The following is a 57,671-nucleotide window of genomic DNA, read 5'->3' on the forward strand; positions in this document are numbered from 1 at the left end:
ACCGGCTTCAGCCGTAGTGTCCGGACTGCAGACGCAACGGAACGTTATCTGGCAAGCTTTTCACGCAATATGATGACCATGATGGATATGAGCTGGGTGGGTAACCCGGAACTCGAGCCTGAAAAACACCATCAGCTGGAAGCCGGTCTGCGCTGGCAGGGTGGGGCCTGGGATACCGATGTTTCGGTCTTCTACAACGATGTAAGCGACTATATCCTGCGTGACAAGGCGCGTGGCCAGGATGGTATTCTGGTGGCCAATGGCACAGCCAACATCTATCGCAATGTGGATGCTGAGTTCTATGGTATTGAGTGGGAAGGTGGATACCAGATTATGGATTCCCTGAGTACTACCGCCAGTCTGGCCTACGTACGGGCGGAAAACACCACGGATGATCGCAACATCGCCCAGATCTCACCTCTGGAAGCCACAATCGGTATGGAATATACCATCGGCGCTCTGGAGTTCGGTGGCAATGTGCGCATGAATGCAAAACAGACCCGTGCGGATCTTGAGAATGGCAGTGGCCAGGATGTTCAGGAGACACCGGGATGGGGGGTGATCGACCTGTATGGCAGTTATGAGATTGCCAAAGCGGCCGAAGTGAGTTTCGGTATCGATAATCTGCTCGACAAGAGCTACGCCTACCATGTCAACCGCGCCAATGCGGATCCATTCAATCCGGAAGCGATTCAGGTCAATGAGCCGGGCCGTGAGGTTTGGGTGAAAGCTGGGGTTCGGTTCTGATCCGGGTCGCTGCTGAATGAGCAGGGTGGGGGCTTTGCTTCCACCCTGTTTTTTTAACTCCGCAAATGGACGCGAATGAACGCAACTTGATTCCGTTTGGTATCCTGCAGCCCTGGAGCAAAGTAGGGTTAGATTGACTACACAATGACAGTTTGGGATTGGTATCAATTCCACGCTGTATGATCTTTCTTTGTTAAACCGTCCGAAGCACTTTTGTTGGATAAGGTCGATTTGCGTTCATTCGCGTTTGTTGGTGGGCATCTTTCCTACGACTCTGTAGGTACATGAGGTACTTCCAGGCTTTTATAATCGTCAAACGATATAGGACACTACACAAGGGCCTGACAATCTGATTTGCTGAAGACAGGATGTGTAAAAGCGGGATACAATCCCGTCTGAATCAGAAACGGCGATTTCCAGGCTCCCTTCATGCCCCAAACTGTTCCACCACCCGAAGCGAAGGTGCAACATCTATTCTGGGGAATCATCAGTACGATACTCGCCTGTTTCCTGTTGGCCATCATGGATGGCCTGGGCAAGTGGTTGATGGGCGATCTGCCAATGCCCGAGGTGGTCTGGGCGCGCTATTTTTTTCATACTCTGATTGTCGCTATCCTGTTCTCCTCCCGCAGTGGTTTTACTTTTGTCCGAGCCAACAGACCAGGGATACAGCTGATCAGGGCGATCTGTCTGATGGGGGTTACGCTGAGTCTGTATAGCGCCATTCAGACAATATCCCTGGCGGATGCCACCTCAATTGTCTTTTTTGCTCCGGTGCTGGTGACTCTGCTGGCCGGCTGGTTTCTCAAGGAGAAGGTTGGCGCCACTGAATGGTCTGCGGTAGGGATCGGTTTTATCGGCGTGCTGCTCATCGTCAGGCCTGGGTTTCGTGATCCCGATCCGGCGTTGTTGCTTGCCTGTCTGGCAGCTGTCTGCCTGGCCTTCTATTTTGTACTGACCAGAGCCCTGAAGGGGCATGACAGCGAGCAGACAACCCTGTTTCACACCACCTTTGCCGGTGCCGTGATTCTGACTCTGTCACTGCCAATCTGGTGGCAGCAGCCTTCACCAATCCAGTGGGTCTATCTGGTGGTTACCGGTGCATTGGGTGCAAGTGGACACTTCTTGCTGGTGAAGGCATTCCATATGGCTTCAGCATCGCTGCTCTCACCCTATCTGAATGCACAGATTGTCGCTGCGGCTCTGATCAGCGTGATCTTTTTTGACGATCTGTTGGATTGGCCATTTTATGTTGGGTCTGTACTGATCGTCGGAGCCGGTCTAATGATCTGGCTTCACCAGCGGTTGCTGGCCTCGCTGTCAGCCCGTAACTCACGGTGATCCTGAATTTATCTCGAGCCGGTTGAGTGGTCAGGCTTAACTCTGCACAATGCGCCCACTCTGCACCACCAGTTCAGATCGTTCAGGCATAAGCGAACCCCGCTCTCTGTTACAAGATCAGGGCTCGCTTACAAACCGGGTTGATTGGAATCAGGTTTTGCTCAGCATGTCGTTAATGATCGCTTCACAATCGAGCCAGTCCTGCACATCATAACCGGGTTCGAAGTTACGTGACTCAGCTCGATAATAGGCCATCGTGGCGATCATCTCGTAACGTTCCCGTGGACTGATTAACCCTTTGTTTGGAGTGCTTTTTTTCGCGACCCGTTTTTTAGTGACTTTTTTCTTGGCTGTCTTCTTTTTGGCAACTTTGGGTTTGGCAGCCTTTTTCTTTACGGTTTTCTTATTTGAAACCTTTTTCTCGTTCTCTTTTTCCTGCTTCTTGTTCACGCTATGCCCTCTAAAGTGTCGTTAAATATCGGTATCAAAATTCAAACCTGAATCCATGGATCCAGGTTGAAGCTGTAATTATTTTTTTCTCAGGCAAACTTATAGTGATCGTTGTCGGAATTGTCCAGAAATTCAGGTGATAACTGTGGGCTCGGTACGGCCTGTGCGTTGTACGATTTCCGCCAGATTCTGAGCAATCGCCACCAGAGGCTTCATCACCTCTTCTGTGGCTGACGTCTGTTTCTGTGGATCTGGCTCATAGGCCTCCAGGTAGACTCTTAAAGTTGCACCCTGAGTGCCTGTACCTGAAAGTCTGAAGACAATCCTTGATCCATCCGTAAAGCCGATCCGGATACCCTGATTACTTGAAATGCTGCTGTCTACCGGATCCGTGTAAGAGAAGTTGTCGGCATATGCCACCTGGTATCCATCAATGTCGCTGTCCACCAGGCTGTCGAGCTTATCGCCCAGCGATTGCATCAATGCTTCTGCTGCAGCCTTATCGATGGCTTCATAGTCATAGCGGGTGTAGTAGTTTCGGCCATAGGATTTCCAGTGTTCACGCACGATTGACTCGACAGACTGCTGCCTGACTGCGAGCAGGTTGAGCCAGAACAGCACGGCCCACATGCCATCCTTTTCCCGAATATGGTTGGAGCCTGTGCCGAAACTCTCCTCTCCGCACAGGGTGATCTTTCCCGCATCGAGCAGATTGCCGAAGAACTTCCAACCGGTCGGGGTTTCATAACACTCGAGGCCGAGTTTCTCGGCAACCCGGTCCGCTGCCTGACTGGTGGGCATGGAGCGGGCGACCCCGCTGATGCCTGAGGTATAGCCTTTAACCAGGTGGGCATTGGCTGTGATCACGGCCAGACTGTCACTGGGGGTGACAAAAAAGTCACGTCCCAGGATCATGTTTCTGTCTCCATCCCCATCCGATGCCGCACCAAAGTCGACACCGCTGTGTCCCTGGGTATGATTGACCAATTCGTGAGCATGAACCAGATTCGGATCCGGGTGGCCACCACCGAAATCAACTTTGGGCGTACTGTTGATCACCGTACCCGGTTCAGCACCCAACCGTTCCTCGAAAATATGTTTGGCATAGGGGCCGGTGACCGCGTGCATGGCATCAAAGCACATCGTGAACGCACCGGAATTGAACAACTGGTGAATACGTTCAAAATCGAACAGATCCGCCATCAGTTCCGTGTAGTCGATTACAGAATCGACAATTTGGATCAATGTCTCACCAATCCGCATTTCGCCGACCTGATCCAGATCCACATCATCCTGTTCCGTGATGCGATAGGCGTCGATCTGTTTGGTGCGACTGAATATCGCCTCGGTAACCGATTCCGGGGCAGGTCCGCCGTTGGGGGTGTTGAATTTGATGCCGAAGTCCTCATCCGGCCCGCCGGGGTTGTGACTGGCTGAAAGAATGATCCCCCCATCCGTCTTGTATTTGCGAATCAGGCAGGAGGCGGCCGGGGTGGAGAGCAGACCGCCCAAACCGACAATCACCTTGGCGACACCGTTGGCCGCCGCCATTCTGAGGATGATCTGGATCGCTTCACGGTTATAGAAGCGTCCATCCCCACCCAATACCAGACTGCCGCCAGTCAGGTCGGTCTGAGTGTCGAAAATGGACTGTACAAAATTCTCCAGGTAGTGGGGAGTCTGAAACACTTTGACCTTTTTCCGCAGACCGGAAGTGCCTGGGCGCTGGTCATCAAAAGGTTGGCTGGCGACAATGTTGCTGTTCATGATTTATTTACTTCATCGGGTTTGATTACTGAGATAGCTGCTATTCAATCATAATTGGCGTAGTCAGTTGAAGCGCGGATGGTGACATATTGCCTGGTTATGTCCGGGTGATTGTAGGAAGATTAGCGACAGGTTTCGTGAGATCGATTGGATTCGTGCTGACCGGCCATGCCTCCATCTGGGTGAAATGTCAGGCTGAAGATTTGTGCAGTAGATAACTTCAAGCACAATAAAGCGTGGTAGAATGCCTGCCCCACTAGTGTTCTCACCGAGGTTCCCCCCTTGCGGAGCCTCCGTCTCACGGGATCAGTTAGGATCGTCGCTGTTGACGCAAACATGGATGAAAGATACAACATGACTCAATTAAGACCGATACAAACGGGGTGGATAGGATGTCTTGCGTAAAAAATCACAGGCACGACCGTAAACTGGCGATACGCATGCTGGGCATGTGCAGTATCCTCTCACTGCCATTGGCATCTCAATCGGCGGAGTGGATCGTCTCCCCGTCGATCACACTGGACGAGATCTACACAGACAATGCGCTGCTGACCAATGATGACAAGCAGACAGAGTATGTCACCCTTGTAAGACCCGGAATATCCATTCTGCGGGAAGGCGCCAGGGCAAATCTGGATTTCAACTACTCCCCTGAATACCGCTACTACAAAGAGGAGACCAGGGATAACGACACGGTGCATATGCTGCGCACCAACGCTGATGCGGAGCTGATGGAGAACCATCTCTATTTGGATCTTTGGGCAACGGCCGACCAGACCCGGATCTCCTCCAATCGCAACAGCCCGGACGGTGTCACTGGTCCAACCGAGAATCTGGACTATTACACCTTGGGGGCAAGTCCCTATTATACGACCCGGTTCGGCAATGTCAGCGTTCTGGAGGCGCGTTTCTCGACTGACAAGGTCGACTATGAAGAGGATACCGAGGTTGACAGTACTTCACAGAATTACGATCTGGTACTCGGTAGCGGTACCTACTCGACGGCCCAGGTCTGGGAGCTCTCTGCAAGCCATACCAGGGAAGACTTTTCCGAAACCGACGAGGACAATAAGATCTCGACCTACCGCGGGGAGTTTCTACAACAGATAACCCGCCGCTGGGCAGTGGCCTTTGCAGCAGGTTATGAAGAATACGAACTGTTCAACGGTGAAGATGTCGATGGTGAAATCTGGTCGGTAGGCGTTGTATTCACGCCAACCAGTCGTACCCGTTTTGCCATTGGCGGCGGTGAGCGGGCGTTCGGTGATGATTACTACATGGATTTTGAGCATCGGGCCAGTAATTCGGTCTGGCGCGCCACCTATACGCGGGACTACATCAGTGCCCGTGATGAAGCGACCCATACTTCACTGTTCCAGCGCCAGGATGCCTTTGGCAATGTGGTGCGGGATGCGGTGCTTGACAATCCGCCGCCGGTACAGGTTACCGGTGTCTCCACCCTGAGTGCGGAGTATTACGAGCTCGATCGTGTCGATGCCTCCTATCTGTTCAGCACCCAACGTACCCACATTGAAGTGAGTGGAGGGTACATCAAACGGGATTACGTGGACGACATTCAGGATACCGAGGATAGCACGGCTGCCATCTCATTCAGTCGACTGATCAGCCGCAAGCTTACCGGATTGGCCCGTGTCTTCTGGTCGGATCATGAGCAGGATAACGGCAACTATGACGAGTGGACCGCCTCTGTAGGATTCGGCTACTTGCTCGGTCAGGATGCCAGGGTGGCAATCGGTTTCAGCTATCTTGAACGGGATGGGGAAACTGAATTGAATACCTATGAAGAGAATCGTGTAAATATCGGATTCGTGGCTGGTTTTTAAATCTAATGAACATCCGGCCTTGAAAAACAGGCCAACGATCCCAACTATCTGACCACTTTGTAATCCTGGAAGTGGTGCAGGGTGGTAACGCCCGTTGCGAGTCAGACCGCTTTCCAGGAATTCTTGTATCTACCTTGATAACAGAGGCCGTTCTCCAATATGACCGTTGAATCCCAAAAAGAAACCCTGGATTTTCAGGCAGAAGTCAGCCAGGTACTGAATCTCGTTATTCGATCCCTCTACAGTAACAAAGAGATATTTCTGCGGGAGCTGATTTCGAATGCCTCGGATGCCGCAGAAAAGCTGAGATTTGAAGCGCTCACCGATGAGGCGCTTTTCGAGGAAGACCCGGAGCTTAAGGTTCGGGTCACTTTTGACAAGGATGCCGGTACTTTGACCATTTCCGATAATGGTATCGGTATGAGTCGTCAGGATGTGACCGAAACCATCGGTACCATCGCCAGCTCCGGCACGCGCAAGTTTTTTGAGGCCATGTCCGGTGATCAGGCCAAAGACAGTGAGTTGATCGGGCAGTTCGGTGTGGGTTTCTACTCGGCGTTTATCGTTGCTGACAAAGTGACTCTGAAGACCCGCAGAGCCGGTCTTGGACATGAACACGGCGTTCAATGGGTATCGGAGGGTCAGGGCTCCTATTCCATTGAAAACATCGACAAGCCGTCCCGTGGAACAGATGTCATTCTCCATTTGCGGGAAGACGAAAGCGAGTTCCTGGAAGGCTTCAGGCTGCGCAATATCATCTCCAAATTTTCCGATCACATCACCATGCCGGTGGAGATGGAAAAGGAGTTCTATGGAGAGGATGAGGAGAAGCCTGAGAGTGCAGAATTCGAACGGGTGAATACAGGAACCGCCCTGTGGATGCGTAGCCGCAGCGAGATCAGTGATGAGGAGTACAACGAGTTCTACAAGCATGTCTCCCATGACTTTGAGGATCCGCTACTCCATGTCCATAACCGGGTTGAAGGCAACAATGAATACACAGCCCTGCTGTATGTACCTTCCCGTGCCCCATTCGACCTGTGGGACAGGGATCAGAAGCACGGTGTGAAGCTCTTCGTCAGACGGGTATTCATCATGGATGAGGCTGAAAAACTGATGCCTCGCTATATGCGATTCGTCAGAGGGGTGGTGGACTCCGATGATTTGCCACTCAACGTCTCCCGGGAGATCCTGCAGCACAACCGGAAAATCGACACCATTCGCCAGGCCAATGTGAAGCGGGTGCTCGGAGCTCTGGAAAAGCTTGCGGAGAACGACAAGGAAAAGTACCAGGAGTTCTGGGATCAATTCGGCAAGGTGTTGAAAGAGGGACCGGCAGAAGATTATGCCAACAAGGAGAAAATCTCTGCGCTGCTGCGATTCGCCTCTACCCATAACGAGCAGGATGAGCAGACCGTCTCGCTGGCCGACTATGTCTCCAGAATGCGTGAGGGACAGGATAAGATCTACTATATCACCGCTGATTCAGCGGCCGCTGCCCGTTTCAGTCCGCATCTTGAAGTGCTGAAGAAAAAGGGTATTGAAGTATTGCTGCTCTCAGACCGGGTGGATGAGTGGCTGGTTACCAGCCTGACAGAGTTTGATGGTAAGCCCCTGCATTCTGTTGCCAAAGGTGAACTCGACCTCGGTGAGCTGGATGACAAGGAAGAGCAGGAGAGTCAGGAGAAGCAGGCGGAAGAGCATAAGGCGCTGCTTGAAAGAATGCAGCAGGTACTGCAGGAGTCCGTCAAAGAGATCAGAGTGAGTCAACGCTTGACCGATTCTCCGGCCTGTCTGGTTGTTGAGGAGCATGACATGAGTGCCAATCTGGCGCGGGTGCTTAAATCGGTCGGACAGGATGCACCACAGACCAAGCCGATTATGGAGGTAAACGCGACTCACCCACTTGTAGTGCAACTTGAAAATGAGTCTGATGAAGAGCGGTTCGGTGATTTGAGTAAAGTGCTGTTTGATCAGGCACAGCTGGCTGAAGGTGGTCAACTGGATGATCCTGCCGCATTTGTGCGGCGTCTGAACAGCCTGATGCTGAAACTGGCCGGACAATAATCACTTCCAATCGGACCCGGGCAGGCTGATGATCAATCGGTCTGCCCAGGCCGAATGACTCCAGGCGAACCTCAGCCGAATAGGGTTACCCGCTGAATAAACGACTCAGTCTTTTATGGACTGATGAAGAGAATCAGTATAAAAACAATTATTATCAATATATTAGCGGATAAAGTTAATTCGGTTTCTGCATGATGGGCAAGCGGGGATGGGTCACCGCCAGGTGAACAGATTCTGCATCCACTCCATAAGTGACCTGTATCCGCCTATTGATAGCCTCAACTGGTCCCCGTCTGTCGGGCATGGCAAACTCAGGCCCATGATTCGGAAAGCACAGGCTGAAGCCCCAGGTTTTAGCATCCAGAAAAAATCCGGATAGATCAATTACAACCAAAGGAGAATCATAATGCGCGTCATTTTGTTGGGTGGCCCAGGTGCCGGTAAGGGTACGCAGGCGAACTACATAAAAGAGAAATATCAGATACCGCAGATTTCCACCGGCGATATGCTGAGAGCTCACGTCAAAGCAGGTACCGAGCTCGGAGTTGCAGCGAAAAAGATTATGGATGAGGGCGGCTTGGTCTCAGATGAGATCATCATGGGCATGGTCAAGGAGAGGATCAGCGAAGATGATTGCAAGAACGGCTATCTGTTTGATGGTTTTCCCCGCACCATTCCCCAGGCAGAGTCTCTGAAAGAGGCCGGTGTGCCGATTGATGCGGTGGTTGAGATCGATGTACCCGATGAGGAGATAATTAAACGTATGTCAGGGCGTCGTGTCCACCTGGCTTCCGGTCGTACTTACCATGTCATCTACAACCCACCGAAAGTGGAGGGTAAGGATGATGAGACAGGTGAAGACTTGATCCAGCGGGATGATGACCAGGAAGATACCGTGAAAGCCCGTCTCAAGGTCTATCATGACCAGACTGAACCGTTGATCTCCTTCTACAGCGCTGAAGCCGATGCTGGTGATTGTAAATACATAAAAATCAATGGAGTAGGCGGGGTTGATGAAATCCGGGATCAGATTTATCAAGGTCTGGGCTAAACAAAAATCGGATTGAAAAAGCTCGGGGGGCCGCACAATTGTCGCGGCCCCTCTTTGTTTTGAAAAGCAGTTCAGGGGATAGGTAATCCGGCAGGCATTCCACCTTCTATTCTGATACTATCTGCCATAACTTAACTTCCAGTAAGGGGCTACCACGTGGCTGTTGTAGAATTAACTAAAGAGAATTTTGAGTCGACCGTAACCGAAAATGATTTCGTAATCATTGACTTTTGGGCGCCTTGGTGTGGTCCATGCCGTTCCTTCGCTCCGACCTATGAGAGCGTCTCTGAAGACCATCCCAATGTCGTATTCGGAAAAGTGAATACCGAAGATGAGCAGGAACTCGCCATGCATTTTCAGGTGCGGTCCATTCCAACTCTGATGATCTTCCGTGAAAATATCATTATTTTCTCTCAGCCAGGAGCGCTCCCTGAATCTGCGTTCCGTGAATTGCTCGGTAAAGCCGGTGAACTGGATATGAATGAAGTAAGAGCACAAATTGAGGCTGAGCAACAGGATGGTCAAAACGCTTAATCAAGCGTCGGCTGCAGACCCAGACTGAGCGTTAAACGGAGCGATTCAAGTCTGCTGTGACGCAGCGGACTTGAGTTACCGAGCAGACGACATGAGATCTACAAACTACCCATGGAGTATGAAAAAGCTGCTTTCCCAGCAGCCAACGATGGGTCGTGTACTGGATCTCAGCGAAGAGAGCTATGGATTGCTGATGCGAATGGCGCCCGATCTTCAATCTTTGACCGGGGAGTATCGATCAAGATTGGGCGGGTCGATGGATCTCTACCTTGATGTAATCGAACAGACCCCCTACACAACACTGGTACACCTGACCTACTACTTCACCCATGTTGTGGGGGATTATCCCGATCCTGATGCCATGCTGAGGGTCTACCATGATTCGAGGCAGGTGGATGTGATCGATTTGCGTCAGTCCAGCTTGCCGCTCGATCGTTGGGGAATGAATCCAACCCTGGAGCAGCGCTGGAAAATCAATCTGTTTCTCTCAAAATGGCTTAGATACTGCGTAGAGCAAGGTCATTCCTTTCTTGTTAACAGCCGTAATCTGGCTGCCGAATTTCCGATGTCCCAGGTCGGTTAAGTACCGCTGCTGCCAGGTTCAGCAGGGTTTAAAGGACTGAATTTTACAACCTATAGTACTCGCCGTTACCACTTATTTGGGGTAAATTAGCCCACATAAGTCAGTTTGAGCGTGGATTTAAGGATAAATTTTCAATAGATATCTATATACCTAATTTATAAGGGTAAGAGGGATCTGCAGAGATGCAAAAATGATAAAAGTATTACTGGTTGATGATCACGAATTGATCAGGACCGGAGTTAAGGGGATTCTCGACAAGGCGGATGAGATAGAAGTTGCCGGGGAAGCCTCGACAGGTGAAGAAGCTATTGAGCTGGTGAGAAAAAACTCACCGGATGTGGTGCTGATGGATGTCAACATGCCTGGCATGGGGGGCATTGAAGCAACCCGCAGAGTTCTTCGTGTAAAACCGGATTTGAAGGTGATTGCATTGACTGTGCTCGATGACGACCCGTTCCCATCGAGACTTCATGAGGTCGGTGCCATGGGCTTTCTCACCAAAGGCTGTCCAGCGGATGAGATGATCCGGGCGATTCGCGCGGTATACAATGGGCACCACTATATTGCTTCCGATGTTGCCAGAAAACATACCCTGACCGAGTGGCAGGGACACGCTGACAACCCATTCAAAGCACTCTCTTCGAGAGAGACACAAGTCTTGCTGCAGATCCTGGAAGGACAGAAGAATCAGGAGATCTCCGATATCCTCTCCCTGAGTCCTAAAACAGTCAGTACTTATCGTCAGCGAATCTATGAAAAACTCGATATCAAGAACGATGTTGAGTTGACACGACTCGCCTACCGCCATGGTATTTTGATAGACAGCGATTAGTAACAGACCCTAGCCCTGGTCACCCTCGACACAGATTCTGTATCATGCAGCGAGCCATGCCCTGATCCGGCGGATCGGGTTGGCTCTGACCGTTACAGAAATCATGATGAGGTTGATTAGTTTTGAAGAGATTTACTGCCAAATGCCGTCGCTGTCCCAGGTTGGCAGAGTTCCTCGATCAGGTGGCTCAGGATTATCCTGACTATCATGCGGCGCCTGTTGCGCCATTTGGCGATGCTCAAGCCAAACTGCTGATTGTCGGTCTGGCGCCGGGCATGCATGGCGCCAATGCGACAGGCAGACCGTTTACCGGTGACCATGCCGGATTGCTGCTCTATCAGACACTCTACGACTATGGGTTTTCCAATCAGCCTGAATCGACAAGCCGTCGGGATGGACTTGAGCTCTATAACTGTCGCATCACCAATGCAGTCAAATGTTTACCACCGCAGAACAAGCCTTTGGGGGCAGAAGTCAATCAGTGTAATGACTTTCTTGTCCAGGAACTGTCAGCGATGCCATCTGAGAGCGTGGTGATCGCCCTGGGTTCGATTGCTCATAAAGCGGTGATCAAAGCACTGCAGTTGAGACAAAAAGATTATCCATTCGCCCATGCAATGGAGCATCAGATCAGTGATCAGCTAAACCTCATCGACTCCTACCATTGCAGTCGCTACAACACTCAGACACGACGTCTGACAGCAGCGATGTTTCAGCAGATTTTTCAACGGGCGGGAGAGCTTCTAAAATAGCTCGAAGAGTGGGTTTGCAGCACACTTCAGGGAATCCCTGCCCGCTGGAAAGTGGTGGAGGAGCGGGTCTCTCACCGTATCTCGATTCATGCTAAAGAATGGCCCTGGGAACCGGCCCGACTGGATGTTTCAACAAACGACTCAGTATTGACCTCATATGGCTCAGCAGCAATTCGATCATGCTAAATTTCTCAACACCCTGACCTCCAGGCCGGGGGTCTATCGGATGATCGGGAAACAGGAGAAGGTCCTCTATGTGGGTAAGGCGAAGAACCTCAAGAAACGGGTGTCCAGCTATTTTACCCGGAGCCTGAACCGGCGTATCCAGATCATGGTCTCGCAGATTATTGAGATTGAGATCATTGTTACCCATACCGAGGCAGAGGCGCTGATTCTTGAGAATCAGCTGATCAAATCGCTGAAGCCGAAATACAATATTCTGCTGAGGGATGATAAAAGCTACCCCTATATCCACCTTTCTTCGGATCAGGACTATCCAGCCCTCTCATTCAGGCGCGGTGCCCGCACGGGCAAAGGGCGTTATTTCGGTCCCTATCCCAGCGCCGGTTCAACCCGTGAAACCCTTCAGTTGCTGCAGAAACTGTTTCCGGTGAGGCAATGTGAGGAGAGTTTCTACCGTAACCGCTCCCGTGCCTGTTTGCAGTATCAGATAAAACGCTGCAGTGGTCCCTGTGTCGGTCTGGTCAGCGAGCAGGCTTATGCGCGGGATGTGGAACACGCGGTTATGTTTCTGGAGGGTAAGACCAACCTGGTTGTGGATGAGCTGGTGAAACAGATGGAATCGGCCTCGCAAAAGCTGGAATTTGAGCTGGCGGCCCGCTACCGGGACCAGATCAAAAGTCTGCAGCGTATCCAGGAGCGTCAGTATGTGAGTGGCGAGTCGGGTGATCTGGATATCGTGGCGATCGCAAAACGGGGCATCAGTGCCTGCATTCAGGTATTTTACATTCGATCAGGGCGTAATCTGGGAAACAAATCCTTCTATCCCACAGTGCCACAAGGGGACTCGGAGGAGAGTGTCTTGCGTGCTTTCATAACCCAGTACTACCTGGATAAGCCACTGCCCAACGAGATCATCATCAATACTGAGTTGGAAGAGCAGGCGCTGCTGGAGGCCGTCTTCACTGAGCAGGCCAAACGGCGGATTCGTATCGGCACCAAGGTGCGCGGTGAGCGGGCCAGGTGGTTGAAGATGGCGGCGGGCAATGCCAAGCTGGCCCTGCAGAGCCGTATCAATGCCCAATCGAACATGGACCAGAGGCTTCAGTCACTTCAGCAGGCCCTGGATCTGGCGGCGATTCCGGAGCGCATGGAGTGTTTTGATATCAGTCATACCCGGGGCGAGCTGACCGTGGGTTCCTGTGTGGTCTTCAACCAGGAGGGACCGCTGAAGTCGGATTACCGACGTTTCAATATCGAGGACATCACGCCGGGCGACGATTATGCCGCGATGGGGCAGGTACTGGAGCGCCGCTATCGCAGAGTGAAGAAGGGTGAGGTGCCCTTACCGGATCTGCTGTTTGTCGATGGGGGCAGGGGGCAGCTGGCTTCGGTCAACGACTGCTTACAGGGTTTAGGGGTGTCTGGCCTGATTCTGGTCGGCGTGGCGAAAGGGGCTGATCGAAAAGCCGGTATGGAGCAGCTGTTCTTGTTGGGGCGAAAGTCACCGATTATACTGCCAGCAGATTCACCGGCGCTCCATCTCATCCAGCAGATACGGGATGAGGCACATCGATTCGCCATTACAGCGCATCGTCAGCGCAGGCAAAAAAGCCGTAATCGTTCTGTGCTTGAGGATATTCCGGGTATTGGCGCCAAACGTCGACAACGTTTGATGAAGCAATTCGGTGGATTACAGGCACTCTCCAGGGCGGGCGTAGAGGATCTGGCCCGGGTGGAAGGAATCAGCAAAGGATTGGCGGAACAGATCTACCAGGCCTTGCATGACAAAACATAAAAACGACTGAGAACGAGATGTGGAACATTCCTAACATACTGACACTTCTAAGGATTGTGTTGATTCCTGTGTTTGTGTTGCTGTTCTATCTGCCGGTTGAGTGGGCCAGGCTCAGTTGTGCGCTTGTATTCTCTGTAGCGGCAGTGACCGATTGGCTTGACGGTTATCTTGCCAGACGATGGGGGCAGGTATCCCCGCTCGGAGCGTTCCTTGATCCGGTCGCGGACAAACTGATGGTGGCTGTCTCGCTGCTGCTGCTGGTGCAGGCCGAGCCGACGCCAGCGCTCGCCATTCCCGCTGCCGTTATCATCGGGCGGGAGATCACCATCTCCGCATTGCGTGAGTGGATGGCAGAACTGGGTGAGCGGGCCATGGTCGCAGTATCACTGATTGGTAAATTCAAAACTGCGGTACAGATGGTGGCGATTCTGTTATTGATATTCAGCGAGCCGTTGTGGGGCATTCCGATCTACACGGTTGGATTTGTGCTGCTCTATGTGGCGGCTATTCTGACCCTCTGGTCGATGGCGCTCTATATCAAAGCGGCCTGGCCGAGCCTGCTGGGTAAGCGGCAGGTCAGTGGCAGCCTGGAGAGCAGTAATATCTCTAACGTTGAGATTGATGGATCTACAGGACAGGTTAACGACTAAACTAATAGGTTAGAGGCGACAAAATGACTTCGCCTGGAGGCGGCCCTCGATGAGCGATGGGCCATGGCCTGAGAACCGTGCCATTTTTACACGCCTGAGTATCGGGATACTCATGGCCTGGTTGGTATACAGGATCTGATCTTGTAACGGGTAGAATCGGGTTCTTGTTAACAGAGCGTAAGACTGGGAAACGGGAGGTGACGGATGAATAAGAGAGTTCCACTCATAGGCCTACTGCTGACTGCATGGTTGATTACACCTGTTGATGCACAAGCATTTGACTACAGATCCGGATCCAGTCACAGGGCTCCACTGACTCAGGGGAGCAGTTTTCATACACAAAAATCGGTAAAGTTTCAGCGCTATCAGGATGAGCAGGGCTATCACCTGCGTATCCTGAGCCGGGGGTACGCACCGGAGTCCATTCAGGTTGAGGTCTCAGGGCCCTATCTGGTGGTGAAGAATCAAGAAGCGCACCGGGTCGAAAACCGAAACGAACGGGGTTACAGCTTTAGCAGCAGTTCCTCATCGATGAATCGTCGCTTCAGGCTGCCGGGTAATGCGGATGTATCCGGGATGAGTAGAAGCGAGGAGGATGGGGTGATCGTTATCACCGTGCCCTACCGGTATTAGTTTTTACTGAACTCTGTTGATCCTGGTCAGAGTGCCGGCACTGGCAGTGCAGCCAATCAGGCCAGGATAATGCTTTCATCGACGCAGAATTTTCCTGGGCCAGGCAAGATACATCGGTAGGCAGGTGTTGAGTCTGGCTGATGGGGATGATTGAGTGCGGGGACTGTATGGTGCCCGGGGCCGGAATCGAACCGGCACGACCCGAAGGTCGAGAGATTTTAAGTCTCTTGCGTCTACCAATTTCGCCACCCGGGCAGATTGGCGCTGATTGTGCAGATCTTAAATCAAAAGATGGAGGCTGAGCCCGGAATCGAACCGAGGTCCACGGCTTTGCAGGCCGCTGCATAACCACTCTGCCACTCAGCCATTATGATCGGAATTCTATCATCTATTCCTGATGAATCGAATCGGCACATAAAAAAGCCTCGGGGGTGCCGAGGCCTTCTAGAATTGGAGCGGGAAACGAGACTCGAACTCGCGACCCCAACCTTGGCAAGGTTGTGCTCTACCAACTGAGCTATTCCCGCTGCGTTCAGGAAGGGCGTATTCTAGCTTCTGCGGAGGATCTGTCAACCTTTTCTGAAAGATAATCTGCGATCAATCAGAGTTTGAGTTTCATGGCGGTGCTCAAGCTATGCTGCTTTTCAGCCGATAACCTGTACTAGGAATAGGGAGCGTTATAGAGGGTTGTACGAGTGATCAAACAGATCGAAGCCAGTGAGCTCAGGATAGGCATGTACGTGCATAAGTTTGAAGCCTCGTGGGTCGATCATCCATTCCTAAGAAATCAATTTAAAATCAAACAAATATCCGATATCAATAAAATCAGAAAATCGGGTATCAAGGCGATCTACATCGATACCGACAAGGGGTTGGATATCGTACAACAGCCAACCGTCGAGCCGCCTGCAGTAACAGACACAACAGAAGCTGTGGTGGATCGGAAGGCGAATGCCAGTGAACCGCAAAACTCAGTAGAGGAAGAGATCACGAAAGCAAACCAGGTGCGTCAGGAAGCGGGGCGGGTGATTACCGATATCATGGCGGATGCCCGGCTTGGAAAACAGATCGACACTGAGCGTGTTGCACCAGTGGTAGAGGATATGCTGGCTTCGATCTTCAGAAATCAGGACGCATTTCTCGGACTGACTCGGATTCGCCAGATGGATCAGTACACCTTTGAGCATTCGGTCAGTGTGTCAGCACTAATGATCGCCTTTGCGAAAAAACTCCAGCTTGATCAGTCCACCATCTGGGAGCTTGGTGTGGGGGGAATTCTGCATGATATTGGTAAATTGCAGGTACCCGACAAGATCCTCAACAAGCCTGGACGACTCACCGACTTGGAGTTCGATGTGATGCGCCGTCATGTGGGTTTTGGCTACAAATTGATCGATGAAGCTGACACCATACCGAAAAGGGGACGACAGGTAATATTGCAACATCACGAACGACTCAATGGCACCGGTTACCCTGGAAAACTCTCAGGTGCAGAGATCAGTCTCTACGGCAAAATGGCTGCAATTGTCGATGTCTACGATGCCATTACCTCAGACCGGGTCTACCACAAGGGCAAATTGCCCAGTTTGGTGTTACGTCAACTGGTTGAGTGGAGTGGTGAAGGTGTTTTTGATGCCGAACTGGTGCAGCGATTCATTCAGTGTGTCGGCATATACCCGGTAGGCAGCCTGGTGGCCCTGGAGAGCCAACGTTTGGCTGTGGTTATCGCATCATCGCAAAAAGCGCTGCTCAATCCGGTGCTGAAGGTGATTTACGACCTTCGCAAGCAGCAACGGATTCCCCCTGAAGTTCTGGATCTGACCGAATCCGCTCCAGGTTGTGGAGATCGAATCGTCAAATCGGTCACTCCCGAAGAGTACAATATCCGCATCGAGGATTTCCTGACTCATTGAGTGCTCCCAGCCGCCGCCAGAGAGCTGCTGCGGTTTACCGCAGCCAACTCTCGGGAGAGTCCTGGTCCGGCAAGATGCCTTGTGATTTACCAGTTTTCCTAGGGCCTGTTAACATTAATCCAATAGGCCCTAACTCTCCGCTTGGGCTATTTTATCTCCATATCACCGGATCGGATCGAATTCATGCAAGTCGCTTTTCATAGTCAGATAGATGACTTCAAAGCAGAAGAGTGGAATTGCCTGGTAAAGGATGACAATCCATTTCTCAGGCACGAATTTCTCTCGGCCCTTGAACACAATGGATGTGTGGGTGAGCGATTTGGCTGGCAACCGCAGCATCTCAGCGTGCGTGATCAGGGTAAACTGGTCGGTGTCTCACCCCTCTATATAAAAGACAACTCCTATGGGGAATTCGTGTTCGACCATGTCTGGGCCGATGCCTACAGGCGAAGTGGTTTGAACTACTACCCGAAACTGATCAGTGCGGCACCCTATACCCCGGCCTACGGCAATCGCCTGTTGGTTGAACCTGCGGTTGATAGCGAACAGGTACAGCGGGTGATGGTCGAAGCGACCCTGGGTCTGGTGAAGCAGTTAAAGCTCTCATCCATGCACTGGCTGTTCACAGCGCCTGAGGAGGGGGAGACCCTGAAGCGCCTGGGCATGCATGAACGGCTGGGGGTTCAGTTTCATTGGAGCAACCCGGGATACTCGGACTTTGACAGTTTTCTCTCCCAATTGACCGCCAAACGCCGTAAAAACATCCGTCATGAACGACGCAAAGTCGCTCAGGCGGGGATACGGTTTCGGTTGGTCAGCGGTGATCAGGTGAGTGAGTCCGAGTGGGCTCTGCTAACACATTTCTATAGCAAAACCTTTGAGGAGCGCTACAGCCTGCCCACATTGAATCAAGGCTTCTTTCAGGAGATTGGGGAAAAGATGGGTAAACAGGTGGTGCTTGTATTCGCCTACGATGGGTCCCGCTGTGTTGCGGGGGCCATTCTCTACCGCAGTAGATCCGTGCTCTACGGCCGTCACTGGGGAAGTCTGGAACACTATGATAGCCTCCATTTCGAAGCCTGCTATTACCAGGGAATTGGCTATGCAATCGAGCAGGGCCTGAAACGATTTGAGCCTGGTGCCCAGGGGGAACACAAGATCTGGCGGGGGTTCATGCCGACCCTGACCTACTCATATCACTGGATTGCCAATCCCGAATTCAACAGTGGAATTGAGCAATTTCTCCATCAAGAAGCTCCCGCATTGCTTGCCTACCATAAAAACCTCCTGGAAAGCTCCCCTTACAAAATGAAATAACAACAGTAACCACTTGATATAAAAGAATAAAAATAAATTTCACAATAAAATTGTTATTTTTTCGGAATAATTGTTGACTAAATTACTGTGTTACTTTAGTCTAAATACCGACTGGTTTACTAGGTAATAGAGTTCATACCTCTGGAGAAAATACAATGAGACTGTCAACAAAAGGTCGTTATGCGGTTACTGCGATGCTGGATCTGGCCCTCAATGGCAAAAAAGGTCCGGTGACACTTGCAGAGATATCTGAAAACCAGGGTATATCCCTCTCCTATCTGGAACAGCTGTTTGCTGCCCTCAGAAGCAAAGATCTGGTACGTGGCGTCAGAGGACCTGGCGGTGGCTACTATCTGGGTAAGAGTGCAGATGAGATCTCCATTGCCAATATCATCTGTGCGGTAGATGAGTGGGTGGAATTTACCCGCTGCGGGGGAAGACAGAACTGCAGTGGTGGTGCTCGTTGTCTGACCCATACCCTGTGGGACGACCTGAGCAGCGAGATTTTCAACTTTCTCGCAGACATCTCGCTGGGAGACCTGGTGAGGAGAAACCTGGGTAAAAAGGATGAGGAAGAGAGCAATCTGAGTGTGGTTGCGAACTCCAGCTCCCAGGCCGCATAAATACCTACCCCGGCGACAGAGAGTATCGCTCTCAGTCGTCGGGTTGATCTGTGGTTAATCTCTGCCACAGGCAGCATTCGACACCGCACAGTGGTTGTGGATATTCCTGATGATTCTGTCCTGGCAAATCCGAGCGTTATCAGATTCTGATTATGACTGGATAGCCAAATCGGCTATGATTGTACGTTTGATAATCTGACAAATTACGTGCAATCACTCAGATCCATTACCGATTTCATTCGTTGGACAGCCAGCCGTTTTTCCGAAACCGGGCTGTTCTTTGGGCATGGCACCGATAATGCCCTGGATGAGGCCGCGGCCCTGGTTCTGCATGCCCTCCATCTTCCTCCGGATCTTCCCCAATTCTGGTTCTCCAGTCGATTGACTGAGCAGGAGCGTGAACGGGTTATCGACCTGGTGACCCGGCGGATTGAACAGCGCATGCCGTTGCCCTATTTGACCGGAGAAGCCTGGTTTGCCGGCCTCTGCTTCCGGGTCAATGAGCAGGTACTGATCCCACGTTCCCCGATCGCCGAGCTGATCGAGAATGAGTTTGTTCCCTGGGTGGAACCCTCTCAGTTGCAGCGGGTGCTCGACCTCTGCTGCGGTAGCGGTTGCATCGGTATAGCAACCGCAGCTTATCTTCCCGACTGCCCGGTGGATCTGGCGGATATATCCCCAGCAGCCTTGACAGTCGCCAGTGAGAATGTCGCTCTGCATGGGCTCAATCAACAGGTCAACCTCTATGAATCCGACCTGTTTGATGGATTGCCAGGGGTAAAATATGACCTGATTCTCTCCAATCCCCCCTATGTCGGGGCCGTCGAGATGGCGGAGTTGCCGCCGGAGTATCTGCATGAGCCGAATATGGCGCTTGAAGCGAATGATCAGGGCCTGGAAATTGTCAAAAGGATATTGAATCAGGCACCTGACTACCTGACACCCGGTGGGGTGTTGGTAATGGAGGTGGGCAATAGCGCCGCCCTGTTAATGGAAATCTATCCCGAGGTACCGTTTGTCTGGCTCGATTTTGCCAGAGGCGGGGAAGGGGTGTTTCTGATCAGCGCTACGGACCTCTCCAGACACGCCGGGCAGTTTTAGCTCCATATCAGAGAAAAATGCAATGAGTCTGCAACGTGCAAGAAGCGCCGAAGAGTTTGTTGAATGGGTGAAACAGGCACTGTTTGAAGTCGGTGATCTCAGGGACTGTTATGATTATCAGATGGATGAGCTGGGAAGCTATCCATCATTCCTGGCGCCATTGGAGTCCGGTATCAAGGAGTTGCATCAGTCGATGTTGGATGGGGAGTATCACTTCGACCGGGAGGATCTCCCGTTCATGGGGCTGGTTGATCGTCATGGTGATGATATACCCTTTGCCATACTGCTGCGTCAGATCAACGAAACCCACCGCAAGGGAATCGATGCTGATTCAGAGTAGTATTAATCGAGGTATTGCATCGGCAATATCCTGGCTAGCGCAAATACACAATTAGAGAGATAGGTTATGGATCATTCGACACAATTCGACCTGGAACTGATCGGTAAATACAATCAGACCGGTCCGCGATATACCTCATATCCGACTGCCGTCCAGTTCGAAGAAAAATATGATGATGCCGAGTATCGTCGTATTGCCCAGCAGAGCAATGCCAGCGGCAGCCCTTTGTCTCTCTATTTCCACATACCTTTCTGCGACACCGTCTGCTTCTACTGTGCCTGCAATAAAGTGGCGACCAAAGACCGCACTATGGCCGCAGGCTATCTGGCCCGGGTTCATGAAGAGTTGCGTATGCAGTCAGAGCTGTTCGACGACTCCAGAGTGGTGACCCAGCTTCACTGGGGCGGTGGAACCCCGACCTTCATCAGTCATGATGAGATGCGGCAATTGATGAACAAGACCCGGGAGTCTTTCACCCTGCTGGATGATGACAGCGGTGAATACTCCATTGAGATCGATCCCAGAGAAGCTAAAGGGGATACCATTAAGCTGTTACGCGAGCTGGGTTTCAATCGGATGAGCCTGGGGGTGCAGGATTTCGATGCCAATGTCCAGAAGGCGGTCAATCGATTGCAGAGCAAGCAGGAGACCCTGCAGGTGCTGCAGGCTGCCAGGGATGAGGGATTTCGTTCCACCAGTATCGATCTCATCTACGGTCTGCCCCATCAGAGTCTGAACAGCTTTTCTGCAACCCTGGATGAGATTCTTGAGGTGGATCCGGATCGGCTGTCGGTATTCAACTACGCCCATCTACCGGAACGCTTTAAACCGCAACGGCGCATCAATGCCGATGAGTTGCCAGCGCCGCAGGAGAAACTCGACATTTTGCAGATGACCATCGATAAGCTGTCGGATGCCGGTTATATCTATGTCGGCATGGATCACTTTGCCAAACCGGATGATGAGTTGGTGAAAGCTCAGGAGGATGGCACTCTGTATCGAAACTTTCAGGGTTACTCGACCCATGCGGACTGCGATCTGATCGGATTGGGTGCAACTTCCATCGGTATGGTCGGGCCTAGTTATGCGCAGAACATGCGTAGCCTGGATGAATACTATGAGCGTATCGACGCAGGAAGACTGGCGGTATTTCGTGGTGTGACGTTGACCCGGGATGACCTGATCCGGCGCGATGTAATCACTCGTTTGATCTGCCACTACACCCTCAATATTGGGGATGTGGAGGCCAGCTGGGAGATCGATTTCAGAGACTATTTCGCGGAAGAACTGGAGCGCCTGCAGGAGATGGTGGAGGATGGTCTGATCAGCATCGAGGATGGGGCCATCAACGTGCTACCCAGAGGGCGTCTGTTGATTCGCAACATCTGTATGCAGTTCGATATCTACCTGAACAGCAAGGCCTCTCAGGGCAGTTTTTCCAAAGTAATCTGATCCGTCGACGCGGCTATCAGCCGATTCTTATTGTACTGGGGTCAACGCCTGGATTGCTTTGCGGTTTCCCTGGGCGGCGGCCTGCTGAACCCAGTGCATCGCCTGGCGTTCATTCTTTTCGACTCCCATACCATGATAGAAGAGGTAGCCCAGGGCGTATTGCGCCTTGTCATTACCGGCAGCTGCGAGGGGAAACAGCAGTTGAAAGACCCTCTTATACTCTTTGGCGTTGTAGGCCTTGTGAGCTTCAGTCAGGATAAGCGCCGTTTCATCCACTGAAGGATCCGGGGAGGTTGCACAACCACTCAGAATGGCTAAACAGAGCGCAATGATGAGTGGCAGTGTGCGTATTGGTTTGCTAGGAAATTCCATAGAGTCAGGCTACCAATTGGTTAAGATCGAAAATAGGCAGCAGTATAGCCAGTACGATGACCAGCACAATACCACCCATGACCAGGATGAGTATAGGTTCGAACAGTCCCTGAATCGTGGAGACCAGGGTTTCTATCTCTCGCTCCTGGATATCGGCGGAACGCTCCAGCATACCTTCCAGGTTGCCACTCGATTCACCGCTGGCGAGCAGACTGAGGGTCATCGGCGGGAAGTATCCGGTTTTGTCCAGGGCCTGATAGAGACTGGCCCCTTCACGAACCCTTAAAGTGGCTTCCTCGACGGCGCTGCGCATCGGCAGATTGGTCAGGACCTGGGAAGCGATGCGCATCGAATCGAGAATCGGCACGCTGCTTGCGGCCATGATGCTCAGGGTTCTGGAGAAACGGGCCGCATTCGCGGTCCGCACGAGACGCCCCACCAGGGGGATGCGCAGCAGGGTGCGATGCCACCAGCGCTTGGGGCCGGGTTTCTTCAGCAGATAGCTGAAAAACAGACCGAGCGCCAGCAGCGTCACGAAGATCGGAACCCCGTAGCTGCGCAAGGTGTCACTGGTGGACATCAATGCCTGGGTAATCCAGGGGAGTTCGGCGGACATGGATTCGAACACCCGGGTGACCTGGGGTACGATATAGGTCAGCAGACCGCCGACAATCAGCAGAGAGACGATGGTCAGCAGTGCCGGGTAGAAGAGGGCGAAGATGGTCTTCTGACGCATCTGCTGGCGCTGCTCGGTGTAGTCCGCCAGTCTCTCCAAGACCACTTCAAGATGGCCGGACTCCTCCCCTGAGGAGACGGTCTGGATATAGACTTCCGGGAAGGTTTTGGGAAACTCCTTGAGGCCGTCCGCCAGGGTTCTGCCTTCCAGGACCTTGGCCCTTACGGCCAGCAGGGTACGCTCCACATGACGTTTGTCCGTTTGCTGGGCGGTGGTTTTCAGGACATGCTCAAGGGGGAGTCCTGAGCGTAGCAGGGTGGCCATCTGGCGGGTGATCAGAGCCAGTTCCATGGCATTGATCTGACGCTGAAACAGCTTGCTCTTGCTCTGTGTGGCGGTGCCGCTTGCGGAATCGATAGAGAGGGGGGTCAGCCCCGATTCCCGCAGTTGCTGGCGTACCTGTCTTGGGCTGTCACCCTCAAGAACACCACGCTTCTCCTTACCGCTCGGATCGAGTGCTACATATTCAAAGGCATCCAAGGCGGGCTATCCTTCCTGGGTCACACGGATGATCTCATCGATGGTGGTATCACCATCGAGAACCCGCTTCATGCCATCCTGGCGAATGCTGTCGGTGAAGTTCCTGGCGTGTTCCAGCATCTCCATCTCACCGCTGCCCTTGTGAATCATGTTGCGCAGGCTCTCGTCGATGGTGATCAGCTCATAGATGCCGGTTCTGCCCGCATAGCCGTGGTTATGACACTTTTCACACCCTTTGGCGGAGTAGATCGTGACTGACTCACTGCTTGGTTGCTCCATCAGTTCCAGCTCCTGCTGGCTGGCGCTGTAGGGCTCCTTACAGTGAGGGCATAGAGTGCGTACCAGACGCTGGGCCAGTACACCGATCAAACTGGAGGAGAGCAGGAACGGTTCCACTCCCATATCCCTGAGGCGGGAGATGCTGCCGATTGCCGTGTTGGTATGCAGGCTCGACATCACCATATGACCGGTCAAACTGGCCTGTACCGCAATTTGTGCGGTTTCCAGGTCACGAATCTCACCAACCATCACCACATCCGGATCCTGGCGGAGAATCGCCCTTAGGCCGCGGGCAAAGGTGAGATCAACCTTGTTGTTCACCTGGGTCTGTCCAATGCCGTCGAGATAATACTCGATCGGATCTTCCACGGTGACGATGTTACGGCTCTGGGTATTGAGTCGGCTCAAAGCGGCATACAGGGTGGTTGTTTTACCCGAGCCGGTGGGGCCGGTGACCAGAAAGATGCCGTGAGGACGCCGAATCACGCCGGGATCGACCTGTTCCAGCAGATCTCTGGCCATGCCCAGGTGTTCCAGATCGAGCCGGCCCGCCTGTTTGTCGAGTAGACGCAATACCACCCGTTCGCCATAGCTGCAGGGTAGGGTTGAGACACGCACATCCACTGGGCGGTTCCCTACTTTCAAAGAGATCCGGCCATCCTGGGGAATGCGTTTTTCAGCGATATCGAGCTGCGCCATGACCTTGATGCGGGAAACCAGGAAAGAAGAGACATTGCGAGGAGGCGAGAGGACTTCACGCAATACCCCGTCGACCCGGAAGCGCACCACCAGGCGGTTTTCATAGGGTTCGATATGGATATCTGAAGCCTGCTCTTTGATCGCCTCGGTAAACAGGGCATTGATCAATCGGATAATAGGAGCATCATCGTCACTGCCCAGCAGATCTTCCGGCTGGTTGAGCGCCTGGGCGGCATGATCGAGATCCATATCATCGCCCATGGTCTCCATGATCTGGCTCGATTGTTTGGAGCCCGACTCATAGATCAGCGAGAGCTGTCTCTCCAGACTCTCCTCATCGATCTGTTTGAAGACCAGGGGTTGACCATAGAGCCGGCGAATTTCATTCAGTACTAAAATCGAAACTCCGGGTTTGTAGAATAATTCGTACTCACCTGTCTGATCGTTTTGCACCACCACAGCGCCATGCCGCCTTGCGTAAGCATAAGGCAGCTGACTCGGCTCCTGAGGTGGCAGGCTTTCCGGATCTTCGGAAAGCAGTTCGGACACCGGATTCAATGCGTCCTGTAGTGGATTTGAGGTTGTCGTGTCAGACATGGCTTACGCTACCGGTCAGAGTTCCGGCTCTGTCGGCTCACCCTCGAAAGGTGGAGCGAAAGTACCAAACCGGGGTGGTATGATCGGTGTCTCCTCATCATCCATCAGATTGACGCCTTCCTGCTTCATTTTAAGCTGCTGAGCGCGGAAGTAGTTGTACTTTTCACTGGCAATCTGGGAACTGATCGCGGCATCCCTCAACACTACCGGCCTGAGAAAGACCATCAGATTTCGTTTGACCTTGGAGGTCTTGTTGGAGCGGAAGAGGGCGCCTAACAGAGGAATGTCGCCAAGCAGGGGGACTTTCTCTTCGGTCTGTTGAAGGTCTTCCTGGATCAGTCCGCCAAGTACGATTGTCGCGCCATCTTCCACCATCACCACGGTTTTGATGGTGCGCTTGTTGGTGACGATATCGCTGGTGCCGGTACTTGCTGAGGCATTGATGCTGGAGATCTCCTGTTCAATCTCGAGCTGAATGGAGTTGCCTTCGTTGATCTGAGGTTTGACCTTGAGTGTCAGACCCACATCCTCACGCTGCACGGTTTGGAACGGATTGACCGAATTGCTGGTGCCACCGGTGGAACTGTAGGAGCCGGTTATGAACGGCACATTCTGACCGATCACAATCTCCGCTTCCTGATTATCCAGTGTGGTCAGGCTGGGGGTAGAGAGAATATTGCTGGTGGTATCACTCTCCAGTGCCTGTATCAGAGCCGCGAAATTGACCCGGTCGCTGTCAAATCGGCCCAGGCCGATCGAGGTGCCGGGGCCCAGTGGTACACCGGCGCCGGCAACCACCGAGTTGTAGACGTCCGTAATGGTCGGTGAACCCAGATTGATCACACCAACCGGGCCCTGACCATCCGGTGTGCCATCGACCACCCACTGCACACCCAGACTTTTGGCCTTGTCATAGGAGACTTCAGCAATGATTGCCTCGACCAGAACCTGGGCGCGACGGATATCCAGTTTACGGATGATTGCCTGCAGGGAGTGGAAAACATCCGGTGGCGCAGTAATGATCAAGGCATTCGAGGCTTCATCAGCCTGTATGTTGACCGGCACCTTGGGTTTGCTTTTCCCCTTTGCCGCTTTACCCTGACCACCCTCATCGATGTTTTCACTAACCCCGGTCAGTACGTTAACCAGGTCTACGGCATTGGCGTATTTCAGATACACGACCTGGGCGTTACCCTCGTTATCAAACGGGGTATCCAGATGTTCGATCACCACCCGTGCCCGCAGGCGTTCAGTCGGGTCGCCGCTGATCAGGATGCTGTTGGTGCGTTCATCGGCGACCATCTTTGAGGCCGATCTGGAGGCACCCTTGGCAGCCGTCGGTTTGAGGCTTTCCAGTATCCGTACCACTTCCGCTGAGGAGGCGTGCTGCAGTGTGATGACCTCAATGGAGCTGTCACTGACTTGATCGATCTGTTCGATGATTCTCATCAGACGGTCCACATTGCGGCGTCGGTCAGAGATGATCAGTACATTGGTGTCCGGGTAGGCCGCCAGGTGCCCCTCCTGGGGAATCAGCGGACGCAGGATGGGGACCAGTTGGGCCGAGGTGACATTCTTCACCTGAATAATCCGCGTGACGATTTGATCCCCTGGCAGCGAGCCGGCTCTCGCCAGGGTGGGAATGCCACCCTGTTTGGCTTTTACATCGGGAACGATCTTGATTACCTCGCCACTGGGAATGGTTGAAAAACCATGAACCTCTAGGATCGACAGAAAGACCTCATAGAACTCATTCCGATCCATCGGGTGGGCGGATATCACCGTGACCTTGCCTTTGACCCGTGGATCGATGACGAAGTTCTTGCCGGTATGTTCTGAAACCGTTTTGATCAGGGCTTCGATATCCGCGTTGTTCAGATTCAGGGTGATCTGCTCGGCTTGAGTGGGCGTGATCGTCGCAAAGTTCAATAGAATCATGCAGCAGCACAGAAGCAGCGCATGGCGAATTTTGTGCTGGAGCGGAACTGATCTATCCATGAATTTATTGGCCGAAATGGTCATCATTGAAGCTGTCCCCTAGCACTCTCTGCAACAAGCCTGATCCAATTCAGGTCACTGGTTTGTGACAGGTCAGGGAAATAGTTGTGAAATTCTTTATCCATCATGGGTTTATGTTGAATATGTAATCCATTCCATAATAGCAGATGTTAGCCCATTGGCCTACCGGTTCAAAACAGTAGTATGAAACAGTGCACATGCTTCAAAGCCGCGCGCTGTAGGCGATCTGGTAGCTGCCATCAGGTTTGCGTTTGCTGATTGCATTCAGGGCACCGCCAAGTCGGGGATCGGAATCTGTTCCCGGTTTGATCTGGCCATTGACCTGGAAGTTTCCGTCCAGTGTCAGACTGAGCTCCCCATCCACGGCGGTAGGTCCTCCCAAGTCTTTGATTTTTGCCCGGACTGCTCCTGAATCATCCGTTTCAAGATCAGCCTTAAGATCGCCAACCTTGAGTGCGAACGGGCTTTTCAGGGCTGAGTCCAGCCACTGCACCTCGCCTTCCGCATAGATGATCTGATTGTCTGACAGAGTGATCTGTTGGAGGTTCAGGTTAACGTTACCGTCAACCCCGATTTGTGCCATATTGATCAACTGAGGAATGATCGCAGCCTGAATCACGCCACTGATATCCTCAATTTGGATCTCATTGCCAAATCCTTTCGCAACATCTGCTTCCAGTTCCTGACCCGCATGATTGATCTGAACGTCAAAGCCGAGACGACCGAATAGCAATTCACTTGGAGAGAAGCGCCATTTGAGTTTGTCGAGGGGAACACCATTCACGGTCAACGCCTCCATCTTGCCACGCCACAGGCTTCCTTTGATGGTGCCGTAGGTGAAAGGAGTTTTCTTATCGTTGCCTGCCGTCCAGCCCAGGACATGCTCTGCCGGCAGGCTGATCACCATGATCAGCAGATAGGCCCCGAGACCGATCAGCAGATAACTCCACCACTTCATTACCTTCTATCCTCCGCGCTGCAGGACCACCCGGGCATTGATCAGCCCTGGAGCATCCTCTCGATCGATATTGAGTGATTCGATATTCAATGCATGCTCCTGGGTCATCTGACCCAGCCAGCGAATCAGGGCGTCAAAAGAGGCCTGTTCGACCCACAGCTGAACCGCATCGTCACCCTGGGGCTTGATACGCTTGATCTGCTGCCTCAACTGCACCCGTTTGGCTGTCCTGTCGACCAGTGTCAGCAGTGCTTCGTTGCTGGCTGCGCCTTTACCGGGTTGGTTGTTGCGCATGTTTCTCACCAGGTCCGCATTGTCTTTCATCCATTGCAGAGTCGATTCCTGGCTCTTCACCAATAAGGCTTTCTGCTCAAGGCTCTGCTGGAAGGGGCGCCATACAATCAGGTAGATCAACAACAGCAGCACAGCCGTGCCACCAATAATCATGGCCAGATGTTCTTGCGGGGTTTTACTCAGCCACCACTGCTTCATCAGGATCCTCCGGTGATTCTCAGATGGGAGGTGACTTGGTTATCCGCCGCATTGGCAGAGCGGATTTCGACAGTCAGCTGTTTTTTCTCGATCGTCTTCTTCAGGGTCTCGAGGGCTTGCAGCTCTTTGATGGTCAGTTGCAAATTGAGTTGGCCATCGCGAAAGCTGATGTTTTGCAGGGTAGTGTTCGGGCTGTTTTTAATGACGCTTGCCGAGGGTACGAACAGGCTGGCAAATTGGGCGAAGCTTCCGGATTGACCTCGTTGCAGGGATTTCAGACGCTGCTCCATTTGTGCTCTGGGATCGACAATTCGCTTCACCTCCGGAAAGGCCTGCTGAAAAGTCTCCCTGATCTGAGCATGCAGCAATTTGCTTTGGTTGTCGTACTGGTTGTATTGCTGAATCGACGAGCCAATCGAGAGGCCAACGAATACCAGCGCCAAAACTGCCGCGGGTAGCCAGCGCTTCCACTGCAGGGTTGTCTTGTCGACCCTGAGATACTCCCCTTGCAAAAGATTCAATAGCTGTTTCTGATGCAGGTTTTCAGCCAGCAGGTTGGTTAATTCACCCGGGTGTTCTATCTCCCTGGTGATGATCTCGCAGTCTGGTGCGATCGTCTCCAGGTCCAGTTCTGTACGGCTGCCGTTAAGACGGTAGAGGGTCAATTTGTGTGGAGCCGATTCCCCAGCCTGCTGCAGTGCCAGTTTTAAAAACTCTCCACCATTGACGCCATCGACACTGTATCCCAGGTTGGTCTGGGTGCGAATCTGTAACTGATGGTCGCTCTGGTAGAGACACCAGGCGTCATTCTCCATCGGTAGCCCGAGCATATCCGGATAGAGACCGAGTGGTTCGATACCGGCCGACTCCAATTTTTCAAGCCACGCTTCAAGCCGACTTCTGGCAACAACGGCAACCGGAGTGATGTTATCGCTATCCATGATGCCGGCGGCAAAATGGAGTTCATCGATATCCTCAGTAAGCTCGTTCTCCAAAGAGAAAGGTATCGCTTGCAACAGACGCTGGCGATTTCGGGTTGGTATGTTGACGGATGTGATCAGGATTTCGGATGCAGGAACCAGCACCAGAGTGCGTCTGCCTTTCGCCTGTTGAGCGGCCTGTTCCAGGGTGCCGGTTCCCGGCTCGCTGCCACTAGCGCCACGAAAAGACCAGGAGACCTGCTTACAGGATGCATCGTGACAGTGCAGAATAAGATGCTCGGCCATCAATAGACCCCGGTGGTTCGGGATATGACAACCACATCCTCACTGCCTTGGTACAGGCGGCTGACCAATCTTTGGCTGATATTTTCCATGCGTACAACCGTCTCCAGTTGAAAAAAGTGACTGTCTACTGAGATCAATGGCTCTATCTCTTCAGATTTTACTTTATTTTTATCCAAAAGTTCTCTAAGTCTTTCAATAAAGGATGCCGTCTCTTTGAACGGGTTCTCTTCTCGCTCACTGATCAGTTGCTCTGCATGCCCATCCGAGAGCTCGTTGAGCAGGCTTTTCAACACAATCTGGTCGGCTGTGTTGACATTGATCGGGGTTTTAACCGGTAGAGCAACGACATGTGGCGCCAGTATGTCGTAACTCTCCTGATCGATATCCTTGATCAGTCTTAGCTCAGTGTGGCTGGCCATATAGCCATTGGCCGTTCGGTAGGCCGGTTCCTGTCCCAGGTATTCAATATCTTCAGCACCATCTGGGAAAGAGGTCTTGATGTCACTGTCGAGCCAGTCCTGGGTTGCCTGGGCGATCGACTCCGGTAGTTCGAGAGCTGCAAGAATACGTTGAAATATGGCCAGTTGGACGGCGGCTTCCTGTTTGACCTGCGGTTCCGCTTCTGCTTCCACATAGAGATTGTTCAGGTTGAACCGACTTTGCAGGTCGGTGGTAACGGCCTGTACCTCACCCCCTTCCACCGGAGTGGGGGGAAGTTCGATCGCCCAGTTCTCATCGAGGGAGTCGTACTCCTTGGAGTCATCATCCAGCAAGTCCCTGATCAGCATGCCTCTGGACCAGGCTTCACTGCCCAGGGTGTAGTAGTAGGACTGGTCCGCTGCCTGGATATTGCCGGTTCGACGAATATTGAGCTGCAGGTTGTGGGTCATTGCCACGGCAGCGATCGATGCCATGGCGACAATCACGATGGCGGTGATCAGGGCGATTCCTTGTTGTTGGGATGGACGCTTATTGAGTGTCGCCATTACTGTTTTTTTCCCTGCTCCTGTTGTTCATCCGGAATGGGCCTCACCAGGGCAAACAGGCGTCTGATCTTACCCCAGTCCTTGAGTTCCATCTTGACTTCCACCGCCGTGGGAAGACCGGGTTTCTCTCCTGAATCGAAATCAAACTTTTCAGGTGGCCACTGACTCTGTTTTTTCATCTCCTTGTCATAATAGACCAGCTCAAGTTCCTCAATATTATCGATCAGTTGGTAGCGGTGGGGTTCACTATCCTGGGCTCTGTCCAGAATTCTCCAGGTCAGGCGATAGAGGGTCTGCTCTTCCAACTGGTAACCCACCCGCTGCAGATTACTGCGAGGCAGCTTCATTGGGTTGGCATAGCCGTCCCGGGTCAGCTCGAGCAGTGTGCCGGCGAAACCACCACTAACGAAAGCGCCGACTTCGTCACCATGCTGATCCCGGATTGGCCTTTCAATCGCCTGCTCGATATCCCGCTGCATCAGGTTCATCGCCAGCTGCAATTGAGACATGCGTTTGCTGTATTGGCTGGTTTGATTTTCAGAATCCAGTACCACCTTGAGGCCCGAGTAGGCGAAGGTCGCCATAATGGCGAAAACGGTGATGGCAATCAGCAGTTCCAGCAGGGTGAATCCAGCGGAACAGGGCGTGTTTCGCGGTTGATGGTCTCGTAGTTTATGTGCCAGAGGTTTCATTTGATCGGTTGTGAAAGAAAGCTCACCAGTCGGGTTACACTGTTCTCATCGTCCTTGTTGCGAAAGACCCGGATCTCCACCTGTCTGACACGATCATCCGGTGTCTTGCTGACCTCTCGTTGCCAGTGCCATTCCTTCAGTCCCATCTCCTCTTTACCCTTTTTCGAGCCGGTCGCGGGCCATTGATTGGTGACCTGCAGCTCTGTCATCTGGTTCATGGCAACCCAATGGGCCAGGGTCTTGTCACGCAAATAGGCGACATTGACCGATTGGTTGGAAGCCACTGAGATGATCGAGGTCAGTGCAATCGCCAGAATCGCCAGTGCAATCAGAATCTCCAGCAGGGTAAAGCCCTGATTGCGACTGCCTGGTGCAGTCCTGGAGGGGTGGGTAGTAGTGGAGTGTGGTTTAGTAGGGTGAGACATGTTCCAGGGAGAGCTCTCCAAGTTCATTGCCTGTCAACCGGTAGTAACTTTCAACCTGTTCAGAGCTGACTTTCAGCTCGAATGTGGTCATCTCTCCACTGTTCAGGAGGATGATCTCAGGCGTTCTCTTCTCTTCGTCATCCCCTTCGGGCAGTGCGGTGGCAACGCTGATCTCAACTCCTGGAGGCAGTTGACGCTCTCGAAACAGGTTGTCGGATACCGCTTCCCACTCCCCCTCGTTGAGGCTGAGGAAGCCATAACGCTCTTCGGTGATATCCACCCCGATCAACATCGATCTGAGCAACGCCTCTTCACTGGCCAGCTCAAGCAGGCTGTTGAGTCGCTGGGCTTCATCTCTGAGCTGGTCTCCCGGGGCATTGCGCCCGAATGAGATTGCCACATAGTTGATCAGTATGCCGATGATGACCACCACCACCATCACCTCGATCAGGGTAAAGCCCATGCCCAATCCTTTGGCGCTTCGCATTGGCCAAGCTCCCTCAGGCTTACGATTGATCTTTCGGGGCTGTGTCAATCCAGATTCCAGTTACCGATGTCATCATCTGTCGATTGCATGTCCAGGCCTGTAGTATAGATATCCACCGTACCTTGGGTTCCGGGACTCAGGTAGAGATAGCCATTACCCCAGGGATCACTGGGCAATCGATCAAGATAGCCGCCTTCCTTCCAGTTTCTTGGTTCTGGAGAGTCGGTGGGCTTGCTTACCAGAGCCTCAAGTCCCTGCTCGGTGGTTGGGTAGATCATGTTATCCAGACGATAGAGGTTCAGAGCCGCTTCCAGCGCCCTAATATCGCTCTTGGCTTTGGTGATACGGGCCTGTTCAGGGCGATCCATGATTTTCGGCACAACAATCGCCGCAAGGATACTCAGTATGACCACCACCACCATGACTTCGATTAGTGTGAAGCCATTGATTTTCTTTGATTTATTTAATTCAGCCCAGTGATGGCAAGTGGCTGCTTTAGGGGCAGGAAGAGAGGAGACTGCATTGATGGTCATAAGATAAATCCGTGTCATTATCCGTGTTGATTTGTCGTAAAAGTGGGCCATTATCCTGGGAATATGTGTAGGAATCCAGATTCCCGTTAAAAATCACGCTGACAGGGTGAATCGTTTCACTATCTTTGTGTACTATAGAGGCTCTTGAAGCGGAATCAGCATCATTTTGGCGATAGTATCCAAACAATAATCAATCGCCGGATCTGCTTCAATCGGCAGTATAGACGACAGCCTCATGAGTTCAGTTTCTGCAAGACCCTATACTGAAGAGTGATTGGGTAACCGGTAGTCGGCTTAAATCGAACATTGTTCGTTGTGATTTGCCGAAAACAACAAAGACTGCTGCATTTGGGGTAGTCCATCACAAATGCCAAATACTATTACTCACTTCAATAGAGGGTATACAGGATCTCAGTGATTACCGGGATAATAAAACCCACAGTTGTAAGTCTCTGTCAGCGAGTAAAAGTTCATTGAGTATAGACACAACTAAGTACCCTTGAGGATGACTGATTGACTATCGGAATAATCGGCTATGGATTTTCGGCGACACTGTTTCTGATATTCAGTGTGCTTCTACTGACCAGTTGGCGTGGGCGTATCGAAGGGACTTATCTGCTGATTGCCTCGACCACATCCGCCTGTTGGGCGCTGACTGCGATCGCTTTTCAGGTTCAGGAGTCGGCTCTTACTGCCAATACGTACCAACTATTTGAAATTGCAAAAAATATTGCCTGGTTTGCCTTTCTGCTGAGACTCTTGTCTATTCTCAAGTCAGCGGCAGGTGGAGATGATGGCCTGCTCAGATACGCACCAGTCACGATCTTTTCCGTCTCCGCTCTGCTGTTGGGTGTTGAGCTATCAGCCCAGTTTTTTCCCTGGGTGCGTAACTGGGGAGGTACTGCAAGCTTTCAACTGATCGGACATTTGGGGTTTGCGATTGCCGGTCTGGTGTTGATCGAGCAACTCTACCGCAGTACCCGGCCGGATATGCGCTGGTCGGTTAAGTATCTCTATTTCGGTATGGGCATACTGTTTGTCTATGATCTGTTTCTCTATGCCGACGCGTTGATGTTCGTACAGGTGGATTCCGCGTTGTGGCAGGCCAGAGGCTTTACCAGTTCACTGGTTGCTCCCTTTGTGGCGATTGCCGCGACCCGTAATCCCAGCTGGTCTGTGCGGGTATTTGTCTCCAGGCAGGTGGTGTTTCATGCCACAACCATGCTGGTTGCCGGCAGCTACCTGGTGCTGATGGCGGCGGTGGGTTATTACATTCGCTATTACGGTGGCAGCTGGGGTAAAGCGACACAAATCGCATTTGTGTTCGCCGGGGTCTGCTTTCTGGCCGTCGTGCTCTTTTCAGGATCACTGAGAGCCAAGCTGAAAGTTTTTGTCAATAAACACTTTTTTAGTTACAAGTACGATTGGCGGGACGAGTGGTTGAGAGTGGTTCAAACCCTCGCGGAAGGACCCGGTGGCGGCCAGATACTGCCCAGAGTTGTGCAGGCGATATCCGATTCCGTGGAGTCCCGTGGCGGTTATCTCTGGACCTTGGGTGACGATGGGCGATACCACTGTACCAGTCGTTGGCAGGTCGACGATATTTCCCTGGATCTGCAGGCGGAGAGCGAATTAATTGCCTATTTTCAGCGTAGCGACTGGATCATCGATATCGATGAATTGAACAGATACCCTGAACGTTATGACAATCTGGCCCTTGATCAGAGTCTGGCGAAGATTCATGACGCCTGGTTAATCGTACCTATCAAACATCACGAAGCCTTGATAGGATTTGCACTGCTTATCCGTTCCCATTCACTACCCTCGATCAACTGGGAGGATCGGGATCTGATCAAAGCTGCCGCGAAACAGGCGGGCGGCTATCTGGCACTTCTGCAGGCCTCTGAGGCGTTGAACCGAGCCAATCAATTTGAGGCCTTCAACCGATTGTCTGCCTTTGTTGTGCACGATTTAAAGAACCTGATCGCGCAACTCGAACTGGTTGTGAAAAATGCAGAACGACACAAAAACAATCCGGCGTTCATGGATGATGCGGTTAGAACCATTGGCAATGCAGTCAACAAAATGGGCAAATTGTTGGCACAATTGCGACAAGGTAGATTTGAGTCGACAGAAACGAAACAGTTCTATATTGAGGAGTCAGTGGCACAGGCGGTTAATGAACTGTTTGCCTATCAGCCGAAACCGCAGTTGAAGATCAAAGACAACTATTTAGAGATTGTTGCAGATAAAGATCGTTTCACCGCCATTATGATTCATATGATTAAGAATGCTCAGGAAGCGACCGCTAAGGACGGTGAGGTGATGGTGTCCGTCGAGAGAATCGATCAGAATGCGATTATTACCATTCAGGACAACGGATCAGGGATGGAGGATAAGTTTATCAAAGAGCGATTGTTTCGGCCCTTTCAAACAACCAAGGGAAATGCAGGAATGGGAATCGGCGTCTATGAAACCCGGGAGTATGTTAACTCCCTGAATGGCAGCCTGACAGTGAATAGCCAGCTTGGTGAGGGCACTTGTTTCACCATATCCATTCCACTTGTTAAATCAGGGACTGCAGCAGACCGGCAGTCAGATGCTACTGTAGAGGCGTAATTGCGTGAGTAAAGCCAATAATCAATTAAAACCGCTGATCATTGTTGAAGACGACCCGGGTTTGCAGAGCCAGTTGAAATGGAGCTTTGACGGCTATGATGTACAGATTGCCGGGGATCGTGCTAGCGCAATCAATCTGTTGAGAAAGACGACCGCTCCGGTTGTGACCCTGGATCTCGGCTTACCCCCGGACCCTACCAATGTCAGTGAGGGCTTCGCCACCCTGCAGGAAATTCTCAGTCTGATGCCTCAGACGAAGATCATTGTGGTGACTGGAAATGACGACCGGGAGAATGCGCTGAAGGCGATCGATCTCGGTGCCTACGATTTCTACCAAAAACCGATCGATCCGGATGTGCTCAAGGTGATCATCGAACGTGCCTATCATGTCCATGAACTTGAGGAGGAGAACCGGGGGCTCAACAAGATGCAGCGCTACTCACCCTTGGATGGTGTGGTGGCGAACAGTCCTGAAATGATCGAACTTTGCCGGGTCATAGAGAAAGTCAGCCCGACAAACATTACAGCGCTGCTGCTGGGGGAGAGTGGCACCGGTAAAGAGGTCCTGGCAAGAGCAATTCATGGTCTGAGTGACCGGGGTGAGCAGAAGTTCGCTGCCATCAACTGCGCCTCGATTCCGGAAAACCTACTTGAAAGTGAGCTCTATGGGTATGAAAAGGGCGCCTTCACCGGGGCGTCCAAACGCACCATCGGTAAGATTGAATCCGCCAATGGCGGGACACTTTTTCTGGATGAGATCGGAGATATGCCGATCGGTCTGCAGGCAAAAATGCTGCGCTTTCTCCAAGAACGTGTGATTGAAAGACTGGGTGGACATGAAGAGATACCGGTGGATGTCAGAGTCGTCTGTGCCACCAATCAGAACCTTGAAGAGAAGATATCCAGTGGTGAATTTCGTGAGGATCTCTACTACCGGATCAGTGAGATCATAATCGATATTCCTCCGTTACGTAACAGGGCGGGGGATGCGGTGCTGTTGGCCTGGTCATTCATGACCAAGTACGCCAAGCAGAACAACTCCAAAGTCAACGGATTTACAACCGATGCATTGCAAGCGATAGATGCTTATCACTGGCCAGGTAATGTGCGGGAACTTGAAAATCGCATAAAACGCGCAGTGGTGATGGCGGATGATCAATTGATTACACCCGGGGAACTGCAGCTCAACGCTGATGGCGAAGAGAATATGCCGATCAATTTGCGAGAGGTCAGAGAGCATGCAGAAGCCAGGGCGATAATCAGGGCGATGAGTTATGTGGGTGGGAATGTGTCAAAGGCGGCTGATCTGCTTGGCGTCAGCCGGCCCACGCTCTACGATCTGGTTAATAAATACGGATTAAAATAGCGCAGTACCAGTAAATACCGGCAACTCAACAGGATCCTTTCCAGGCTTCGGGAATGTTCTTGAATCGGAGGTGAGTGACAGAGAGTGGATACTTGCCAGTCAAGCGCCATAATGAGGGGCAAGGAGATTCTGAAATCACTGATGTTTTGTGTTTTTCAGTAAAAAGACAGGTCGTTGCGCCAGTCATTAAAAAGTGTAAACAAACCTGTTGCCCGGTGGAACAGCGGCATTTCGATGCCTGACTGCAGGCAACTGTATTTCGGTTGAAGATGGCCCGATTAAGGTGCCGGGATAACAATTCTTGGATTGATAGGAGAAATTAATGGCCGTCTACAAGGGTGGATCGACAACTATCGTTACGCTGATACTCACACTGATACTGCTCGCGGGCTGTTCCGGTGGCGTGAGTGAAGAGGAGAGATATCAGAACGCATTCACCAGCTATTCCAATCAGGAGTTTAACAAAGCGATTATCGAACTCAAAAATCTTCTGCGAACGAATGGAAAACATCAGGCAGGCCGGATACTGTTGGCAAAAACCTATTTGCAACTGGGCGATGGAATCGCAGCTGAAAAGGAGATCAACAGTGTTACTGAAGCGGAAAAAGGAGACCCCAAAGTTCATCAGATCGTTCTCGATGCATGGCGTTTACAGGGTAAATTCGAGCAGATTGTTGAGCAATATGAGGCGGGTAATTTTAACACTCTGGAACAGCGTCCCCTGAATCAGACTGTTGCCAATGCCTACATCCATCTGCGTCAGCCTGAAAAAGCCGACAATATGGCTGAGACGCTGCTGCAGGCGGATGCCGGAAATGTGGATGCGATGGTGGTTCGCGCTAAAGCGGCAAGTATGCGTGATCGGGATGAGCAGGCGATTGAATTTCTCAACAAAGCGATTGTGCTCGATGGCAAGAATCCACAGGCTTGGCGGACTCTGGGTGGTATCCAGTCCAAGTTGCAGCAGTTCGATCATGCGATAGAGTCTCTGAAGCGGGCGGTTTCACTCGATCGACTGGATGATTCCAAGCAGGAACGATTTCTCACTCAGACTTCATTGATTCAACTGCTGGTACTGAAAACCAGATTCACTGAGAGCAAACAGTATCTTGATGAGCTCAAAGTTGAGTTCAGCAGCCATCCGATCGTTGTCTATTTATCGGGTCTGCACTACTACATTGACAAAAAGTATGACTTGGCGAAAACAGAGTTAACGGATGCGCACAACGCCTTGCCAAATCACTTGCCGACGGTATTGCTATTGGGGGCAACCCACTTTGCCGAGAACAACCTGGAACAGGCGAATGTTCTGCTGTCGCGCTACGTCAATCAGGTACCGACTCATCTCCAGGCGAGAAAATTACTCGGTGAGATCAAACTGCGGTTGAATAAACCCCAGGAAGCCCTCTCCATCCTCAAATCCTCGAGTGATCAGCAGAAGGATCACCAACTGCTCTCGATGATCGGTGCAGCCGCCAGTCAATCCGGTGACTTTCTGCAAGGCGTCGAATATCTGAAAAAGGCGGTCAAATCCCATCCTGAAAGCACTCAGATCCGACAGGAGTTGGCGAAGCTCTACCTGAGTCAGGGTGCGGTGGATGACGCCATAGCAGAACTTGAACAGATGGACAGTACGTCCGGTAAGAGCACCACCAATCTGTTGATACTCTCTTATCTGAAGAAACAGGACCTCGCAGCGGCCAGAAACAAGTCTGATCAAGTGTTTGCCGAAAACCAGGACCTGTCAACAATAGACTATTACCTTCGTGCCGTGATTGAGTTGCAATCCGGTAACCGGCATGAAGCGAGAGAGAATCTGCGCAGTGCGGTGGAGGTGAACAGAGCCTATGTACCGGCCCTGGTGGCGCTTGGTCGGATGGACCTTGAGGATGGCCGATTGAGTGAGGGCAGTGATCGACTCGATCTGGTACTGGCGACTGACCCGGAGAATACTCACGCCTTGCTGTTACTGGCGCAAATCAGCGAACGCTCCGGTCAGCAGAGAGAGGCGTTGAATTGGCTTGACCGGGCCGCAACATCTTCACGCAACCCGACACTACCGATCATTATCATCAGCCGTTACTACCTGCGAACCAAACAACCGGAAAAGGCCGCAAAGTACCTGCAAAACAAAGCACTCCTCGAAACTGAGAACTCGACCATTCTCTCGATGATTGTGGAGATGAATCAGCAATCGGGTAATTATCAACAGGCAGGGGCGACAATTGAACGGATGATCCGATTGAATCCGCAAAACCAGGAGGCCTATCTGCAATTGGCAGATCTGCAGAGAAAGCAGGGGGATTATGCCGCCGCCATGTCGACCCTCGATGGTCTCAATCCATTGCCGCAAAAGGGTAAGCTGCTGAAGTACAAGTTGGCGCTGGAGAGTGAACAGTACGAGGTCGCTGAGGCGGTAGCCAAGCAGCTGAGTGTTGACGCCAATAACAAACATCTCGGTGTGGTGTTGAGTGCTGGAGTGCTGCAGGCCAAAGACAGGCCACAGTCGGCCATTTCACTCCTGAAGAAAAATCTAACACCAGATGCGCCGTTTTATCTCTATAGAAAGCTAGCCGACATGTACGCCATGAATGGCAATGTGAATGCCGCTACAGAGGTATTGAAACAGAGAATCAAGTCCCAGCCTGGTGGAGACAAGCAGGCGAAACTGGCACTGGCGATGATTCTACAGACCTACAAAAAGCCGGAAGACGCAATAAAACTCTATGATGAACTATTATCTGATGAACCGGATAATGTAATCGCCCTGAATAATGCGGCATTGCTTGTTTACGAGAAGCACCCGGAGAAAGGGCTCGATTATGCCCGCAGGGCCTATGATCGTGTTGGTGATTCGTCCCTGGCGGTGATCGATACCTATGCCTGGCTGACCTATCGGGAGGGGGATTCCAAATCAGCTCTGAACTTGCTTGAGCCAATTATGCACAGAGCCTCTGATCCATCCATCCGCTATCACTACGCAGCCGTGCTGAAGGCTGAAGGTCGAAACAAAGAGGCGCGGGAAATTCTCCAGGCAATTCTGGATAATAACCAACAATTTGAAGAATCCAGTGAAGCCAAGCAGCTATTAAGTGAGTTATCATCTGCGAATGGCTAGTCATGGATTGCTGTGAACAGGCCCCAGTAACAAGAACCGGGAACAGTTCTCGAACTCGAAAATTACAGGAAAGTGTTATGTTATCAGTAGATTATATGAAAATTACAAGCTTCTTCGCGGCGATCGGACTGATGCTGTTGACGGCATGCTCAAGCACCCCTGAAATGAATGCGGCCAATTCAGCCGGCGGCGGGTCGACCGGTGCGACCTCTACCTCTTCGCCACTCTACCTGATTGGCCCAGGCGATACCCTGAATGTTTTTGTCTGGGGAGACCAGGAGCTGACGACCGATGTGGTGGTTCGTCCCGATGGCCTGATAACCACCCCCTTGGTGGAAGATCTGCAGGCCAGTGGCAAAACCCCAACAGAGTTGGCTAGACATCTGGAGGCCAGGCTCTCCAAGTTTGTCAAAAACCCCAAGGTCACCGTCAGCGTACGGGAGTTTATCGGTCGCTATACCGAACAGGTTCGTGTCGTCGGACAGGCATCCGAGCCCCAGTCCCTTCCGTTCCGTGAAGGCATGACCCTGCTGGATGTGATTATCGAAGTTGGCGGTTTGACTGAATTCGCTTCAGGTAACAGAGCTAAGATCGTGCGTAAAATCGAGGGTAAAATGTCTGAATATCGGGTCAGACTGGATGATCTGATTCGTGACGGTGATATTTCAGCCAATGTCAGAATGATGCCGGGTGATGTGCTGATCATTCCGGAAACCTGGTTTTAATTGATCGACCAGGGCTATATTCAGACTAGGTGCTATTGAATTGGAATTGGTTTAAATGAGCAGCATAGAAAAAGCGATTGAACGTCTCGAGAAATCCAAAGCTGGGAAGAAGCCTGTGGATCGGCCAGCTGTGGAGGTTGAGCCGGAGAAAACGGCAACGCCCGAGGTGGCTCCAAGCGAAACGGTCGCTGCTTCCCAGCCTGTGGAAGAGAAGGTTTCTCCAGCCGTGCAGGAGACCGTCAAGGAGAGCAGTGAAGAGGCAAAACGAATCAACCTCGACTATGAAGCGCTCTCCAGCAACGGGTTCATCGTGCCACACTCCGGCAATAAGCAACTCTCTGAAGAGTACCGGATCATCAAAAGGCCGTTGATTCGCAATGCGTTGGGAAAGGGGGCTGCTCCGATTTTCCATGGTAACCTGGTCTCCATCGCCAGCTCGCTCCCGTCCGAAGGCAAAACCTTTACCGCAATGAATCTGGCCCTGAGTATCGCGACTGAAATGGATACTACGGTACTGCTGATCGATGGGGATGTGCTGAAATACTCACTGAGCCGTCTGCTCGGAATCGAAAATGACCCGGGTCTGATCGATCTGTTGAGTAACAAAGAGTGCAATGTGAGTGATGTCATCATTCACACTCAAATACCCCGTTTGAAATTAATCGCAGCGGGTCACCGGTCTGAAAAATCAACCGAGCTGCTGGCCAGTAAAGAGATGGAGCGACTACTGGATGAGTTGTCCAGTCGCTACAGCGACCGGATCATCATTTTCGATTCATCACCGATTCTGGCGACCAGTGAAGCGGCCGTGCTGAATCAGCATATGGGACAGATCCTGTTGGTTGTCGAGGCCGGTGAAACAGCTGTGGATGCCATTAAGGACTCCCTCTCCCGACTGGATCAGGAAAAGGCGATCGGTCTGGTGTTGAACAAAAGCCGGGAAGACAAAGGTTCCAACTATTACGGCACCTACTATTAACCCGGCATACTTAGGGCCTGTTAACACGAGTCTACTCATACCCTGGGTATCGGTGTGCCCTGGTTTCCACTCTGTGCAATCACTCAGTCCTGTTCTGCACGCGGCACATCCGCACGGCTTTCTGGGTTGAAAGGATGATTCAGTTATATCGACTGAAAATCACCACTTGTGTTTCGATTTGAGCAGACCATACTGAAGTGAAAAGCCGTATTTGCCTGATTCAAGGTGTATTAAATACTGCTAAAATTGTGAAAATAATCCCAAAATAAACGATTACATCCACTGAAAACCACTTGTTTTTATCCCCTTGTTAAAGCCTGTTTTTCGTGCTGGGATATGAATGATTTTATTCATAACATACTGAAATTAAACAGTTAATTAATTTTAATTTTTTTGGACTATGCTGGATTCGACCCCCTCTTACAACGGCTTGGCAAGGGCTGAGTGCAACTTGTGAAGTCCTCTGTTTGGCTGGATAATGCAGCGCAATCTGAAGTATATGATTTCATTAGACATAAATTTGGCTGAGTAAAAAAACATGAAAATAGGCCTGTTAAAGGAGTCGGTGGTAGGTGAGCACAGGGTTGCTCTGTCACCTGACATTACAAAAAAACTGATCGCGAAAGGCTTTGAAGTCGATGTCACGGAAGGTGCCGGCGAGAATGCCCATTTTTCCGATGCCCTGTACAGCGAGGCGGGTGCGCAGATTGTTTCAGCGGCAGATGCGCTGAAAGCGGACATTCTGGTACGGGTACGCAAACCATCGGCCGATGAGGTGGCCGATCTGCCGAACGGGGCGATTCTGATATCGCATATTGAATCCTGTGATCAGGATGAGACCCTCAAGCAGATTCTTGAGAAAGAGGTTGTGTTTCTCGCGATGGAGCGGATACCCCGGATCTCCAGAGCCCAGGCTATGGATGCCTTGTCCTCTCAAAGCAATATTGCCGGCTATCGTGCGGTGATTGAAGCGGGTGCTCATTACGGACGCTTTCTCCCTCTTATGATGACTTCGGCAGGCTCGGCTAAACCGGCAAGACTGGTTGTACTGGGCGCCGGCGTTGCTGGTCTGCAGGCCATCGCCACGGCGAAAAGGCTGGGTGCAGAAGTGTTCGCCTACGACATCCGGCCTGAAACCAAAGAGCAGATCGAATCCCTCGGTGCCAAAGCGATCGAGCTGGATATCGGTGAGAGTGGCTCCGGTGAAGGTGGCTATGCGAAAGAGTTGTCCGACGAGGCGAAGGCAAAACAGCAGCAGGCGTTGGCCGATGAGCTGAGTAAAGCCCATATCATCATCACAACCGCATTGATCCCCTGTCGTCCCGCACCGACCCTGGTGAGTGAAGAGGTGATCAAAAACATGCGTGAGGGCTCAGTGGTCATCGATCTGGCGGCTGCAAACGGAGGCAATTGTCCGCTGACCGAAGCTGACAAGGTGGTGGTCAAGCATGGTGTCACTCTGGTAGGGCATACCAACTATCCCTCGATGGTGCCATCGGATGCCAGTGCCTTCTATGGAGGCAACATAATGAACCTATTGAATATCATGGTGGAAAAAACGGATGAAGGTCTGGTCCTGAAAGATCTGGAAGAGGACGAGATTACATCGGCTATGCGCCTTAAGCCTGAGTGATGATTGATCACAAGGTGTTGAGAAAAGCGCAATTCAACAAATAACGATAAAGAGTGATCCTATGCCTGACACACTAGTCGCACTATATGTATTTGTTCTCTCCTGCTTCATCGGCTACTGGGTGATCTGGGGGGTAACCCCGTCACTGCACACCCCGTTGGTGGCACTGACCAATGCGATATCCGGAATCATCATCGTCGGTGCACTGCTGGTAACCGGTCTCGAATCGGTTGGCACGGCGGCAGAGATTTTTGGCTTTATTGCAGTGTTTTTGGCCTCAATCAATGTATTCGGCGGATTCCTGGTAACCAATCGCATGCTTGCCATGTTCAAGAAAAAAGATAAGTGAGAACCTGAGCAATGGAGATTTCAGCAAACACCCAGTCGATCGCTTACCTGATTTCAGCGATTCTATTCATACTGGCCCTGAAAGGCCTGACACATCCCGCTTCAGCAAGACGCGGCAACTATCTCGGCATGATCGGTATGGCGATTGCCATACTGGCCACCCTGTTTGGCAGTGAAGTTCAATCCTACGGTTTCATCGTCGCCGGTGTTGCCGCCGGTGCATTGATCGGCTCCGTTGTCGCGGCAAGGGTTGAGATGACCGCGATGCCCCAGCTGGTTGCCGCGTTGCACAGTTTTGTGGGTATGGCCGCGGTACTGGTAGCGATCGGTACCTATCTCAACCATGATGCCGCCGGCACACTCAACCCGGTGATGATGGGTGAGTTGTCCGTTGGAATCATCATCGGTGCAATCACCTTCTCCGGCTCGGTGGTGGCATTCGCCAAACTGCAGGGTCTGGTCAGCGGTGCGCCGGTCAAGTTCAAAGGTCAGCATATGCTGAATGCCGCGATCGGTGTAGCCACGGTTCTGCTGGGGATTCATTTCGGTATGACCGAGAGCATGACCTCACTGGTGCTGATGACCCTGCTGGCCTTCGTGCTCGGTTTTACCCTGATCATACCGATCGGCGGAGCGGATATGCCGGTCATTATCTCCATGCTCAACAGCTACTCCGGATGGGCTGCGGCCGCAACCGGTTTCACCCTGGGTAATCTGTTGTTGATCATCGTCGGCGCCCTGGTCGGCTTTTCCGGCGCCATCCTCTCCTTCATCATGTGTCGGGCGATGAACCGTTCGATCATCAATGTGGTGTTTGGCGGCTTCGGCAGCGAAAGCGGTGGTGAAGCCAGTGCAGTAGGGCAGGCGGCGCAAAAAGGTGTGAAGTCCGCCTCAGTGGATGATGCCATCTACTGGATGGAGGATGCGGGCAAGGTGATCATCGTACCCGGCTACGGTATGGCGGTCGCCCAGGCTCAGCATGCCTTGAAAGAGATGATGGAGCTGCTCGAAGCGCGCAACGTCGAGGTTAAATTCGCCATTCATCCAGTGGCGGGTCGTATGCCCGGCCACATGAATGTACTGCTGGCGGAAGCGGATATTCCCTACGATCACGTGCAGGAGATGGATGAGGTCAATCCTGAATTCCCGACTGCGGATGTGACCCTGGTGGTTGGCGCCAATGACGTGGTCAATCCGGCCGCCAAGTCGGACTCCTCCAGTCCCATCTACGGCATGCCGATTCTGGATGCCTCCAAGTCACGACAGGTCTATTTCCTCAAGCGCTCCATGAGTCCCGGTTATTCCGGGGTGGATAACCTGCTCTTCTATCAGGATAATACCTCTCTGATCTTTGGCGATGCCAAGGATACGATAGAGGGCATGGTTTCTGCACTTAAAGGGGGCGGTCATTGAGACCGGCCAGAGGTGCAAAAACAGCGGGCTTCGGCCCGCTTTTTTCGTTATGGCAGATTGGTTTTATGGTTACCCAGGGTGATGATATGGCCCTGTAAGGGTAGCGGTTTAAGGTTATTCAAAGCTCAACAGAATCGGGCAGATGCACGAAAGCTTACACAACAAATCACCCCTGATGGATGATCTACCGGATCCGGCAGAGCTGGAGCTCTGCATGCTGGCGGATCGCCACCGCTTCAGGCAGCGCCTGAAAGGGGTGAAAAAGCGACTGGCCAGTGGTGCCGATTACAGCCAGGCAGCGCTGAAGCTTGTGCAGCAGATCAGGGCATCACAACAGCGTCTGCAGCAACGCCAGGCAAACCTGCCGGTGCCTGCATTTCCCGCCGAGCTGCCGGTCAGTCAGCGTCTTGATGAGATCAAGACGCTGATTGCGGCAAACCAGGTGGTGATTCTGTGTGGTGAGACCGGATCCGGCAAATCGACGCAATTGCCGAAGATCTGCCTCAGCCTCGGTAGAGGAGTCTCAGGCTATATCGGTCATACCCAGCCCCGGCGTATGGCGGCCCGCTCACTGGCGGCCAGGGTGGCTTCTGAGCTCGACTCCAAGACCGGTGAACATGTGGGCTACAAGGTGCGCTTCAGCGACCGGGTAGGACCGAATACCCTCATCAAACTGATGACCGACGGTATCCTGCTGGCAGAGATTCAGCAGGATCCCTATCTCAACCAATACGATACCCTGATCATCGATGAAGCCCATGAGCGGAGTCTGAATATCGATTTCATCCTCGGCTATTTGAAACAGCTGCTGCCGAAACGCCCGGAGCTGAAGCTGATCGTTACCTCCGCAACCATCGATCCTGAACGCTTTGCCGAACACTTCAGCCAGGCGCCAATCATCGAGGTATCCGGACGTACCTACCCGGTAGAGGTCCACTATCGGTGCCAGGAGGAGGAGCCGGAAAATGAGCGTGACGATCCGATGCAGCAGGGGATCGTGGAGGCGGTGGATGAGCTCTCAAGACACTCCCAGGGGGACATCCTGGTATTTCTCAGTGGCGAACGGGAGATTCGCGAGACCGCTGAGAATCTGCGCAAGCACAAACTGAAGGCCACGGAACTGGTGCCCCTCTACGCCCGGCTAAGCGCCCAGGAGCAGGCACGGGTCTTCAAGTCCCATACCAGTCGACGCATCGTTCTGTCCACCAACGTGGCCGAGACCTCACTGACGGTGCCCGGTATCCGCTACGTGATCGATACCGGATTTGCCCGCATCAGTCGCTACAGCCATCGCAGCAAGGTGCAGCGACTTCCTATCGAACGGGTCTCCCAGGCATCCGCCAATCAACGCAAGGGGCGTTGTGGACGGGTTGCTGCCGGCATCTGTATCCGTCTCTACAGCGAACAGGATTTCGACGACCGCCCAGCCTTTACCGAACCCGAGATACAGCGAACCAATCTGGCTTCGGTCATCCTGCAGATGAAGCTGCTGGGGTTGGGGGATATCAGTCAGTTTCCCTTTATCGATCCGCCGGATAATCGTCTGATCAAGGATGGCTACCGGGTGCTGGAGGAGATCGGCGCCGTGGATGGGGATCGCCGGGTCACCCGTTTGGGGCGCCAGCTCTCACGCCTGCCGGTTGATCCGCGAATCGGCAGAATGCTGCTGGAGGCGGCACACCACCATTGTCTCAATGAAGTGATGGTGATCGCCGCCGCTCTGAGTGTGCAAGATCCCCGTGACCGGCCCGTGGAGAAGCGGCAGCAGGCTGATCAAGCGCATTCCAAGCATCAACATGAGCAATCGGATTTCATGAGCTATTTGAGTTTGTGGCAGGAGGTCGAGTCCCAGCGCAAGCATCTTTCGAGAAGAAAATTTCATAGCTGGTGCAAACAGCACTTCCTCTCCTGGAACCGGCTGCAGGAGTGGCATGACATCCATGCCCAGTTACGTGGTCAGATGCACGAGATGGGGTATCGCGAGAACAGTGCGGAAGCGGGTTACCAGGAGATCCATATGGCACTGCTCAGCGGTCTGCTGAGTCATATCGGATTCAAAGGCAAATCCCATGACTACCTAGGAGCACGAAACAGCCACTTTTTTATCTACCCGGGATCCGGGCTTTTCAAGAAGCAGCCCAAGTGGGTGCTGGCCGCAGAACTGGTGGAGACCAGTAAGCTGTATGGCAGAAACATCGCCCAGATACAACCGGAGTGGATCGAAACGTCGGCCGGTCATTTGTTGAAGCGCAGTTACTCGGAGCCCCACTGGGAGAAGCGGCGGGGACAGGTGGCCGGTTATGAGAAGGTGACCCTGTTCGGCATCACCATCGTGCCCCGCAGAAAGATCAATTTCAGTCCGGTGGATCCGCTGGTGGCCAGAGAGATCTTCATACGCTCTGCCCTGGTGGACGGAGATTTTCATACCCGTGCCCCGTTCTGGCGACACAATCAGGAGCTGATTGCCGACATCCATGCCTTGGAAGCCAAGTCGCGGCGACGGGATATTCTGGTGGATGAGGAGCGCATCTACAGCTTTTACGATCAGCGGATTCCAGAGGGTATCTGCACCACCCCGGGATTTGAAAAATGGCTGCGTAACCAGACTAAAAAGCAGCCGAAACGGCTCTATCTGAGAGAGCAGGACCTGATGCGGGATACCTCACAGCAGGTTTCAGCCGAGCTGTTTCCCGATCGATTCAACCTGAATGGCATGCAGCTGCCCCTGGAGTACCACTTTGAACCGGGCAGTCAAACCGATGGGGTAACCCTGGTGGTGCCTCAGGATGTGCTGAACCAGGTCAGTGACGCCCGCCTGCAGTGGCTGGTGCCCGGCCTGTTGCGTGAGCGGGCGATCACGCTGATCCGGGGGCTGCCGAAGGCACTTCGCCGCTCCTTTGTACCGGTGCCTGATTTTGCCGATGCCTGTCTCAAAGGTATCTCGCCCAGCGATCGACCGCTGGTGCAAGTGCTTGGCGAACGACTGAAAGAGCTGACAGGTGTTCATGTTCCTGAGGACGCCTGGAGTCAAACTGAGATACCCGAACACCTGCAGATGCGGCTCAAAGTCGTTGACGAGGCTGGCAAAGGGCTGGAGTCCAGTCGCGATCTGACGGGTTTGAAAAAACGTCATGCCACCCAGAGCAGGGCAGAGCATCGTCAACTCAGTTCCCCGGAATTGGAACAGAGCGGAATCAAGAGCTGGGACTTTCCACCGCTACCGCAGCGGATGTCGGTTGCCCAGGGTGGCATCCAGCTACAGGGTTACCCGGCCCTGATCGACGATGGGGAGAGTGTCTCAATCCGCTTGCTGGATGCGGAATTCAATGCCCGCCGGCTGCATAAGGCAGGGGTACGACGCCTGCTGATGATCAAGCTCTCCAAAGAGACCCGCTATCTGCGCAAAAATCTGACCAACCTGGATCGCATGCGACTGCTTTATGCCAAGGTCCCACCACCGATTCAGGGAGTGGCCGGCTCCGGCAATAAAAACCTCGAGGATGAGCTGGTGATCAAGGTGTTTGATCAGACTTTTCTCGACGGGCAGGCGGAAATCCGGGATAGGGAGAGTTTCGAATCCCGTTATCAAGCCTGCAAGGTCGAGTTGATGAGCAATTCGAATACACTTTGTGAACAGCTGCTGAAGATCTTTGAGGTCTATCATCAAGCCCATCGCACCATTCATGGGATCAATCAGATCAATTGGATGAAGTCGGTGATGGATATGCGGGAGCAGCTTGATCGCCTGGTCTATCAGGGCTTTCTGCAACAGATACCTGAAAATCAGTTGAAGGAGTACCCCAGATACCTCAAAGGATTATTGATGCGGGCTGAAAAGCTGAGTCATACCGCAACCAGGGATCAGCAGCGGATGGCTGAGATGGCGGAGCTGCTGCGGAAGTGGAAACAGTGGGATGAGTTGTGTCGAAAGGAGGCCAGAACGGATCAGCGCATCGAGGAGATCCGCTGGGGACTGGAGGAGTTGAGAGTCTCCCTTTTCGCCCAGGAGCTGGGTACCAAGTATCCTGTCTCGGTAAAAAGATTGTCCAAGCGTGCCCGGGAGCTGGGGCTCTGATTGCCGCTTCAGTAGAGTTTCATCAAAGCGTTATCCGGCGGTCATCAATTGGTCAAAATCAACCGATATTATTGCAACCGTTAGGAGCGATCCCTGAAGGTCTCTAAACCGGTAAATTGATAACAGGGTCTTTCAACAAGGGGCCGTTCCGCATTCCAGTCTCGCGCCTTGAGGATAGAGGCATTAAGGTGGGTTGAATACCCGCCTTTTTTATTTCCCCAATTGCAACAACAGCATAGCTTGGTTTGCTCTGGTCTGGTCAGGCTGGAGTCCGACAGGTTTTGTGCCACATCGACCGCTCGCTGCTGAGCTTCTGAATCACTCACTTTCTTGGTGCAATGGATGCCTCATGGTATCTTTCATTCCCAACTTACCCCGGATGGAAGCAGACTCTGTAAGTCAGAGGCCATGTCTGCCCGGTGATTTGACGCACGAGTTTGGAGAGTATAAATGGCAGAATGTTATTGCGGGTCCGGTGTTGATTTCGATGCTTGCTGTGGACCGATCCTGGAAGGCAATGCACAAGCGGATACCGCAGAAGCGCTGATGCGGGCGCGCTATTGCGCTTTTGTTGTCAATAATCCGGAGTTCCTGCATCAATCCCTGCATCCGGACCACCGTCACGACCATGACGTCAATGCCACCCGGCGTTGGGCGGAGAACTCCGAATGGCTGAAATTGGAGGTGGTCGACTCATCAGCCGGTGGTGCAGATGACGAGCAGGGGAGTGTGGAGTTTATCGCCACCTACAAAGAGCAGGGGATGGTTCGGCCCCATCACGAAATCAGCCGCTTCATCAAACAGGAAGGCAGCTGGTATTTTGTCGACGGTGAACTGGTGGCTCCGCAGACCGAGGTGCGCAAACAGCCGAAAGTCGGCAGAAACGATCCCTGTCCCTGTGGCAGTGGTAAAAAGTACAAGAAGTGTTGTGGGGCGTGAATCGATACCGGTGCGGCCCGATCGGCAATTTCAAGTTTCAATTGCCAGCGCCGACACCTTAGGTAACTGAACGACTCAAGGATCAGCCGTGACGCTATTGACGATGAAAACAGCCAGAGAGTGCCTGGGAACCCTGTTCCTGGCGGGGCTTGTTTTTGTCGTGCCCCTGAGTGCCGAAGCGGAAATCTACAAGTACAAGGATTCCAGGGGGGGTATCCACTTCACTGACAAACCCATGAAGGGTAACTACCGGCTGCTCTGGCGCAGCGGCAAGAAGCAGAGCCGCAAAGGCCGCTTCAGTATGAAAAAGTTTAGGCAAAACAAGGCTGAAGTCTCACCGTACATCGATGATATCGCGAAACAGCTGCATCTCCATCCCGGACTCCTGCATGCCATTGTCAGGGTGGAATCGGCTTACGATCCCAAAGCTGTCTCACACAAAGGGGCGCAGGGGCTGATGCAACTGATGCCGGCAACGGCAAAACGGTATGGTGTGGAAAATTCCTACGATCCCCGGCAGAATCTGCGGGGTGGGGCAACCTACCTTAAGGACCTGCTGAGAATGTTTGAGTATGACATCAAGCTGGCACTTGCGGCTTATAATGCCGGTGAGAATGCGGTGCTCAAGTACGGTAAACAGATTCCGCCCTATCCTGAGACCCAGAAATATGTGAAGAAAGTGCTGAACGAATTCGAGCGTAATCGTTTGGCGATGCTGAACTGATTCGAATTAAATCGATATCGCCGACTCGCCACACCGCCACTCAGGGCAGTGCATCATGTAAATCCCATTCGTGATAATTGACTCTAGCGTTACTGCTCAGAGTTCCACTCCAGAATCAATCGATCGATGTAGAGCACATCGTCGCTCGAGATCTCGGTGATGCGAAAACCGCTCCAGAAGCTCTCCGGATGGGAGGCTTCGGTAGTCCATACCGCTTCTGCACTGAATGCCACCGGTTTCTGCGTCTCCTGAAATGAGGGACCAATCAGATTCAACTGGTAGACGGTGCCGATCAGCATCGGTTCCTGGCTGAGTAACATGAAGCCTTCAGCACTGATATTGACAATGCGCCCCAGTGTATTGCCGGTGACCTGATCCTGAATCTCTAAAACCTGATCAGCCACTTTACGGGGGGATTGACGTTGCTCTTGCATGGTTACTCCTTAGGGCCCATTGGGTTGATGATAAAAAAGCTCCACATTAACGGGCTTCTTTCCCATCATTCTCCTCGTCATCAATCAGCTCACTGGCGATATCTTCTGTGGTTTTCAGTGAGCGCTGCAGCATGCGCCGGATGGCATGCAGGGTTCTTTCGACAAATGGGTCGCCACTGTCTTCCAGAATGGTGGATTCACCAATTAGAATCTCTTGAGCAAGGGTCCTCAATGGTTTGATGGCGGTCTGCACACCCGCACGGTCGACAAACATGCATGAAGCGGTCAGCGGGCTGAGCCAGGAGAGTTTGACCTTCTTCGATTCGCCGCTCTGTGCATCGTGAATTTCAAACCAGGTACCGAAGCGAATCTTACGCAATTTCTCCATCATGGCGGCTTCGTCTTCGGGGATCTCTTCGTCGCCCGATGCGGCTTCCGCATCGGCTTCACTGACAGCGGGCTTGCTCGGGACTGCCTTCAGCTGAGGCTTGGCGGCGGTTTCTTCTGCCTCTGCTACCTTTTCTGCCTGTTTGGGTTGCGCCGGCTCTGGTTTTTTCGGTGCTTGTTTGAGTGCCAGTTCCGAGGCAATGGATGTGGATTGCGCACTGCTCAACAAGCCGAACAGAGTCTGACTCTTTTCTTGATGGAAGCCGCCCAACGTGGCTAATCCCTGTTCGATGGCCTTACGCAGGTCCGGCAGACTCTGCTCCAGCTCTTCACGCTCTTTGTCCGATTTAGGTTCGAAAGCCCAGGCAATCTCATCGGCGATACGCAAGGCTTCCTTCCAATCTTCACTCATCTCCCCATCAGGATGGCGCAGCAGCACGAAGATCAGTTTGTCTACCCAGGTCTGCTCAAGAAACTCTTTGGCCGGTTTTGGCAGGTGCTCACTGAAGGAGCGTGCTTTCATCTCCTGGGAGGCGCGCTGTCGTGCAATGTTCAGCTTCTCACGGCCCTTGATGGAATCCTGGGCACGCTTCTCGAGGATGTCCGATTTGCGACGGAACTCATCCATACGCTTCTTGAAGTTCTCCAGCAGCGTGCCGAACAGACTGACATTGTCGGAAAACTCCTTCAGAACCCGGTCGACCACATTCTGCATATCGGGGTAGATGCCCCGTTTCAGATTCCGTTCGTCGATCCAATGGCTGCCCGCTTCAACCAGGGCATCAAGCAGTTGTCTGGCCTCGTGGCTGCTGTCGGTCAACAGCTTCCGATCGATGATCGCAACTTTAAGATAGGGGGTATGCAGATGACTGATCAGGGCTTTCGCCACCGCGGGTAGAACAGGATCGTTGAGCATGTACTCAAACAGCATGCCCACCAGGTCGATGGTGTCCTCATCGGCTGCTTCAAGCCGGTCTGCACCAACCTCTGCATAGAGTTTGTGCCGCTCCTCGGCCAGGGTGTGTTTAACCCGGCTGAGAAACTGCTCGTCGATCTCGATGTTGGCAATCACATTGCCAGGCGCATTCACATCCGGTACATATTCGAAACGTTTTTCCGGCTGAATATTGTCGAGGGCGCTGACCAGGTTCTCCTGGCTGGCGGGTGGTGATGCACCGGGTTGTCTGCCGGCGGCCTGCGCGGCGGCGGCCTTGGCCTGGGTCTTTTCAGGCGATACCCGCCTGCGGTTTGCCATCATCTCCAGAATCGAGCCAAACAGCTCTTCGCCCAACTCTTCCTGGGTCTGTTCTGTGGCGGTTTCCGCATGCTCCCCATCCTTCTCTTCAGAGTCACCCCGCTCGGAATCCGGTGATTTCTGAATGGAGGGGCGCAAGTGGGGTAGCACACCAGCCTCTTTCAGGCTGTTGTTGAAGTCGTCATAGATGGAGCCGAGCTGCTTCAATACATATTTGTCGAACAGGGCCAGAATGATGACTTTGATTCGTGATTCCAGGCCGAGGGCGTCGATGGCTTCATTGAAGGCATGCGCCAGATGATGTGGGCCGGAGGGAATCTGTTTGTGTTTGACGCTATGTCCACCACTGACCACACTCAGTCTCTGGCCCAGGGCATAGAGCTGGGCGCGGTGTTGACCGACGGTGCGGCTGATCATGTTTTCCAGCGCGGTGTTGACGTCCATCGCCTCCTGGTCGACCAGTTCAAGTTCGGTATCCTCTTCCAGGCTTGAGAAACCGTCGATCTCAGGCTGATCACGCCAGAACTTGTCAAAACCCTCATTTATCAGCTCACGGAACTCATGCTCCACCAGGCCATGACGGTTACGGATCATCGCCATGGCTTCGAAAAAGCGGTTCTGCACCTCGTTGGTTTCAGCTTTCTGGGCGAAGCTCGTGAGTGCTTTGTCGGTGTTATTGAACAGCTCCGTCATCAATGCATTGATATAGACAAGGGCAGTATCCCTGCAACGATTGAGCAGTGGTTGGAACTGACTCTGATATCTGTTTTTTCTGTCTTGAGTAGACACGATGGACGGGTCCTTCAATGGATAGTTGGTAAGGTTGCCAGCATCTTATTACATTTTATCCCGCTGCAAGCATACCAAGTTCTGAGTAAAGCGCTATCCGACAAAGATTAGCATGAAGAACTCATTAGATGAATATTATCTTTCGTGAACATCCGTGAAGCGCGCTCTTTCCCGTGTGTTGGTTTTTCAATCATCACCTATGATTCTGTCGTCGTTATTACTCGGTGCGAGCAAGGTCTCCCCTTGGCCGATGGTTTTTGCGAATACCATCCGATAGGTGGCGCCATCCTCCTCCTGATGGGCGGCGCGAAGCGTTCTGACCTTTTCCCGCGCCGGTTTGTACTTCTCCTCTTCCTCGAGAAACTCTAGGGTCTGATCCGCTCTGACTTTGAAAATGAAAAATGGCATCTGACTGCATACTCCTGAATTTTCTTACTATCTTGATCAAGCTTCCTGTCATTATGTCGCTAACTAATGATAGAGGATAGCTTTATAAACCATTTAGGTTTCGGAGAATATCTATTAAACCTTTTAAAATCAGCAAATTGATTGCTTTATGGTTGGCTGGGTAATTACCTGATGAGGTGCGAGGCATGACTCCGCAACAACTTGTGATTGAGCTTGATAAGCTGGTCTCTTTACCCGATGTCTGTGTAAAAGTGAATCGCTTGATCGATGCACCGAACTATTCGGCATTGACCCTGGGTGATCTGATTGCTCAGGATTCGGATCTTTCAGCCCGTCTGCTGAGGGTTGTGAACAGTGCTTTTTTTGGCATGCAGGCACCCGTGGATACCATCTCCCGGGCGATTACCGTAATCGGTACGGAAGAGTTGCGCAACCTGGTGATGGCGACCACAGCAGCCAGAGTATTTACCGGTATACCCTCAGATCTGGTGGATATGGCGGAGTATTGGCGCTATTCCATCACGACTGGGGTGGTGGCGGGAGAATTGGCCGGTCATTGTAACGTGCTGCACAGTGAGCGGCTGTTTGTTATGGGGGTTCTGCACGATATCGGTCGCCTCGCCATCTATCTCAAGCTACCCCAGGAGGCCAGGGACATTCTTCTGATCACCGGGGGTGAGTATGGGCTGCTGGCGGATACTGAACAGGAGGTTCTGGGATTTACCCATATGGATGTGGGCGAGGCTCTGTTGAGGAAGTGGAAACTGCCTGAGAGCATCATCGATGTGGTGGCCTGCCATCACAAGCCGTCAACCACCAAGACCCATCAACTGGAGACCTCCTTGCTGCATATTGCGGCAGCGATCGCCGATGCGGATCTTAATGGTTACCCTCATGAAGAGGTTTGCGAACAACTCGATGAAGGGGTTTGGCAGATCACCGGTCTGCAACCGGAAGCGATTGACAGTTACCTGGAAGCGGTTCCCGACAAGGTGCTGGAGATCATGGATGTGGTATTGGCGCCCAAGCTGAAAGCGCGTATGCGCGAAACCCAGCTGACCAAGAGCTGAGCGCGGATTCGTCAAGGATTTAATAAGACTCAGGATTTGAGCCCCAACCAGGGTAGAATAGGGTCTCATGTTGAGACTCTACCAATCCAACCAACTTGAAATTCTGGCGCGGCAGCTAGCCGAGGTGCTTGCTACCCCAGCTCTATCCCCTCTGCAGAGCGAACAGATCGTGGTTCAGCATCCCGGAATGGGGCGTTGGCTCTCACAGCGGATTGCATCTCAACTGGGGATCAGCGCCAATCTGGAGTTTCCCCTGCCGGCAAACTTCCTCTGGCAGCTGTTTGAACAGCTGTTGCCCGATGTGCCCCATCAGGACAGCTATCAACCGAAACATCTCGCTTGGCGTATACACCAGCTGCTGGCCAGTCTCAGCGGGCAGCCTGATTATGCCGCGATCGGGGATTATCTCTCGGATGGTGGGGATTTGCGCCGCTTTCAGTTGTCTCAGCAGCTTGCCCGGCTGTTTGATCAATATCTACTCTATCGTCCCGATTGGATTCATGCCTGGCAGGCCGGTGAGTCTGCCGTGCCCGGTGACCACTGGCAGGCGGATCTCTGGCGTAAGCTGGTGGACCAGGAGAGCAGACACTGGGTCCATTTTCAGCAACAGCTGTTTCAGTCGATCGACACGGCTAAGCCACTCAATGCGTGCAATCCCAGGGTGTGCATCTTCGGAGTGCCTTCACTCTCGCCGGGCTACCTGGAGATCATTCGCTATCTTGCTAACTGGATCGATGTGCACCTGTTTCTGGTCAATCCATGCCAGGCTCACTGGGCAGAGATTGTCACCCCGGAGGAGCAGGCCCGATTCTCCCTGGCGGCCTCGGGTGAGGATCTCTATCTCGACCTGGGACACCCCTTGCTGGCCACCCTGGGGCGTCAGGGGAGGGACTTTTTTGCCGCGATCAACGAAATGGATCCTGGCAGTGAGGAGGCCTTCACGATGCAGCCTGATGCGAGCCTGCTGCATCGATTACAGAACCAGATACTGAATCTCGAACCACCAGAGACTGGCGCTGAAGCGGACGACTCCATCAGCTTTCAGCTCTGCCACAGTCCGATGCGCGAGGCTGAAGTGCTCTATGATCAGCTGCTGGCGGCGCTGGATGACCTTGCCGGCCTGCGGCCTGATGAGATCCTGGTCATGACAACCGATATCGAGCGCTACGCACCCCTGCTGGAAGCGGTCTTTGCTGCCCCGGGAGAGCGTCCGAAAATTCCCTATCGGATCAGCGATCACTCGATCCAGCGGAGTAATCCGCTCGCTGAAGGCCTGTTGAGTCTGTTATCCCTGCCTGGCTCCCGCTATGGGGTCACCGAGCTGCTGGCGCTGCTGGAACAAGCTGCTGTCAGAGCGCGTTTTGGGCTCGATGAGGCTGGTCTGGAAAAGGTGACCCAGTGGCTGCAGCAGGCATCCATCCGTTGGGGACGGGACGGTGCCAACAAAGTGGATTTCGGCCTGCCGGAAGAGGATCGCAACACTTGGCGGGCCGGGTTGCGTCAACTGATGCTGGGCTATGCCCTGGCCGATCACGGGGAGAGCCTGTGGCGTGGCGTCTATCCATTGGACGCGGTGGAGGGATCAGACAGCCAGTGGCTGGGAGGTCTGCTGGCATTCACCGAGGCGGTGTTCGAACTGGAGTCGGTTTTTGCCGAGTCAGCGACACCACTGCAGTGGCAGAAAAGGCTGACAGATACGATCGAACGCTTCTTTGCCGTGGAGAGCAACACGGAACAGGATCTGATCGGGGTGCGAAGCTGTATCGAACAGCTGGTGGAGGAGACTGGTGATGCGGGCTACCAGGCGAGCCTCTCCCTGGCACTGGTCAGACATCGATTGAGCGAACTGTTTGAGCAGCCGGTGGAACGGGGCTTTCTGGGTGGTGGTGTCAATATCTGTGCGCTGGCGCCGATGCGCAGCCTGCCGTTCCGGGTGATCTGTCTGCTGGGGATGAACGATGGCCAGTTTCCACGTCAGCAACAGGAGTTGGGGTTCGATCTGATGCGGCGGGAGTTCCGCAACGGGGATCGATCCCGCCGGGTGGACGACCGTTATCTGTTTCTCGAAACCCTGCTGTCGGCCCGGCAGCGTTTGATCATCAGCTACTGTGGCCAGAGTCAGCGGGACAACATGCCGATGCCGGCCTCTGTGGTGGTCGAGGAGCTACGGGACTGTCTGCAGCAGATGGTTGGTGAAACCGGCCTTGCCCGGATCAGCCAGCGACACCCGTTGCAACCTTTCTCGCCGGACTATTTCCGCAGCGGCAGCGATCTGTTCAGCTACTCAACAGAGATGCGCGAAGCGGCCATGACGGTCGGTCGGGGCAGGGCGATCGATCTTCCGCTGGTTGAACAGCCGCTGCCGGCTACGGAGTCACAGCAGGTGATCGAGCTGGATCAGCTGATACAGTTTTTTGAGAATCCCCAACGACA

The 57,671-nt window shown here is 52.6% G+C and carries 48 protein-coding genes and 3 tRNA genes (2 of these 51 cut by a window edge); 31 read left to right on the plus strand and 20 right to left on the minus strand.

Annotation, left to right across the window (positions count from 1 at the left end):
* Window positions 1–747: the 3' end of a TonB-dependent copper receptor gene (locus AC4IE8_RS21535; protein ID WP_490792020.1), read on the plus strand. It extends 1,341 nt beyond the left edge of the window; only the last 747 of its 2,088 coding nucleotides appear in the window; its start codon lies off the left edge, out of view; it ends in the stop codon at window positions 745–747.
* 429 nt (window positions 748–1,176) lie between these two features.
* Window positions 1,177–2,088 carry a DMT family transporter gene (locus AC4IE8_RS21540; RefSeq protein ID WP_490792021.1) on the plus strand — a complete coding sequence of 304 codons (912 nt, stop codon included), beginning with the start codon at window positions 1,177–1,179 and terminating at the stop codon, window positions 2,086–2,088.
* Between the two features lie 150 nt (window positions 2,089–2,238).
* Here the strand turns inward: AC4IE8_RS21540 and AC4IE8_RS21545 are convergent, their stop codons facing one another.
* The gene (locus AC4IE8_RS21545; protein WP_068994052.1) at window positions 2,239–2,538 is read right to left on the minus strand and encodes a DUF2934 domain-containing protein; all 300 of its coding nucleotides are present in this window, start codon (window positions 2,536–2,538) and stop codon (window positions 2,239–2,241) included.
* 132 nt (window positions 2,539–2,670) lie between these two features.
* Window positions 2,671–4,305, minus strand: coding sequence for an alpha-D-glucose phosphate-specific phosphoglucomutase (locus AC4IE8_RS21550; protein ID WP_068994049.1), 1,635 nt, complete (start codon window positions 4,303–4,305; stop codon window positions 2,671–2,673).
* Window positions 4,306–4,697: 392 nt separating this feature from the next.
* On the opposite strand from AC4IE8_RS21550, the gene AC4IE8_RS21555 reads away from it, so the two are divergent.
* The 10 genes from AC4IE8_RS21555 (at window position 4,698) to AC4IE8_RS21600 (ending at window position 15,229) form a co-directional block, all read left to right on the plus strand.
* On the plus strand, window positions 4,698–6,149 hold the full coding sequence (locus tag AC4IE8_RS21555; protein WP_490792022.1) for a TIGR03016 family PEP-CTERM system-associated outer membrane protein: 1,452 nt from the start codon (window positions 4,698–4,700) through the stop codon (window positions 6,147–6,149).
* Between the two features lie 159 nt (window positions 6,150–6,308).
* Window positions 6,309–8,216: a molecular chaperone HtpG gene (gene htpG / locus AC4IE8_RS21560; protein ID WP_068994041.1), complete on the plus strand. Its 1,908-nt coding sequence runs from the start codon at window positions 6,309–6,311 to the stop codon at window positions 8,214–8,216.
* Between the two features lie 406 nt (window positions 8,217–8,622).
* A complete protein-coding gene (gene adk, locus AC4IE8_RS21565) occupies window positions 8,623–9,267 on the plus strand; it encodes an adenylate kinase (RefSeq protein ID WP_068994035.1) in 645 nt (214 codons plus the stop codon).
* A gap of 156 nt (window positions 9,268–9,423) precedes the next feature.
* Window positions 9,424–9,801 (plus strand): thioredoxin, encoded by a 378-nt coding sequence (trxA, locus tag AC4IE8_RS21570; protein ID WP_068994032.1) that lies wholly within the window; start codon window positions 9,424–9,426, stop codon window positions 9,799–9,801.
* 91 nt (window positions 9,802–9,892) lie between these two features.
* Window positions 9,893–10,384: a DUF1249 domain-containing protein gene (locus AC4IE8_RS21575; RefSeq protein WP_490792023.1), complete on the plus strand. Its 492-nt coding sequence runs from the start codon at window positions 9,893–9,895 to the stop codon at window positions 10,382–10,384.
* Window positions 10,385–10,574: 190 nt separating this feature from the next.
* Window positions 10,575–11,216, plus strand: a complete 642-nt coding sequence (uvrY, locus tag AC4IE8_RS21580) for a UvrY/SirA/GacA family response regulator transcription factor (protein ID WP_068994024.1) — start codon at window positions 10,575–10,577, stop codon at window positions 11,214–11,216.
* A 122-nt stretch (window positions 11,217–11,338) separates the two neighbouring features.
* Window positions 11,339–11,968, plus strand: a complete 630-nt coding sequence (locus AC4IE8_RS21585; protein ID WP_068994022.1) for a uracil-DNA glycosylase — start codon at window positions 11,339–11,341, stop codon at window positions 11,966–11,968.
* 157 nt (window positions 11,969–12,125) lie between these two features.
* Window positions 12,126–13,946: an excinuclease ABC subunit UvrC gene (uvrC, locus tag AC4IE8_RS21590; protein ID WP_490792024.1), complete on the plus strand. Its 1,821-nt coding sequence runs from the start codon at window positions 12,126–12,128 to the stop codon at window positions 13,944–13,946.
* A gap of 17 nt (window positions 13,947–13,963) precedes the next feature.
* Window positions 13,964–14,596, plus strand: a complete 633-nt coding sequence (gene pgsA, locus AC4IE8_RS21595; RefSeq protein ID WP_068994013.1) for a CDP-diacylglycerol--glycerol-3-phosphate 3-phosphatidyltransferase — start codon at window positions 13,964–13,966, stop codon at window positions 14,594–14,596.
* 204 nt (window positions 14,597–14,800) lie between these two features.
* Window positions 14,801–15,229, plus strand: a complete 429-nt coding sequence (locus AC4IE8_RS21600) for an Hsp20 family protein (RefSeq protein WP_068994009.1) — start codon at window positions 14,801–14,803, stop codon at window positions 15,227–15,229.
* 168 nt (window positions 15,230–15,397) lie between these two features.
* Here the strand turns inward: AC4IE8_RS21600 and AC4IE8_RS21605 are convergent.
* The 3 genes from AC4IE8_RS21605 to AC4IE8_RS21615 all read right to left on the minus strand — a co-directional run bounded on the left by AC4IE8_RS21605 (window position 15,398) and on the right by AC4IE8_RS21615 (window position 15,756).
* A tRNA-Leu gene (locus tag AC4IE8_RS21605) sits at window positions 15,398–15,484 on the minus strand.
* Window positions 15,485–15,521: 37 nt separating this feature from the next.
* A tRNA-Cys gene (locus tag AC4IE8_RS21610) sits at window positions 15,522–15,595 on the minus strand.
* Between the two features lie 85 nt (window positions 15,596–15,680).
* Window positions 15,681–15,756 (minus strand) — tRNA-Gly (locus AC4IE8_RS21615).
* Window positions 15,757–15,924: 168 nt separating this feature from the next.
* Here AC4IE8_RS21615 and AC4IE8_RS21620 point away from each other — a divergent pair.
* From AC4IE8_RS21620 to hemN, 6 genes are all read left to right on the plus strand, one after another.
* On the plus strand, window positions 15,925–17,142 hold the full coding sequence (locus tag AC4IE8_RS21620) for a cyclic di-GMP phosphodiesterase (protein WP_490792025.1): 1,218 nt from the start codon (window positions 15,925–15,927) through the stop codon (window positions 17,140–17,142).
* A 183-nt stretch (window positions 17,143–17,325) separates the two neighbouring features.
* Entirely contained in the window at window positions 17,326–18,459 is a 1,134-nt protein-coding gene (locus tag AC4IE8_RS21625) for a GNAT family N-acetyltransferase (RefSeq protein WP_490792026.1), read from the plus strand.
* 155 nt (window positions 18,460–18,614) lie between these two features.
* The gene (locus AC4IE8_RS21630) at window positions 18,615–19,082 is read left to right on the plus strand and encodes an Rrf2 family transcriptional regulator (RefSeq protein ID WP_490792027.1); all 468 of its coding nucleotides are present in this window, start codon (window positions 18,615–18,617) and stop codon (window positions 19,080–19,082) included.
* A gap of 207 nt (window positions 19,083–19,289) precedes the next feature.
* A complete protein-coding gene (prmB, locus tag AC4IE8_RS21635; protein WP_068993996.1) occupies window positions 19,290–20,183 on the plus strand; it encodes a 50S ribosomal protein L3 N(5)-glutamine methyltransferase in 894 nt (297 codons plus the stop codon).
* 22 nt (window positions 20,184–20,205) lie between these two features.
* Window positions 20,206–20,523 (plus strand): general secretion pathway protein GspF, encoded by a 318-nt coding sequence (locus AC4IE8_RS21640; RefSeq protein WP_068993992.1) that lies wholly within the window; start codon window positions 20,206–20,208, stop codon window positions 20,521–20,523.
* Between the two features lie 66 nt (window positions 20,524–20,589).
* A complete protein-coding gene (hemN, locus tag AC4IE8_RS21645; protein ID WP_068993990.1) occupies window positions 20,590–21,975 on the plus strand; it encodes an oxygen-independent coproporphyrinogen III oxidase in 1,386 nt (461 codons plus the stop codon).
* Window positions 21,976–22,002: 27 nt separating this feature from the next.
* On the opposite strand, the gene AC4IE8_RS21650 is transcribed toward hemN, so the two are convergent.
* The 12 genes from AC4IE8_RS21650 to gspG all read right to left on the minus strand — a co-directional run bounded on the left by AC4IE8_RS21650 (window position 22,003) and on the right by gspG (window position 32,845).
* On the minus strand, window positions 22,003–22,347 hold the full coding sequence (locus AC4IE8_RS21650; protein WP_068993987.1) for an SEL1-like repeat protein: 345 nt from the start codon (window positions 22,345–22,347) through the stop codon (window positions 22,003–22,005).
* Window positions 22,348–22,351: 4 nt separating this feature from the next.
* Window positions 22,352–23,563 carry a type II secretion system inner membrane protein GspF gene (gspF, locus tag AC4IE8_RS21655; protein ID WP_490792028.1) on the minus strand — a complete coding sequence of 404 codons (1,212 nt, stop codon included), beginning with the start codon at window positions 23,561–23,563 and terminating at the stop codon, window positions 22,352–22,354.
* A 6-nt stretch (window positions 23,564–23,569) separates the two neighbouring features.
* A complete protein-coding gene (gene gspE / locus AC4IE8_RS21660; protein WP_490792029.1) occupies window positions 23,570–25,138 on the minus strand; it encodes a type II secretion system ATPase GspE in 1,569 nt (522 codons plus the stop codon).
* 15 nt (window positions 25,139–25,153) lie between these two features.
* Complete coding sequence (gene gspD / locus AC4IE8_RS21665) at window positions 25,154–27,076, minus strand: type II secretion system secretin GspD (RefSeq protein WP_490792030.1); 1,923 nt, start codon at window positions 27,074–27,076, stop codon at window positions 25,154–25,156.
* Window positions 27,077–27,359: 283 nt separating this feature from the next.
* Window positions 27,360–28,115: a type II secretion system protein N gene (locus AC4IE8_RS21670; RefSeq protein WP_068993978.1), complete on the minus strand. Its 756-nt coding sequence runs from the start codon at window positions 28,113–28,115 to the stop codon at window positions 27,360–27,362.
* A 6-nt stretch (window positions 28,116–28,121) separates the two neighbouring features.
* The gene (locus tag AC4IE8_RS21675) at window positions 28,122–28,607 is read right to left on the minus strand and encodes a type II secretion system protein M (protein WP_068993975.1); all 486 of its coding nucleotides are present in this window, start codon (window positions 28,605–28,607) and stop codon (window positions 28,122–28,124) included.
* Complete coding sequence (gene gspL / locus AC4IE8_RS21680; RefSeq protein WP_068993972.1) at window positions 28,607–29,833, minus strand: type II secretion system protein GspL; 1,227 nt, start codon at window positions 29,831–29,833, stop codon at window positions 28,607–28,609. The genes AC4IE8_RS21675 and gspL overlap by 1 nt, the downstream gene beginning before the upstream one ends.
* The gene (gene gspK, locus AC4IE8_RS21685; RefSeq protein WP_490792031.1) at window positions 29,833–30,819 is read right to left on the minus strand and encodes a type II secretion system minor pseudopilin GspK; all 987 of its coding nucleotides are present in this window, start codon (window positions 30,817–30,819) and stop codon (window positions 29,833–29,835) included. The genes gspL and gspK overlap by 1 nt, the downstream gene beginning before the upstream one ends.
* Entirely contained in the window at window positions 30,819–31,511 is a 693-nt protein-coding gene (gene gspJ, locus AC4IE8_RS21690) for a type II secretion system minor pseudopilin GspJ (RefSeq protein WP_068993969.1), read from the minus strand. Before gspJ ends, gspK begins: the two co-directional genes overlap by 1 nt.
* On the minus strand, window positions 31,508–31,936 hold the full coding sequence (gene gspI / locus AC4IE8_RS21695; protein ID WP_083226166.1) for a type II secretion system minor pseudopilin GspI: 429 nt from the start codon (window positions 31,934–31,936) through the stop codon (window positions 31,508–31,510). The genes gspJ and gspI overlap by 4 nt, the downstream gene beginning before the upstream one ends.
* On the minus strand, window positions 31,920–32,423 hold the full coding sequence (gspH, locus tag AC4IE8_RS21700) for a type II secretion system minor pseudopilin GspH (protein ID WP_490792032.1): 504 nt from the start codon (window positions 32,421–32,423) through the stop codon (window positions 31,920–31,922). Before gspH ends, gspI begins: the two co-directional genes overlap by 17 nt.
* A gap of 44 nt (window positions 32,424–32,467) precedes the next feature.
* On the minus strand, window positions 32,468–32,845 hold the full coding sequence (gene gspG, locus AC4IE8_RS21705) for a type II secretion system major pseudopilin GspG (RefSeq protein ID WP_490792054.1): 378 nt from the start codon (window positions 32,843–32,845) through the stop codon (window positions 32,468–32,470).
* A gap of 624 nt (window positions 32,846–33,469) precedes the next feature.
* On the opposite strand from gspG, the gene prsK reads away from it, so the two are divergent.
* From prsK to AC4IE8_RS21760, 11 genes are all read left to right on the plus strand, one after another.
* Entirely contained in the window at window positions 33,470–35,575 is a 2,106-nt protein-coding gene (gene prsK / locus AC4IE8_RS21710; RefSeq protein ID WP_068993960.1) for an XrtA/PEP-CTERM system histidine kinase PrsK, read from the plus strand.
* A 4-nt stretch (window positions 35,576–35,579) separates the two neighbouring features.
* On the plus strand, window positions 35,580–36,941 hold the full coding sequence (gene prsR, locus AC4IE8_RS21715) for a PEP-CTERM-box response regulator transcription factor (RefSeq protein WP_068993955.1): 1,362 nt from the start codon (window positions 35,580–35,582) through the stop codon (window positions 36,939–36,941).
* A gap of 322 nt (window positions 36,942–37,263) precedes the next feature.
* Complete coding sequence (gene prsT, locus AC4IE8_RS21720) at window positions 37,264–40,059, plus strand: XrtA/PEP-CTERM system TPR-repeat protein PrsT (protein WP_490792033.1); 2,796 nt, start codon at window positions 37,264–37,266, stop codon at window positions 40,057–40,059.
* A 95-nt stretch (window positions 40,060–40,154) separates the two neighbouring features.
* Window positions 40,155–40,784: an XrtA/PEP-CTERM system exopolysaccharide export protein gene (locus AC4IE8_RS21725; protein ID WP_068993950.1), complete on the plus strand. Its 630-nt coding sequence runs from the start codon at window positions 40,155–40,157 to the stop codon at window positions 40,782–40,784.
* A gap of 55 nt (window positions 40,785–40,839) precedes the next feature.
* Complete coding sequence (locus AC4IE8_RS21730; protein WP_490792034.1) at window positions 40,840–41,763, plus strand: XrtA-associated tyrosine autokinase; 924 nt, start codon at window positions 40,840–40,842, stop codon at window positions 41,761–41,763.
* Between the two features lie 538 nt (window positions 41,764–42,301).
* Window positions 42,302–43,396, plus strand: a complete 1,095-nt coding sequence (locus AC4IE8_RS21735) for a Re/Si-specific NAD(P)(+) transhydrogenase subunit alpha (protein WP_490792035.1) — start codon at window positions 42,302–42,304, stop codon at window positions 43,394–43,396.
* Window positions 43,397–43,457: 61 nt separating this feature from the next.
* Complete coding sequence (locus tag AC4IE8_RS21740) at window positions 43,458–43,745, plus strand: proton-translocating transhydrogenase family protein (RefSeq protein WP_490792036.1); 288 nt, start codon at window positions 43,458–43,460, stop codon at window positions 43,743–43,745.
* An 11-nt stretch (window positions 43,746–43,756) separates the two neighbouring features.
* The gene (locus tag AC4IE8_RS21745) at window positions 43,757–45,157 is read left to right on the plus strand and encodes an NAD(P)(+) transhydrogenase (Re/Si-specific) subunit beta (RefSeq protein ID WP_490792037.1); all 1,401 of its coding nucleotides are present in this window, start codon (window positions 43,757–43,759) and stop codon (window positions 45,155–45,157) included.
* Window positions 45,158–45,299: 142 nt separating this feature from the next.
* Window positions 45,300–49,232 (plus strand): ATP-dependent RNA helicase HrpA, encoded by a 3,933-nt coding sequence (gene hrpA / locus AC4IE8_RS21750; protein WP_490792038.1) that lies wholly within the window; start codon window positions 45,300–45,302, stop codon window positions 49,230–49,232.
* 450 nt (window positions 49,233–49,682) lie between these two features.
* Window positions 49,683–50,171, plus strand: a complete 489-nt coding sequence (locus AC4IE8_RS21755; protein WP_068993933.1) for a YchJ family protein — start codon at window positions 49,683–49,685, stop codon at window positions 50,169–50,171.
* Window positions 50,172–50,259: 88 nt separating this feature from the next.
* Window positions 50,260–50,895 (plus strand): transglycosylase SLT domain-containing protein, encoded by a 636-nt coding sequence (locus tag AC4IE8_RS21760; RefSeq protein WP_490792039.1) that lies wholly within the window; start codon window positions 50,260–50,262, stop codon window positions 50,893–50,895.
* Window positions 50,896–50,984: 89 nt separating this feature from the next.
* On the opposite strand, the gene AC4IE8_RS21765 is transcribed toward AC4IE8_RS21760, so the two are convergent.
* The 3 genes from AC4IE8_RS21765 to AC4IE8_RS21775 all read right to left on the minus strand — a co-directional run bounded on the left by AC4IE8_RS21765 (window position 50,985) and on the right by AC4IE8_RS21775 (window position 54,168).
* On the minus strand, window positions 50,985–51,329 hold the full coding sequence (locus tag AC4IE8_RS21765; protein ID WP_490792040.1) for a PilZ domain-containing protein: 345 nt from the start codon (window positions 51,327–51,329) through the stop codon (window positions 50,985–50,987).
* Between the two features lie 46 nt (window positions 51,330–51,375).
* Window positions 51,376–53,760, minus strand: coding sequence for a DUF1631 domain-containing protein (locus tag AC4IE8_RS21770; protein WP_490792041.1), 2,385 nt, complete (start codon window positions 53,758–53,760; stop codon window positions 51,376–51,378).
* Window positions 53,761–53,946: 186 nt separating this feature from the next.
* On the minus strand, window positions 53,947–54,168 hold the full coding sequence (locus AC4IE8_RS21775; RefSeq protein WP_068993927.1) for a hypothetical protein: 222 nt from the start codon (window positions 54,166–54,168) through the stop codon (window positions 53,947–53,949).
* Window positions 54,169–54,353: 185 nt separating this feature from the next.
* Between AC4IE8_RS21775 and AC4IE8_RS21780 the strand changes: the two genes are divergently transcribed.
* A complete protein-coding gene (locus AC4IE8_RS21780; RefSeq protein ID WP_490792042.1) occupies window positions 54,354–55,238 on the plus strand; it encodes an HDOD domain-containing protein in 885 nt (294 codons plus the stop codon).
* 67 nt (window positions 55,239–55,305) lie between these two features.
* Window positions 55,306–57,671 carry the 5' portion of an exodeoxyribonuclease V subunit gamma gene (recC, locus tag AC4IE8_RS21785; RefSeq protein ID WP_490792043.1) on the plus strand. Its footprint extends 805 nt past the window's final position, so 2,366 of the gene's 3,171 nt are visible here — the first part of the coding sequence; the start codon lies at window positions 55,306–55,308; its stop codon lies off the right edge, out of view.

It is taken from the genome of Candidatus Thiodiazotropha sp. AKAK2, from assembly GCF_058244685.1.

Bases quoted from the DNA above. Each gene is read 5' to 3' on its own strand.
- AC4IE8_RS21765 (WP_490792040.1), bottom strand. From the start codon at position 51,329: ATGCAAGAGCAACGTCAATCCCCCCGTAAAGTGGCTGATCAGGTTTTA.
- gspE (WP_490792029.1), bottom strand. From the start codon at position 25,138: ATGTCTGACACGACAACCTCAAATCCACTACAGGACGCATTGAATCCG.
- AC4IE8_RS21575 (WP_490792023.1), top strand. From the start codon at position 9,893: ATGAGATCTACAAACTACCCATGGAGTATGAAAAAGCTGCTTTCCCAG.
- AC4IE8_RS21780 (WP_490792042.1), top strand. From the start codon at position 54,354: ATGACTCCGCAACAACTTGTGATTGAGCTTGATAAGCTGGTCTCTTTA.
- AC4IE8_RS21775 (WP_068993927.1), bottom strand. From the start codon at position 54,168: ATGCCATTTTTCATTTTCAAAGTCAGAGCGGATCAGACCCTAGAGTTT.
- uvrC (WP_490792024.1), top strand. From the start codon at position 12,126: ATGGCTCAGCAGCAATTCGATCATGCTAAATTTCTCAACACCCTGACC.
- pgsA (WP_068994013.1), top strand. From the start codon at position 13,964: ATGTGGAACATTCCTAACATACTGACACTTCTAAGGATTGTGTTGATT.
- AC4IE8_RS21600 (WP_068994009.1), top strand. From the start codon at position 14,801: ATGAATAAGAGAGTTCCACTCATAGGCCTACTGCTGACTGCATGGTTG.
- adk (WP_068994035.1), top strand. From the start codon at position 8,623: ATGCGCGTCATTTTGTTGGGTGGCCCAGGTGCCGGTAAGGGTACGCAG.
- AC4IE8_RS21745 (WP_490792037.1), top strand. From the start codon at position 43,757: ATGGAGATTTCAGCAAACACCCAGTCGATCGCTTACCTGATTTCAGCG.
- AC4IE8_RS21735 (WP_490792035.1), top strand. From the start codon at position 42,302: ATGAAAATAGGCCTGTTAAAGGAGTCGGTGGTAGGTGAGCACAGGGTT.
- gspD (WP_490792030.1), bottom strand. From the start codon at position 27,076: ATGATTCTATTGAACTTTGCGACGATCACGCCCACTCAAGCCGAGCAG.
- AC4IE8_RS21730 (WP_490792034.1), top strand. From the start codon at position 40,840: ATGAGCAGCATAGAAAAAGCGATTGAACGTCTCGAGAAATCCAAAGCT.
- htpG (WP_068994041.1), top strand. From the start codon at position 6,309: ATGACCGTTGAATCCCAAAAAGAAACCCTGGATTTTCAGGCAGAAGTC.
- AC4IE8_RS21670 (WP_068993978.1), bottom strand. From the start codon at position 28,115: ATGAAGTGGTGGAGTTATCTGCTGATCGGTCTCGGGGCCTATCTGCTG.
- AC4IE8_RS21725 (WP_068993950.1), top strand. From the start codon at position 40,155: ATGAAAATTACAAGCTTCTTCGCGGCGATCGGACTGATGCTGTTGACG.
- gspH (WP_490792032.1), bottom strand. From the start codon at position 32,423: ATGCGAAGCGCCAAAGGATTGGGCATGGGCTTTACCCTGATCGAGGTG.
- AC4IE8_RS21650 (WP_068993987.1), bottom strand. From the start codon at position 22,347: ATGGAATTTCCTAGCAAACCAATACGCACACTGCCACTCATCATTGCG.
- AC4IE8_RS21675 (WP_068993975.1), bottom strand. From the start codon at position 28,607: ATGAAGCAGTGGTGGCTGAGTAAAACCCCGCAAGAACATCTGGCCATG.
- AC4IE8_RS21555 (WP_490792022.1), top strand. From the start codon at position 4,698: ATGTCTTGCGTAAAAAATCACAGGCACGACCGTAAACTGGCGATACGC.
- hrpA (WP_490792038.1), top strand. From the start codon at position 45,300: ATGCACGAAAGCTTACACAACAAATCACCCCTGATGGATGATCTACCG.
- AC4IE8_RS21550 (WP_068994049.1), bottom strand. From the start codon at position 4,305: ATGAACAGCAACATTGTCGCCAGCCAACCTTTTGATGACCAGCGCCCA.
- AC4IE8_RS21540 (WP_490792021.1), top strand. From the start codon at position 1,177: ATGCCCCAAACTGTTCCACCACCCGAAGCGAAGGTGCAACATCTATTC.
- AC4IE8_RS21640 (WP_068993992.1), top strand. From the start codon at position 20,206: ATGAGTCTGCAACGTGCAAGAAGCGCCGAAGAGTTTGTTGAATGGGTG.
- gspI (WP_083226166.1), bottom strand. From the start codon at position 31,936: ATGTCTCACCCTACTAAACCACACTCCACTACTACCCACCCCTCCAGG.
- gspL (WP_068993972.1), bottom strand. From the start codon at position 29,833: ATGGCCGAGCATCTTATTCTGCACTGTCACGATGCATCCTGTAAGCAG.
- uvrY (WP_068994024.1), top strand. From the start codon at position 10,575: ATGATAAAAGTATTACTGGTTGATGATCACGAATTGATCAGGACCGGA.
- hemN (WP_068993990.1), top strand. From the start codon at position 20,590: ATGGATCATTCGACACAATTCGACCTGGAACTGATCGGTAAATACAAT.
- AC4IE8_RS21625 (WP_490792026.1), top strand. From the start codon at position 17,326: ATGCAAGTCGCTTTTCATAGTCAGATAGATGACTTCAAAGCAGAAGAG.
- AC4IE8_RS21630 (WP_490792027.1), top strand. From the start codon at position 18,615: ATGAGACTGTCAACAAAAGGTCGTTATGCGGTTACTGCGATGCTGGAT.
- AC4IE8_RS21740 (WP_490792036.1), top strand. From the start codon at position 43,458: ATGCCTGACACACTAGTCGCACTATATGTATTTGTTCTCTCCTGCTTC.
- AC4IE8_RS21755 (WP_068993933.1), top strand. From the start codon at position 49,683: ATGGCAGAATGTTATTGCGGGTCCGGTGTTGATTTCGATGCTTGCTGT.
- gspG (WP_490792054.1), bottom strand. From the start codon at position 32,845: ATGGTGGTGGTGGTCATACTGAGTATCCTTGCGGCGATTGTTGTGCCG.
- gspK (WP_490792031.1), bottom strand. From the start codon at position 30,819: ATGGCGACACTCAATAAGCGTCCATCCCAACAACAAGGAATCGCCCTG.
- prsT (WP_490792033.1), top strand. From the start codon at position 37,264: ATGGCCGTCTACAAGGGTGGATCGACAACTATCGTTACGCTGATACTC.
- gspJ (WP_068993969.1), bottom strand. From the start codon at position 31,511: ATGAAACCTCTGGCACATAAACTACGAGACCATCAACCGCGAAACACG.